We start from the raw sequence: 48261 nt of genomic DNA, 5'->3' as shown, positions 1-48261 counted from the left end.
CCACGTCCAGTGAGTGCACATGAGCGCCTCCCGCCAGGACCGACAGATCCCGTTGAGGACCCGAGGTCAGTCAGCCGATGGGTCAAGCCCTGGCGGGAGGTGCTCATCTACATCATCACTGTCAGCCAGCGATATCCGTCGAGCGTGACGTCGGTCCTCGTGACGAAGCCGAGGACGTCCACGTAGAAGTCGCGGGCCTCGTCCTGATCCTTGCAGTAGACGGTCACCAGAGAGACGTTCGTAATCATGCGTAGACGCTACTGCCGCCCTGCTGACCTGGGCTTCTCCAAAATTGCAGAGTCGGAGACGCGGTGCGCTCCGAGGTCGAGCACGCCTGACATGAACAGGTAGCAGCCGGGGACGTGGGGGCCGCCGCGCGCCGCCCACCTGTCGCGGTACTCGCTCGGGCTCTCCCCCACCAGCCGCCGGAACTTGGCCGAGAACGACCCGAGACTGGTGAACCCGACCGCCATGCAGATCTCGGTGACCGTCAGGTTGGCCCCGCGCAGCAGGTCCTGCGCGCGCTCCAGCCTGCGCCGGGTGAGGTAGCGCATCGGCGTCTCGCCGTACACCGCCTCGAAACAGCGGACGAGGTAGAACTTGGAGATCCCGGCGACCGCGGCGAGCCCGTCGAGATCGAGATCGCTCCGGTAGTCGCGGTCGATGCGGTCGCGGGCCAGGCGCAGCCGCGGCACCAGGTCCGCCGGCACCGCCCCGCCCCCTCTGCGCGCCACGTCACGACACTACCGTCCCCGGCGTCTTGCACCGCCCTTTCTAACAGCGTTAGAGTGAGCCTAACGATGTTAGAAAGGACTGCTTGTGAGCCCGGCCGCCCGTATCGACACCGAATCGGTCCTGCGCGCCGCGCTGCAGGTCCTCGACGAGGAGGGCGTCGCGGCGCTCTCCATGCGCACGATCGCCGCCCGCCTCCAGGTCAGGGCGGCATCGCTCTACTACCACGTGCCCAACAAGGCCGCGCTGCTCCAGTCGGTCGCCGACAGGGTGGCCGCAGAGGTGATCGCGTCGGTCACTCCGGGCGGCGGGTGGCGCGACCTGCTCGCGGACGTGGCCCAGGGGCTTCGCCGGGCACTGCGGGCCCACCCCGGCGCGGCCGCCGTCGTCGCCGTACGGCACGCGTCTCCGCAGGTGTTCGAGCGGGCCGTCCCGACGGTGCTGGCCGCCATGAACGCGGGCCTGCGGGTGACCGACGAGGAGGCGCTGTATCTCGTGCAGTCCCTCTACATCCTCGTGACCGGCCACGCCCTCGCCGAGTTCGGCGACACCCCCGAGCCGCCGGCCGCGCCCACCGCGTACTACGACGCCTGGTTCGACATCGCCGTCTCGACCTTCCTCGCGGGCGTCGAGGCGCGCTACGGCGCCTGACCCCCCGCCGCACGGAAAGGAAGCCCCATGGTCTCCGTCGCGCTCGTCCTGCTGGTCCTGGCCGACGCCTACTTCGTTCTCACCACGCTCGTGGACCTGTTCCCGTTCAACAACGTGCGGGAGGCGAGGCGGTCGGAGAAAGCCACCGAGGTGGCGATCAACGCACCCGTCATGGCGCTCCCGGCCGTGCTTCTCGCCTGGGCGGCCGGCGCCGGGCTGCCCGCCCTGGCGTACGCCGGCGGGGCGCTGGAACTGCTCGCCGTCCTCAACGGCCTCATGCTGTGGTGGCTTCCCTACCTGGCCGCCGTGACGGTCCCCTGGGCGACGGCGGGCACCGGGGAGAGCTGGGCCGCGTTGCACGCCCGGACCTACGCGAAGACCGTCATCGTGCTGCCGCGCCGGGGCGACCGCCCGCGCCCCAACCTGGAGCACATGATCCTCCACGCGCTCATGCTCGCGGCCGCGATCTGCACGTTCGCGGCCGCCCGTACGCTCTGAGACGCGAAGAGGCCGCCGCGGCCGGAGGGTCGCGGCGGCCTCTGGGGACCGAACCGGCGGTCAGCTCAGACCGAGCAGGTCCTTGAGGGGCTCCAGCGCGAAGTACACGACGAACAACGCCCCGACCAGCCACAGCAGGGGGTGGATCTCCTTCGCTTTGCCGCGGAAGACCTTGATCACGATGTAGCTCACGAAGCCCGCGCCGATTCCGGCAGTGATCGAGTACGTGAACGGCATGAGCACGATGGTCAGGAACGCGGGGATCGCGGTCTCGAAGTCGCTGAAGTCGATCTCCTTGACCTGCGTCATCATCAGGAAGCCGACGACCACGAGAGCCGGGGTCGCCGCCTCGAACGGCACGATCTCCGTCAGCGGGGCGAAGAACATGGCCAGCAGGAAGAGCACGCCGGTGACGATGCTCGCCAGGCCCGTGCGCGCGCCCTCGCCGACACCGGCCGCCGACTCGATGTAGGTGGTGTTGGACGAGACGCTCGCCGCGCCGCCGGCCGCCGCCGCGAGCGAGTCGACCAGCAGGATCTCCCGGGTGCGCTCGACCGTCCCGTCCTCCCGGACGAGGTTCGCCTGCCGGCCCACGCCGACGATGGTGCCCATGGTGTCGAAGAAGTCGGCGAGCATGAGCGTGAAGACGAACATCACCGCCGCCAGTCCGCCGATCTTGGCGAAGCCGCCGAACAGGCTGAACTGTCCGAGCAGCGACAGATCGGGCACCTCGATGAACGTGGCCGGCCAGGCGGGCACGTTGAGCGACCAGCCGTCGGGATTGGCCGGCTGGCCCGGGGCCACCTGCGGCCCGATCTTGCCGATCGCCTCCACGATCATGGCCAGCACGGTGGTGCCGATGATGCCGATCAGGATGGCGCCCTTGACCCTGCGGGCGACGAGGAAGGCCGTCACGAGCAGGCCGACGACGAACACAAGGGTCGGCCATCCGGTCAGCGAGCCGTTGCCCAGGGCGCCGAGCTTGACCGGGACGGTGGTGCCGCCCGCGTCGGGCATCCGCCGGACGAACCCGGCGTCCACGAAGCCGATCAGCGCGATGAACAACCCGATGCCGACACTGATCGCGGTCTTGAGCTGCGCCGGGATCGCGTGGAACACCGCCACTCTGAAGCCCGTCACCACGAGGATCGCGATGACGACGCCTTCGAGCACCACCAGGCCCATCGCGTCCTCCCACGACATCTGACTGGCGATGCCGAAGGCGAGGAAGGCGTTCAGGCCGAGCCCGGTGGCCAGGGCGAACGGCACCCGGCCGAAGACGCCCATCAGGATCGTGAGGATGCCCGCCGCGAACGCGGTGGCCGCCGCGACCAGCGGGATGTTGGGGTTGGCGCCGTCACCGAGGAACTGACCCGTCTTGTCGGCGACGGTGCCGATGATGAGCGGGTTGAGCACCACGATGTAGGCCATCGTGAAGAATGTGGCGACGCCGCCGCGGACCTCCTGGCCGACGGTGGAACCACGGGCTGAGATGGAAAAGTATCGATCGAGGAAATTAGGGGTATTCATGGGGTTCGTTTTCACGCGCGCAGAGTCGCAGGCCCCTAGCATCGGCGGGAAGAGCCAGGGGAGCAGCGTTGTCCTTTCGTGACGGGTTTGTCATAAAAATACCCGGTCGCCGTCATGCCCTTCTAAGCTGGCCCACGTGAGCGAACGCCGGCCGGACCCCACGCCCCTCAGAACCCGGGACACCCTGACGATCCTGACCGGAACGGTGTTGTGGGCGGTCGCTCTGGTCGTGGTGCTGCTGGTCGTACGGCCGGCCGACACGCGGCTCGTCTGGACCTGCGTGGCCGGCGTCGGTCTCGGCCTGTTCGGCCTCCTGTACGTCCGCCGCCGCGACGCCCGCGTACGTGACACCACCCCCGCCTCCGGCCTGTCCGGATCGGAGCCGCACAGTCCCTGACCCGGCGGCTCCGCTCAGGGGGTGTCGGTGAGGAGCATCGAGATGCCGTCGAGGAGGCGCTGCAGGCCGAACTCGAACAGCGCGTCGATGTCGAAGTCGTAACCGCTCGCGCTGAGGGACTCGAACATCGGCAGCCTGCGGCCCGCCATGATCGCCTTGAAGGCGGGCTCCTGGGCGTCCATCCACTCGTCGACGCTCATCCCGGTGAGCTCCTCTGCCTCCGCCTCCACCTCCAGGTTGATCGCCGTACCCCGGACGTGGTTGAACACGGTGATGTACGCGGTGAACACCGTCTCCAGGTCGAGACCGTGACCGTCGAGAGCGGTGAGCATCCACTCGCTGAAGGGCAGCGCGGCGGCGATCGGCTGGGGCCGCGTCACCGACATGGCCGGCGCGAGCCACGGATGGCGGCGGAACGTCGCCCACAGCAGGCGCGCGGCCAGTTCGATCCGGCCTCTCCAGTCGCGGGACGGTTCGTCGGGGAGCCTTATCCGGGCGAAGATCTCCTCCATCATCCGCAGCACCAGGGCGTCCTTGTCCGCGACATGGCGGTAGAGCGACATCGTCGCCACCCCCAGCTCGGCGGCCACGCGGCGCATCGAGACCGCCCCGAGCCCCTCCGCGTCGGCGACCGCGATGGCCGCCGAGGTGATCCGCGCCGGTGTCAGCGCACCGTCCGGGGCACCCCGGCGCCGGGAGCGGACCGGTGCGCCCGGCCGCCCGGCGGAGGACTCCCCCGCGCCCGCCGCACGCGGCGGCACGCCCGGTACGGCACCGGCCTCACGTGCGGGCACGGCGGCACCCCGGCCACCGGTGGCACCCTGCGACCCGGAACCCTGCGACCCGGCGGAAAGCGGACCACCGCCGGCGGCCTTCCCCTGCGGCGGAACGGCGGGGGACGGCCGGCTCCCGGTGTGGACGCCGGTGTCGACGACCGTGCCGACGCCGGGCACGGCGCGGACGAGTCCCTCCCGGCGAAGCTCGGTCAGCACCTTCGTCGCGGTCGCCATCGCGACGCCCCACCGCCGGATGATCTCCCGGGTGGACGGCACCCGGTCGCCCGGCCCGAGCTCACCTGTCTCGATCCGCCTCCGCAGCTCGGCGGCGATCTCCTGGTAGCGCCCCGCGCCCGAACCGTCCACGCCCACCTCCGCACTAGTGCACCACTCTAGCCCAGCACGCTGCGAGGACGGCCCCACGTCGCTCCAGGCCTGCCCTCATGCACTAGTGCGGAGCCATTGTTTATCGAGCTTAACGCCTTGCGTGCACTATGCGTACGCCGTACAGTTCGACGTATGCAGAACACCGACATCCTCGTCTCCGGCGGCGGCGTCGCCGGGCCCGCACTGGCGTACTGGCTGGGCCGGGCGGGTTTCACCGTCACGGTCGTCGAGCGCGCGCCCGCCCCCCGCCCGGGCGGCCAGACCGTGGACCTGCGTGGCGCGGGCCGCACCGTGGCCGCCCGGATGGGCCTGCTCGACCGGGCGCGGGAGGTCGCCGTGGACCAGCGCGGCGTCGCCCTGGTCGACGCGAAGGGCCGCTTCACCGCCACCCTCCCGGTCGACGCCTTCGGCGGCGAGGGGATCGTCTCCGAGATCGAGATCCTCCGCGGCGACCTGGCCGACCTCCTCTACCAGGCGTCCCTCCCCGGCACCGAGTATCTGTTCGACGACACCGTCACCGCCCTGCGGCAGGACGACGACGGGGTGACCGTCACCTTCGAGAAGTCCCCGCCGCGCCGGTTCGGGCTGGTCGTCGGCGCGGACGGGCCGCATTCGGCCGTACGCGCGCTGGCCTTCGGCCCGGAGGCGGAGTTCGTCCGCCCGCTCGGGCTCTACACCTCGTGGTTCACCACCACGCTGCCGATGGACCTCGGCGGCTGGTACCAGATGTACAACGCCCCGGGCGGCCTGGTCGTCTCGGCGCGGCCGGGACGGCTGCCCGGGGAGATCAAGGCCGGCCTGAGCTTCCGGTCAGGGCCGATCGCCTACGACCGCCGCGACGTCGCCGCGCAGAAGCAGATCATCGCCGACCGCTTCGCGGGCGCCGGATGGGAGACCGCTCGCCTGCTGGCGGCGATGGCCGACGCGCCCGACTTCTTCTTCGACCCCATGGGACAGGTGCGTCTCGATCGGTGGTCGCGCGGCCGGGTGGCGCTGCTCGGCGACGCGGGTTACTGCGCCACGCCGCTGACCGGCCTCGGCACCAGCCTCGCGCTGGTCGGGGCGTACGTCCTGGCCGGCGAACTGGCCGCGGCCGACGACCACCGGGCCGCGCTGCGCGGCTACGAACGCGTCATGCGGCCCTACGTGACGGAGGCGCAGAAACTGCCGCCCGGCGGCGCCGGCGGCTTCGCGCCGTCCACCGCGCTCGCGATCCGGCTGCGGGCCGCCTCGATGCGGTCCATGACCCGCTGGCCCATGCGCGGCATCCTGGCCGCCCAGTTCGCCAAGGCCGGGAACATCGCCCTGCCCGACTACCCCCTCCCGGCGGTGCGGTGAGGGGTCAGAGGGACGTGACGGGGTCGAGGTCGGCCTCGGCGAGGAGGAGGGGGACCCGGGCCGGGTCGCGCAGCAGGGCCGCGACGGCGAGGCGGTCGCCCCACTGGCCGGACGCCCAGGCCAGGCCTCTGGCCAGCCCCTCCACGCCGGTGGCGTGGACCACGCCGTCGAAGAACCGCCACGGCACGGGGATGCCGTCCACAAGAAGCTCGTCGTGCTCGACGTAGGTCGCGGGGGCACCGGGCAGCAGCGAGCGCACCTCGGGCGGCACCGGCTTCTCCGCGCCGTGCGAGGTGACCGCGCCGGTGACCGCCTCTCCGGCCAGCGGCAGGTCGAGCACGTCCGACAGCGCCTCGGCGAGGTCGAACGGCGCCAGCACCAGCGGGCGATCCTCCACCAGGGGGAGCAGGTCGGGCGCCTCCACCACGACCGGGCCGTCCTCGACGTCCGCGACCGTGACCATGCCCTTCCGCACGGCCCGGACGGCCTCGGGCGGGCCGACGCGGTCCGGGTCGACCGCCGCCAGCGCGATCCACAGGGAGCGCAGCTGGGCGCGGTCCACCTCCAGGGACGCGTCGGCCAGCAGGTCGAGCAGCTCCTCGGGGCCGCCGCGCGACTCCAGCAGCCCGGCCAGGGTCGACCGGACGCCCATCATCGTGAGCGCGTCCTCGTCGATCCCCGCCGGCGCCTCGGCGTACAGGCCGAACAGCAGCGGGTCGCCCGTCGGGAGCCGCAGCTCGACCGGCCTGCGCCCGCCGAGCACCGGGTGCCGCGACAGCCACCAGGCCGTGTACGACGGCACCTCGACGGTCTCCCCCGCCGCGAGCACCCGCATCGGCCGCAGCGCGGCGCGCAGCGGCGGCCGCGACAGCAGCGCGAGCGCGTTCGGCCAGTCCGCGACGTACTCCAGATCGCGTACGGCGGTGAACTCCCGCACCACCGGGGGCACGTCGAGATCGGGTAGCAGGTCGAGCACCGCCTCCAGCCACTCGTCCTCGAGATCGAGGTCGTGGTCGCACTCGGCGGGGTCGAGCAGCACGTCGGAGTCGTTGACCACGGCGAAGCCGTCGAGCACCCCGGTCGCCGCGAGCACGTGCGGCCCGTACTTCTCCACCAGGTCGGGCGCGGCGACGCCGAACGGCACCTCCGGGTCGATCAGTCCGGCCAGCGATCCCTCGGCCAGCAGCAGCTCACCCGCCGCGTACCGCTCGCCGTCCGCGCCGCGCAGAGCCAGCTCGGCCAGCCAGGGCGCCTCTCCCGCCGTCAGGCCCGCCGCGTCCACCAGGGCCAGCACGGCCTGGGCCACCGGCTCGGGGTCGGCGCTGTTCAGCGACTCGGCCACGGCCGCGTGGGTGAGCGGGTCCTCCAGCACCGTACGCGGAGTCGCCTCGGCCGCGCCCAGTCGCAGCAGCAGCGGGTGGACGGCGTCGGGATGGACGATCCGCAGCCCGAGCGGGGCCAGCAGGGCGGGGTCCAGGGAGCCCGGAACGCCGGGCCCGCCGGACGAGGCGGCGGCGCCGTCCGGTGACAGCACCAGGGTGCCGCGCGGGCCGCGCACCAGGCGGCCGTCGGCGAGCGGCACGGGGATCGCCCCGATCGCCTCCGGGTCGTCGGCGGGCAGCGTCTCGTACAGCGACCGCCACCACGCCGGGTCCTTGTCCTCCACGGCCTCACCGGACAGCATGTCCACGACGTCGGCCAGTTCGACCCGGCGTACGCCGAGCGTGGTCAGGGCCGGATGCCGGGAGGCCCATCCGGCGGGCAGCAGCCCGGGGACGATGCCGGCGATCTTCTCCAGGAACTCGGCCGGGCCCTCGACCGCCCGCGCCTGAACGCCCGGGACGACGCCGTCGGCGTCGTGGGAGATCGACGGCAGCAGCGGCGTGTCCGGCAGCGCCGCGATGATCTCCCGCCTGATCGCCGCGTCGAGCGCGCCGCTGCCCATGAGGCCGGGGACGAGGCCGAGCAGGGCGGGGGTGGCCGGAAGCTCCCCCAGCAGCCGCACGTACGCCTCGGCGGCCCTGGCGACGAGGAAGTCGGTGAGCGGCCCCGGCGCGACGTGCCGCCGGTCGGTGGTCATCGGGAACGACGCGATCAGCAGCGCGGGCAGGTCGAGCGGCTCGTCGCTCGGCGTCGGCGCGTGGACCACCCGGGGGACGCCGTCGCGGCCGCCGGAGGGGCGGCCGGTGGGGACGGCCCAGCGGACCTCCCAGTAGGGCCGGGCCCGCTCCTCGGTCGGCCGGTCGGCGAACAGCTCCGCCACCTGCGCGGGGGTGAACGTGCCCGCCTCGGCGACCACGTGCCAGCCCTCGGCCGAGATCGTGCGGCTCCGCCCGTCGACCTCGACCTCGACGGTCTCCAGCGCCGGCATCGACAGCGGCAGCGCAGGCCCGGCCTCCTCCAGCATCCGCCGCACGGCCTCCTCGGCGGCCTGGTCGCGCAGCGGCAGCCGGACGAGCGTGTCGTAGCCCTCGGGGACGCCCGGGGCGTCGTCGCCGAAGGGCAGCCGCAGCAGCGGGACGTGGCCCTCGCGGCCCTTCAGCTCCCCGGCGAGCGCCGGCGTTGCGGCGACCAGCGCGGCGGTCTCCGCACGCGACCAGCGCACTCCCCGGATCTCGCCGGACGGCAGCCGGGAGGCGATCGAGGGCTCGTCGGTCACCGACACCACGGCGGCGAAGCCGACGCCGAAGCGTCCGGCCGCCCCCGTCTCGTCCTTCTTGCCGGAGACCCGCAGCGTGCTGAGGCCCTCGACGCCGGTCTCGTCGAGCGGAGCGCCGGTGTTGGCGGCGAGCAGCACGCCGTCGGCGAGCGTCAGCCGCAGGCGGCCGGGCACGCCCGCCCGCAGCGCCGCGTCGGCGGCGTTCTGGGCGAGCTCCACGACCAGCCGGTCGCGGTAGCCGCCGAGGGCGAAGTCCTCCTCGGCGTTGGCGTCCTCGCGGAAGCGGGCGGGCGAGGCCGCCCAGGCCGCGAGAACCGTGTCACGCAGGCGCTCGGTGTCGAACATGATCAGGCGTGGCCCAGGGGTTCGGAGCTCGCCTCGTCGGCGGAGCCGGACTCGATCAGGTCGTATCCCAGGTCGTCCAGGATCGGCGGCGCCGCGTCCGTGACCATGGAGGGCACGGTGGTCGCCTCGGAGTGGGCGCCGCAGCCGTGGTCGGCCGACACCACCCGGCCGTCGTCCGGCGCGTACTCGTTGGCGCAGACACCGAAGCCCAGCCCCAGCGTCCCGGCGAGCGGCCAGTAGAAGCCGCAGGTGGAGCATTGCGCGGGCGCGGCGTGCGCGATGGGGGCGTGCGGCCCGGGCTCGCCGGACCGCCAGCGGTGCGCGGCGAGGTCGCGGCCGAGGGCCGACAGGACGCGGGCCCGGCCCAGGCCGAGCTCGAAGACGGCCTGCGCGTCGATCTCCTCGTCGGGGGAGGCGAACCCGGGCACGAGCCGGTCGTCGTCGGCCTCGGCCGGCAGCAGGTCGCCCACCCCGAGGTCGCCGGGGAGCAGCCGTTCGTTCCACGGCACCCAGCGGGGGGCGAGCAGCGCGCCGGCTCCGGGCAGGAGCACGGTCTCGCTCACGGTCACCACGCGGGCGCGGGAGGCCCGGGTGACGGTGACCGCCCAGCGCCAGCCCAGGTAGGCCCGGTCGAGGCACTCGAAGTAATGGGTGACGACCCGGTCGCCCTCGTTGTCGAAGCCCAGGTGCTCTCCCACCTCCCCCGGGCGCGCGATCTCCTCCGCCGCGCCGCGGGCGAGGCCGACCGCCGCCGCACAGGCCTGGTCGACTGGAGTGCTACGGATTCGGGTACGACTCACACTCTCCATTTTCACCCACGCCGGGAGCGGACCGCACCGGCTTGATGGGCAAATCATGAGAGGACCCTCGGGGCCTATGGTGAAGATTTGGGCGAACGTTATGCATGTTGTGGGCGCGCCCGCGCGGGCGACCCGCCGGCTCACGCACGCCCAGGGAGCGGACCGCACCGGGCTCGGCCGCCTGATCGAGCTGACGGCAGCCCACTCGGCCGGGGACGCGCTGGTCACGGTCGCCCTCGCCGGAGCGCTGCTGTTCCGGCTCCCGGTCGGCCAGGCCCGCGGGCAGGTCGCGGCGTACCTGCTGGTCACGATGCTGCCGTTCACCGTCGTGGCGCCGTTCGTCGGGCCCGTGCTCGACCGGCTGCGCTCGGGCCGCCGCTACATCATGGCGGGCACCCTGCTCGCGCGGGGCCTGCTGTGCTGGGGCATGGCCGGCGCCGTCCACACCTCCGACGCCGTCACGCTGTTCCCGTCGGCCCTCGCCGTCCTGGTGCTGTCGAAGGCCTACAACGTCTCCCGGGCGGCGATCATGCCGAGCCTGCTGCCCGCCGACATCCCTCTGGTGACGGCCAACGCGCGGGTGGCGCTGTTCGCGCTGGTGTCCGCCGGGGCCGGGGCGGGCCTGGCCACCGGCCTGTCCGCCGCGGCCGGGCCCGACTGGGTGCTGCGCGCCGCCGTGCCGCTGTTCCTGCTGTGCGGGGTGTTCGCCGTACGGCTGCCGCGGCACGTGGACGCGCCCGACCCGGAGGAGGACGAGCCGCGCCCGCGCTGGCGCACGCTGCTCGGCCTGGGCCCGGACGCGAACAGGGGCCCGAGCGCGCGGCCGGGCGTCGGCTCCCTGGTGGGCTCGGCGGTGGGCGAGGCCATGGGCGCCAACGCCGCGATCCGGGTCCAGTCGGGCTTCCTCGTGTTCTTCCTGCTGTTCCTCGTCCAGGACGGCCACCTGCGCGGCCCCGGCCCCACGGTGGCGCTGGCGCTGCTGGCGGCCGCCGCGGGCGTGGGCGGCCTGGCGGGGGCCGCCGCGGGCTCCTGGACCCGGTCCCGCTCGCCGCAGCTGACCGTGCTGGCCACGCTCGCGCTCGCGACGGTCGCCACGGTCGCGGCGGCGTTCGTCTTCACCATCTGGACCGCCGCCGCCGTCGCCCTCGTGGGCGCGTTCGCCCAGGGCCTCGGCAAGCTCGCCTTCGACGCGATCGTGCAACGCGAGATCGGCGAGGAGGTGCGCTCGTCGGCCTTCGGGGTCGCCGAGACGCTGCTGCAGATCGCCTGGGTGTCCGGCGGCCTGCTCGGCCTGGTGCTCTCCCTGTTCGTGGCCGGTCCCGCCGGGCTCGGCGTGATGTCCGCGGCCCTCGCGCTGTCCCTCGGCCGCCTCCTCGCGCTGCGCCGCCGAAGGCTCGCCACCGGAGCCGCCACCGCCTGAGCCCCGCCGGACCCCTCCCAGGTCCTCGCCGCACCCGGACGCCGGGGCAACCGGACGCCGGAGCGCCCGGCCGCCGGAGCGCCGGACGCTACGCGTCGAGGTCGTCGGCGACCGCGCGCAGCACGGTCGCGACCTTCTTGGCGTGCGACACGTCGGGATGCTTGCCCCGCTGGTAGGAGTTCGAGATGTCGTCGAGCAACTTGATCAGGTCCTCGACGATGACGACCATCTCGTCTGGCTTCTTCCGCTTCGCCTTGGGCTTCACGGTCTTGGCCAGCGTCGGAGGCTGGTCGATCACCCGCACCGAGAGCGCCTGCTGTCCGCGGCGGCTCTCGGCCACCCCGAACTCGACCTTCTGCCCGGGCTTGAGGGCCTCCACGCCCTTGGGCAGCGCGGAGGAATGGACGAAGACCTCACCGCCGTCGTCGCGGGTGAGGAAGCCGAAACCCTTGTCGGCGTCGTACCACTTGACCTTGCCACTCGGCACAGGGGTGACCTCGTTCAGACTGTCGTGAAGGTGATGGATGTAGGTTATGCCCACAGACAGGCCCCGTGGACCCACTAAGGGGCCACTGAAGCGTCGCGTCTCCGGATTCCCGTCGATCTTCCGTCAACCCCTGTCACGCGGGCGGTCCCGTGATCCCCAGGAGGCGTCGCCCTACCATGGAGACGATGACGGGCACGGACTTCAGCGAGTGGCTGCGCGGCCGTTCCGACGAGCACCTGCGAGCGCTCGTGACGGCACGGCCCGAACTCGTCACGCCCGTCCCCGCCCACCTCGACGGCCTCGCCGCCCGCGCCTGCAGTCCCTCGGCCCTCGGCCGGGCGCTGGACCGGCTCGACCGCTTCCAGCTCGCCGTGCTGGAGACGCTGGCGCTGGGTGACGGCCCCTCCTCCCGCCCGGCCCTGCTCTCCATGATCGTGCGCGCGGTGCCCGACCCGCCCGGCGCGTCCGGCACGTCGGGCCCATCCGGCGCGTCCGGCGAGGAGGACGTCGCGGCCGCTCTCGACGCGGCGCTCGACACGCTGGTCACCCGCGGCCTGGTCTACGGGCCGCCGGACGCCCTGCTGCCCGCGCCCGGAGTGCCCGCGGCCCTGGAGCCCCCGGCCGCGCTCGGCCCGCCGGCCGCCGAGGTCTTCCGCCACCATCCGCCCGAACGGCTCGACGTCCTCCTGCACGACATCGACCCCGCGTACGAGGGCGGCGGGCAGGCGGACGCGGGAAGGCCGGCCAGGGAACGGCTCACGGCGCTGCTGTCCGACCCCGCGACCGTCGCGCGCCTCCTGGAGGAGGTGTCGCCGCAGGCGAGGGCGGCGCTGGACGAGCTCGTCTGGGGCCCGCCGAGCGGACGGCTGCCGAGCGCCCGCCGTGAGGTGGACACCGCGACCGCGCAGTCGCCCATCGAGCAGCTGCTGGCCCGCGGGCTGCTGGGGGCGACCGGGGAGGAGACGGTCGCGCTGCCCCGTGAGGTCGCCCTGGTCCTGCGCGGCGGCCGGGTGCACCGCGACCTGTCCCCCAGGCCGCCCGCCCTGGACGGACCCGTACGCGACCAGGAGCTGGCCGACCGGACGGCCGCCGGGCAGGCGTTCATGTTCGTCCGCATGGTGGAGGAGCTGTGCGAGCTGTGGAGCGTCGACCCGCCCGGCGTGCTGCGCGCCGGCGGCCTGTCCGTACGGGACCTGCGGCGCGCGGCCCAGCTCCTCGATCTGCCGGAATGGGCGGCCGGGCTGGTCGCGGAGGTGGCGCACGCGGCCGGGCTGATCGCGGCGGGCGAGGGTGAGTGGCTGCCGACCGGCGGTTACGACGGCTGGCGGATCAAGGCGACCGAGGACCGGTGGGCCGTGCTCGCCGCCGCCTGGGCCGCGATGGACCGCGCGCCGGGCCTGATCGGCGAACGCGACGACCGGGACCGCCCGCTGAACGCGCTCCACCCCGACCTGCGCCGGTCCGGCGCGGCCCAGACGCGGGCGCGCACGCTCTCCGTGCTGGAGGCGGCGCCGCCCGGCCTCGCACCGACGCCCGAGTCGGTGCTCGCCCGGCTCACCTGGGAGCAGCCCCGGCGCCGGTCCGCGCTGCGCGACCCGCTCGTCCGGTTCGCCCTGCGCGAGGCCGAGCACATCGGCGTGACGGGCCTCGGCGTGCCGGCCGCGCACGGCCGCTCGGCGGCCCGCGGCGACGGCCGGGCGGCGGACCTGCTCGCGCCGCTGCTGCCGCAGGCGGTCGACCACGTGCTGCTGCAGGCCGACCTGACGGCCGTGGCGCCCGGACCGCTGACCACCGACCTCGGCCGGCGGCTCGCGCTCACGGCCGACGTCGAGAGCAAGGGCGGCGCGACCGTCTACCGCTTCTCCGAGCAGTCGGTCCGCCGGGCGCTCGACGCCGGGCACTCCGCCGGCGACCTGCTCGCGATGCTGGAGCGCCACTCGGCCACGCCGGTCCCCCAGCCGCTGGCGTACCTGGTGACCGACGTCGCCCGCCGCCACGGCCGCATCCGGGTCGGCGTGGCGTCGTCCTACGTCCGCTGCGACGACCCGGCCCTTCTCGACGAGGTGCTCGCCGACAAGCGGGCCCATCTGCTGCGGCTGCGGCGGCTCGCGCCCACCGTGCTCGCGTCGAAGACGTCCCGGGCGGCGCTGGTCGACTCGCTGCGGGCGATGGGATACGCGCCGGTCGCCGAGTCGCTGGAGGGCGACGTCGTCGTCGCGCGGGCCGACGCCCGGCGGACCGAGGGCCCGCCCGCCGCCCGCGTGTCGGCGAACCCCGGCCCGAACCCCGACGCGGCCGCGGCGGCCGTACGGGCGATGCGGGCGGGGGACGCGGCGCACCGGTCCCGCCGCCGGCCCGCCGAGACGCCCGAGGGGCAGGTGCCCCGCTCCCCCAGCACCGCCACGATCAGCGCGCTGGAGGAGGCCATCCGGCAGGGGTCGCGGGTGTGGATCGGCTACACCGACTCGCAGGGGCACGCCACCAGCCGTATCCTCGAACCGGCCCGCATGGAGGGCGGCTACCTCACGGCGTACGACGAGACCCGGGCGACGGTCCACCGCTTCGTCCTCAGCCGCATCACCGGTGTCGCGGGCTACGACGCCGAGCGGTCCCAGACGCCCGGAGAGCGCGCCGCCGGAGTCGACTGAGGGGCGTCTCACAACACGGCGGGCGACCGGCCTCGGTGAAACGGGACTCATCGAGCCTGGTCTCTTGTTGGATAAGGGACAGCCGTACAAGGGAGCAGGCATTGAGTGACGGGCCGCTGATCGTTCAGTCGGACAAGACGCTGCTGCTGGAGGTGGATCACCCGAGGGCCGGCGAGTGCCGCAAGGCCATCGCCCCGTTCGCCGAGCTCGAACGCGCGCCCGAGCACGTCCACACCTACCGGGTCACCCCGCTCGCTCTGTGGAACGCCCGCGCCGCCGGGCACGACGCCGAGCAGGTCGTCGACGCCCTCATCGGGTTCAGCCGCTACCCCGTGCCGCACGCGCTGCTCGTGGACGTCGCGGAGACCATGGCGCGGTACGGCCGCCTGCGGCTGGAGAAGCACCCGGTGCACGGCCTGGTGCTCACCACCAGCGACCGCGCGGTGCTGGAGGAGGTGCTGCGCGCCAAGAAGATCCAGCCGCTGGTCGGGGAGCGCCTCGGCGCCGACTCGGTGGCCGTGCATCCCTCCGAGCGCGGCAACATCAAGCAGACGCTGCTCAAGCTCGGCTGGCCGGCCGAGGACCTGGCCGGATACGTCGACGGCGAGGCTCACCCGATCGACCTGCGCGAGGACGGCTGGGAGCTCCGGCCGTACCAGAAGGAGGCGGCGGACGCCTTCTGGCACGGCGGTTCCGGCGTCGTCGTGCTGCCCTGCGGCGCGGGCAAGACGATCGTGGGCGCGGCGGCGATGGCACACGCGCGGGCGACCACGCTGATCCTGGTCACCAACACGGTCTCGGCCCACCAGTGGAAGCAGGAGCTGCTGCGGCGCACCTCGCTGACCGAGGACGAGATCGGGGAGTACACCGGCACCAAGAAGGAGATCCGCCCGGTCACCATCGCCACCTACCAGGTCATGACCACCCGGAGGCAGGGCACGTACCGGCATCTGGAACTGTTCGACGCCCGCGACTGGGGGCTCGTCGTGTACGACGAGGTCCACCTCCTGCCCGCGCCGATCTTCCGGATGACCGCCGACCTGCAGGCGCGCCGCCGTCTCGGGCTGACCGCCACGCTGGTGCGCGAGGACGGCCGGGAGGGCGACGTCTTCTCGCTCATCGGGCCCAAGCGGTACGACGCGCCCTGGAAGGAGATGGAGAACCAGGGCTACATCGCCCCGGCCGAGTGTGTCGAGGTCCGGGTGACGCTCCGCGACGACGAGCGGCTGGCCTACGCGATGGCCGAGAGCGACGAGCGCTACCGGTTCTGCTCCACCACCCCCGCCAAGATCCGGGTCACCGAGGCGCTGGTCCGACGGCACGAGGGCGAGCAGGTGCTGGTCATCGGGCAGTACATCGACCAGCTCGACGAGCTGGGCGAGCACCTGGAGGCGCCGGTCATCAAGGGAGAGACCAAGGTCAAGGAGCGCGAGCGGCTGTTCCAGGCGTTCCGCGACAAGGAGATCCAGGTGCTGGTGGTCTCCAAGGTCGCCAACTTCTCCATCGACCTGCCCGAGGCGGCCGTGGCGATCCAGGTCTCCGGCACGTTCGGCTCACGCCAGGAGGAGGCCCAGCGGCTCGGCCGGGTGCTGCGTCCCAAGGCGGACGGCGGGGGCGCGCTGTTCTACTCCGTCGTCAGCCGGGACACCGTCGACCAGGAGTTCGCCGCGCACCGGCAGCGCTTCCTGGCCGAGCAGGGGTACGCCTATCACATCATCGACGCCGACGACGTGGGCCAGGAGGACCCGGCGAGGTGACCGGTGGACGCCGTGTCCCGGGGCACGCTTCCCCGGGAGCACGTCCACGGTGAAGATCGACGGACGCCTGTCAGATCCAGGAAATGCCTGCGGGCCGTGTCACCACATCACCCCCTCGCGCCTGTACCGACATCACGGTGCCGTGATGGCGGCAATACCCACTCAGTACGGCGAATCACGCAATATGCGCATTTTTCACCTTGTCCCTGGTTTGTCGGTAAAAAGCGGGAAGTGTTACCAATTCTTCGGTGTGTGAGCAAGTCGCTACAGAACGCGCTAAATAAACGCGACATACAGCAATAAAGCACCCCGACAGCACCGCGCCTGATCAGCACTGCGATTGAGCAGCACCGCGTTTGAGCAGCACCGCGCCCGGCACCCTCGGCAACAGGGTGCCCTGGCGCGTCGACGCACCAGGCACGCGCCCGGGGCACAGCGCCTCGGAGCCTCCGGCGGTCCGGGCAACGGACAACCCGGAACGCCGTGAATCCGGAAGCCCCTGGCCCCCGGCGTCCCGCGTGCGGCGGCTCAGCGAACGGCCAGGCCGCCGAAGAGCAGGACCGCCAGCGCCGCGATCCACGCCGCCACGGCCACGCCGTACAGGGACTCGCGACGGGCGAACCAGGCGAATCCCATCGTCCCCGCCGCGACGAGCGCGACCAGTTCGGACAGCGAGGCCACCGGCGCCAGCCGATCCGCGCAGTCCGGCGATAGCTCCAGACCGGCGCAGAAGGCCGGCCGGCTCCAGCCGCCGAAGACCGCGAAGCCCCACAGCGTGGCGAGCAACAGGCTCACCGCCGCCAGGATCGCGGGAGGAACCGAGGTGCGCGTCACCCGCGTAGAGATACCCAGGCAGGCCGACGGCGACACGCTAGAGAAATACCGTTTCGGCATGAGGGCGCCCGTCGCTAAGCTCTTGTCCTTCCGCCTCTCGTCCTTCCCGCCTCCGTCCTGTCCGCTGCCCGTCTTCAGTCCTGTCCTCGGTCCTGCCCTCGTCGTGTACGGAGGAGTTTTCGCATGCCTGAGAATGTGCTCGAAGCCGAGCGCGCCCATCTCGCGGCCTCCCGCGCCGCGTTGCGGGCGATGCGTGAACACGCGCAGTCGCTGTCCGCGGACGCCGCCGGCGACTGGGTGTCGCAGCAGGTGCTCCAGGGCCTGCTCGACCAGCGCGTGGCCGCCCTGGCGGACCACCCCGACACACCTCTGTTCTTCGGCCGCCTCGACCGGTCGGCCGGCGACGACCTGCCGGACACCATCCACGTCGGCCGCCGGCACGTCCACGACGACAGCAGCCGGCCCCTCGTCATCGACTGGCGCGCGCCGATCTCCCGCGCCTTCTACCAGGCGAGCCCGTCCGAACCGATGGGCGTCGCGTTGCGCCGCCGGTTCGGCTACCAGGGCGGCGACCTCACGGCGTACGAGGACGAACCGCTGGACGGCCGGGCGCTCGGGCAGAGCAGGCTCCTCACCGAGGAGATCGAGCGGCCCCGCACCGGCCCCATGCGGGACATCGTCGCCACCATCCAGCCCGACCAGGACGAGATCGTCCGCGCGGACCTCGGCGTGACCGTCTGCGTGCAGGGCGCCCCCGGCACCGGCAAGACCGCCGTCGGCCTGCACCGCGCGGCCTACCTGCTGTTCACGCACCGCGAGAAGCTGGCGAGGTCGGGTGTGACGATCGTCGGCCCCAACCGCGCCTTCCTGGCGTACATCTCCTCGGTCCTCCCGGCTCTCGGCGAGGTGAAGGTCGACCAGACGACCGTGGCGGGCGTCCTCGGAGAGCACGCGCATCCCGAGGACGCGGCGGTGGCGGCCGTGAAGGGCGACGCCCGGATGGCGGAGGTCCTGCGCCGCGCCCTGTGGTTGCACGTCGTCAAGCCGGTCGAGGGTGTGCTCGTCACCAAGGGCGTGAACCGCTACCGCGTGCCCGACCACGAGGTCCGGGAGATCGTCGCCTCGCTGCGCGGCACGACGAGATACGGCCCGGGCCGCGCGATGCTGGCCCAGCGGCTCGCGCACGCCGTGCTCATCCAGATGGAGCGCCGCGGCGAGTCTCCCGACGACCGTACGCAGGACGCGGTGGCCCGCTCGAAGCCGGTCAGGGCCGTCCTCGACGCCGTGTGGCCCAGGCTGACCCCTCAGCAGGTGCTGCACCGGCTGCTGTCGGACGCCGAGTTCCTCGCGAAGGCCGCCCGGTCGGACCTCTCCGCGGAGGAGCGGGAACTGCTGCTGTGGCGCAAGCCGTACAAGTCGCACCGGTCGGCGAAGTGGACGGCCGCCGACGCCGCCCTCCTGGACGAACTCGGCGACCTCATCGAGCGCACCCCCTCCCAGGGCCACCTCGTGGTGGACGAGGCGCAGGACCTGTCGGCCATGCAGTTGCGCGCGCTCGGGCGGCGCTGCCGCACCGGTTCGGCGACCGTGCTCGGCGACCTCGCGCAGGGCACCACGCCCTGGTCGGCGCGGTCGTGGAAGACCGTGCTCGACCACCTCGGCCAGCCCTCGGGGGAGGTCACCGAGCTCACGCTGGGCTTCCGCGTGCCCCGCGAGATCCTCGACTTCGCCGCGCGACTGCTGCCCTCCGTCGCGCCCGATCTCGCCCCGCCCCGCTCCCTGCGTCCCGGCGCCGGGTCGCTGTCCGTACGGCACGTGCCCGACGTCGCCGCGTCCCTTCCGGAGACCGTGCGGGAGACGCTGGACCGCGAGGGCTCGATCGGCGTGATCGCGGCGGACGCGGCCGTACCGGCTCTCTCGGCCGCCCTGGACACTGCCCGCGTGCCGCACACGGTGCTCGGCCCCGACGCGACGGGCGACGACCGGGTGCTGCTGGTGCCGGCCACGCTCGCCAAGGGCCTGGAGTACGACCACGTGATCGTGACCGAGCCCGCCGGCATCGTGGCCGCCGAGGACCGGGGGCTCGCCCGCCTCTACGTCGTCCTCACCCGGGCCGTGACGTCCCTGACCATCCTGCACGCCCACGATCTGCCCCCGGAGCTGACATGAGTGAGGAGCCGGCATGAGCGAGGTCACCCTGCGGTACGGCGGTCCCGGCGACATCGACGCCGTGCTGCGGTTCTGGCTGGAGGCCGCGGAGAACACCGACCGGCACGACGACGCCGCCAAGGTCGCGGCGCTGGTCGAGCGTGATCCCGAGGCGCTGCTGATCGCCGAGATCGGCGGCCGCGTGGTCGGCACGCTCATCGCGGGCTGGGACGGCTGGCGGGCGAGCCTCTACCGGCTCGCCGTCGACCCCTCCGAGCGGCGCAAGGGCATCGGATCGCAGCTGATCCGGGCCGCCGAGGAGCGGTTCCGGAAGTACGGCGCGTTCCGGGTCGACGCGATGGTCCTCAACGACAACGCCCTGGCGCACCACGCCTGGACGGCGGCGGGATACACGATGCAGACCGACTGCGCCCGCTGGGTCAGGCGCCTCACCTGAGCCGTCGAGATCAGTCGTCGATCGCCTGGTAGAGCGTGGTCCAGAAGTCGTGGATGAGCCGCGCCGAGTCCGGGGTCGACATCCCGACCTGGGTGAGCAGGATTCCGGTGAGCTGCTTGTCCGGGTCGGCGTAGGTCGAGGTGCCGCTTCCGCCGTCCCAGCCGAACTGGCCGACGGACGCGTAGTCGCCGCGGTAGGTGCGCACCGCCATCCCCATGCCCCAGCCGCCGTGCTGCCCCTGGCCGAAGGACACATGGACGTTGTCGGCGGCCATGGCGGTGCGGGCGGCGTTCTGCTCGGGAGTGAGGCGGTTGGTGGTCATCAGCTCGACCGCGGGCCGGGACAGGATCCGCTCGCTCCCGTGCCTCCCGTGGTTCAGCAGCATCCGGAAATAGGCGTGGTAGTCGTCGACGGTGGAGACCAGACCCCCGCCACCGCCCTGGAACGCCGGAGGCCTGCTCCACCGGCCCCCCTCGGCCTCGTCCCACACGGTGAACTCTCCGGTCCCGGGGTCGGGGGCGTAGAGGGTCGGCAGCCGGTCGATCTTGTCGGCGGGCACGTGGAAACCGGTGTCCTTCATCCCCAGCGGGTCGAAGACGCGTTCCCGCAGGAACGTCTCGAACGACCGGCCCGTGACCCTGGCGACGAGCACGCCGAGTAGATCGCTGCCGATGTGGTACTGCCAGCGCTCTCCGGGCTGGTGCATCAGCGGAAGCGTGCCGAGACGGCGGATCCACTCGTCCGGCTCGGGCATCGGCACCGGCAGGTCGGGCGTGAGCCCCTGCTCGAAGACCGCGCCCATGATCGGGGTGCCGAGCGACGTCATGTCCATGCCGAGCCCGAACGTGGAGGTGAGCAGGTCGCGTACGGTGATCGGCCGCCGCGCCGGCACGGTGTCGTCCAGCGGGCCGTCGATCCGCTTCAGCACCCGCCGGTCGGCCAGTTCCGGCAGCCACTGCTCCACCAGGTCGTCCAGCCGCAGCCGGCACTCGTCGAGCAGGACCATCGCCGCCGCGACGGAGACCGGCTTGGACGTCGAGGCCATCCGGAAGATCGTGTCGCGGCGCATCGGCGCACCGCCGTCGTGGCACATCGTCCCGATCGCCTCGACGTGCGTCTCCTCGCCCCGGCCGACCAGGGCGACGAGCCCGGGAATCCGCCCCGAGTCGACGTGCCGTGCCAGCACCTCGCGCAGTCTGCGCAGCCCCGCCGCGGAGAAGCCGCCGTTGCCGTTTCCCATCATGAACCGCCCTATCCAGCGTTGTTTGCGAATCCTTGAACGCTCGCAAAGCTACATTGCGTTCACAAAGTAGTCAACGTACTTTCCGACAGAAAGCCCAGACGGACGGGGTCTCACTGCCCTTAATTGCAATGACTGTGGCACTGAATGCAATAGGTGGGCAGCCATGCTTTGCAATGGGCTCAGAGTGAATGCATACTGTGCGGCGGGTGTGCGGGCGCGGAGCCGCGCATGCCGGCAGACAGGAGACGATTGCCGTGCCCGGAGGCAGACTCACCAACGAGGACCGTCAGCACATCGCCGCGGGGCTGGCCGAGGGACTCGGATACGCGGAGATCGGCCGGCGGCTGGGACGCCCCGCCTCGACCATCATGCGGGAGGTCACCCGGAACGGCGGACCGGACGATTACGGGGCGGACCGGGCGCACGAGGCCACGCGGCACCGTGCGCGCCGCCACAGGCAGGCACAGCCTCCGACGCCACCGGTCCCCGACGGCGGCCATGGGCGTGATCCCCAGGCGGTGCGGGACTTCACGGAGTCCTTCACGGCCCTCCTCGTGGAGCAGGGGCTGCCCCGGATGGAGGCCAGGGTGCTGACCTGCCTGTACGTCACCGATTCCGGCGCTCTCACCGCCGCCGACCTGGTTGAGCGGCTTCGCGTCAGCCCGGCGTCCGTCTCGCACGCCGTCGCCTTCCTCGAACAGCAGGGAATGCTCAGGCGGGAGCGGGTTCCCGGCGCGCGGCGTGAACGCTATGTCATCGACGACGAGATCTGGGTGCGGTCCATCCTCGCCTCTCTGCGGATGAACGAGGCCCTGGCGGCCGCGTCACAGCGCGGAGCCGAGATTCTCGGGGCGACGACCCCGGCGGGCGCCCGCTTCGGGTCCTCCGCCGAACTTCTCGCCCTCGTGAGCGAGGCCTTCCGGCAGGTCCTGAAACAGTGGCGGCAGGGCTGACCGCCCGGCGTCCATGCACGTGGGGAGAGCGGGCGCAAGGGAAAGGGCGGCTCCCCCGAGGGGGAACCGCCCTTCCTGGTGAAGCGGGAGAACAGGACTCAGAAGTCCATGTCGCCGCCGCCGGGCATGGCGGGGGCCTTCTCCTTCTCGGGCTTCTCGGCGATGACGGCCTCGGTCGTGAGGAACAGGGCCGCGATGGACGCCGCGTTCTGCAGCGCCGAGCGGGTGACCTTGGCCGGGTCGATGATGCCCGACTCGAACATGTTGACGTACTCGCCGGACGCGGCGTTGAGGCCCTCGCCCGCGGGCAGGTTGCGGACCTTCTCCACCACGACGCCGCCCTCGAGGCCGGCGTTGACGGCGATCTGCTTCAGCGGCTCCTCGAGCGCCTTGCGGACGATCGCCGCGCCGGTCGCCTCGTCGCCGTTGACCTCCAGCTTGTCGAACGCGTTGGCGCCAGCCTGCAGCAGGGCCACGCCACCGCCGGGGACGATGCCCTCCTCGACCGCGGCCTTGGCGTTGCGGACGGCGTCCTCGATGCGGTGCTTGCGCTCCTTGAGCTCGACCTCGGTCGCCGCGCCGGCCTTGATGACGGCGACGCCGCCGGCCAGCTTGGCGAGACGCTCCTGGAGCTTCTCGCGGTCGTAGTCGGAGTCGGTGCGGTCGATCTCGGCGCGGATCTCGTTCACGCGGCCGGAGATCTGCTCGGCGTCACCGGCGCCGTCGACGATCGTGGTCTCGTCCTTGGTGACGACGATCTTGCGGGCGCGGCCGAGCAGGTCGAGGGTGGCGTTCTCCAGCTTGAGACCGACCTCCTCGGAGATGACCTGGCCGCCGGTCAGGATCGCGATGTCCTGCAGCATGGCCTTGCGGCGGTCGCCGAAGCCGGGGGCCTTGACGGCCACGGACTTGAACAGGCCACGGATCTTGTTGACCACCAGGGTCGCCAGGGCCTCGCCCTCGACGTCCTCGGCGAGGAGGACCAGCGGCTTGCCGGACTGCACGACCTTGTCGAGCAGCGGGAGCAGGTCCTTGTTCGCCGAGATCTTCTGGTTGGCGATGAGGATGTAGGCGTCCTCGAAGACCGCCTCCATGCGCTCGGGGTCGGTCACGAAGTAGCCGGACACGTAGCCCTTGTCGAAGCGCATGCCCTCGGTGAGCTCCAGCTCCAGACCGAAGGTGTTGCTCTCCTCGACGGTGATGACGCCTTCCTTGCCCACCTTGTCCATCGCCTCGGCGATGAGCGCGCCGATCTCCGGGTCGGCGGCGGAGATGGAGGCCGTGGAGGCGATCTGCTCCTTGGTCTCCACGTCCTTGGCGAGCTTCGACAGCTCCTCGCTGACGCGCTCGACGGCGGCCTCGATGCCCTTCTTCAGCGACATCGGGTTGGCGCCGGCGGCGACGTTGCGCAGACCCTCGCGGACCAGCGCCTGGGCGAGCACGGTGGCCGTCGTCGTGCCGTCACCGGCGACGTCGTCGGTCTTCTTCGCGACTTCCTTGACCAGCTCGGCGCCGATCTTCTCCCACGGGTCCTCGAGCTCGATCTCCTTGGCGATGGAGACACCGTCGTTGGTGATCGTGGGGGCGCCCCACTTCTTCTCCAGCACGACGTTGCGGCCCTTGGGGCCGAGGGTCACCTTCACGGCGTCGGCGAGCTGGTTCATACCGCGCTCGAGACCGCGCCGGGCGTCCTCGTCAAACGCGATCATCTTGGCTGCCATTAGGCTAGACCTCCCAGTAGCAGGGTGTCTTCAACGGACCGAGCCGACGCCCGCGACGGCGTGGACCCGCTATCCCTGCGCGAGCCCCATCGCCCCGATCCCGGTTGTTGTCACTCTCGACCTCAGAGTGCCAAACAAGTATTTAGCACTCTACCCCCGAGAGTGCAAGCGGAAGCCACTCTGACCAGCTTGGACGAGGTTCCCGAACACCCGGACGAGCCCGGACGAGCCGAAGGCCCGGCCCGCGGAACGCGGACCGGGCCTCCAATGGTCGCTTGACGGGATCAGACGGCCCGTACGGCCTCCGCCTGCGGGCCCTTCTGCCCCTGCGTGATGTCGAACTCAACCCGCTGACCCTGCTCGAGGGCCTTGTAGCCGTCCATCATGATTGCCGAGTAATGGACGAACACGTCCTTCCCACCGTCTACCGCGATGAAGCCGTAGCCCTTGTCCGCGTTAAACCATTTGACGGTGCCCTGCGCCACTTCCGACTCCTCTTGCTGGGCTGGGGACCACACCCAAGAAGCCCCCGGTTTTGTCGATCGTCTTCGACCATACCCGTGTCAAGGCGTAGAACAACAGAGTCAATCCGCAAACTACTACGGCGCGTTCGCTCAAAGCGGTACAGACGATTATTCACTTTTCTACCGAAAGGTTGAGAGCTTCACCATTCGCTGTGGCGACATCTCACTTCCCCGGCGAGAGAAGTGCATGTCAGGTGCCCGGCGGCGGTGTCGCGGCTCAGCCCCCGGCGACGGCGGGGATGACCGAAATCTGTACCCCGTCCGGCGTGGCGGTGTCCAGCCCATCGGCGAAACGGACGTCCTCTTCTCCGACATAGACGTTGACAAAACGCCGGATCTTGCCCGTCTCATCCAGGATTCGACCTCCGATGCCCGGATAGTCCGCATCCAGCTTCTGCAGGACCTCGCGGAGCGTTCCCCCCTCCCCGCTTACCTCCGCGACGCCGTTGGTGTACGTCCGCAGAATCGTCGGAATCCGCACGGAAACGCTCATTGTTCACTCGCTTTCGTTGCTGCCGATGGGCCTGTGATAACGCTTTCAGTTGGCGAATGCCGCACGGAAGGCGTCGAGGGAGGGACGGATGACCGCGGACGGACGGGCCTGCTCGGCCACCGCGTCAAGTGTCTTGAGACCGTCGCCGGTGTTCAGCACCACGGTTTCGGCCTCGGGGTCGAGGCGGCCCTCGCGCACGAGCTTGCGCAGCACGCCGACCGTGACGCCGCCCGCGGTCTCGGCGAAGATGCCCTCGGTCCGGGCCAGCAGGCGGATCGCCTCGACCACCTCGCCGTCGTTCACGTCCTCCACCGCGCCGCCCGTACGGCGGGCGATGTCGAGCACGTACGGCCCGTCCGCCGGGTTGCCGATGGCCAGCGACTTGGCGATGGTGTCCGGCTTGACCGGCTGCACGACGTCCTGCCCGGCCTTGAACGCGCGGGAGACCGGCGAGCAGCCCTCGGCCTGCGCGCCGAAGATCCGGTACGGCCGCTCCTCGACCAGGCCGAGCTTGATCAGCTCGCGGAAGCCCTTGTCGATCTTCGTGAGCTGCGAGCCGGAGGCCACCGGGACGACGATCTGCTCGGGCAGCCGCCAGCCGAGCTGCTCGGCGATCTCGTACGCCAGCGTCTTGGAACCCTCGGCGTAGTAGGGCCGGAGGTTGACGTTGACGAATCCCCACTTCTCGCCCAGCTCGTCACCGATGAGCTCGGAGCAGAAGCGGTTCACCTCGTCGTAGGTGCCGTCGATGGCGACCAGGCGGCCGCCGTACACCGCGGCCATGGTGACCTTGGCCGGCTCCAGGTCGGCGGGGATGAACACGCAGGAGTCCAGCCCGGCCCGGGCGGCGGCCGCGCCCACCGCGCCCGCGAGGTTGCCGGTGGACGAGCACGACAGGGTGTGGAAGCCGAAGGCGCGCGCGGCCTCGACCGCGATCGCGACGACCCGGTCCTTGAAGGAGTGGGTCGGGTTGCCGGAGTCGTCCTTGACGTGCAGCGACCGCAGCCCCAGCTCGGCCGCCAGACGGTCGGCCCGCACGAGCTTGGTCCAGCCGGGCTGCAGGTTGGGCTTGTCCGCCACCCCGGCGGGGACGGGAAGCAGGGAGCGGTACCGCCAGATGTTCGCCGGGCCCGCCGCGATGTCCTCCCGGCGGACCTCTCCGAAGTCGTACGCCACCTCAAGGGGGCCGAAACACTCCGTACAGGCGAAGATCGGGCCGAGGTCGTAGTGGGCGCCGCACTCGCGGCAGGACAGACCGGTGGCAGGGCCGAAGTCGGTGGCGGTGGTGGGGGTCGCGGTGCTGATGTGCGCCATGAAGCGAGGCCTTTCCCTCATCTTCGCTCGCGACCGCCCTGGCCGCGAGCCGGAATTGGCACCTGTCCCGGCCGGGCCTCGTGGGCACGAGTTCGACACCGGGGAGGTTGCCGGGGCTTCGCAGGGCCGGTCCCTCCACCCCTCTGGATGAGCATCTTCAGTTGTAGAACCTTCGAAAAAGGTCCTCCAGCACTGTACCCCGGCGTCCCCTGTGTCCGTTCCGCCGTCTCAGATGGCGAGATGGTTTGTATCAGCCGTAGGCCTCGCCGAGCGCGCTCTGCACGTACTTGCGCGCCTGGTGTATCCGGGACTTGACGGTGCCGAGGGGAATGCCGAGCTGGTCGGCGACCTGGGAGTAGTCGAGCTGGCAGATGTCGCGCAGCACGAGCGCCTGGGCGAGGTCGGGCCGCTCGGCCTCCAGCGCCTCCATCGCGTCGAGCAGGTCGAGCCGCGACCCCGCGATGACGCTCACCCGCCGCGGGTCCGGCCGCTGCTCGGGCAGCTCCTCCGCCTGCTCGGACGAGCGCCGCTTGAGCGACCGGTAGGTCGTCCTGGCGCAGTTCACGGTCACGATGTGCAGCCAGGTGCTGAACTTGGCCCGGCCCTCGAACCGGGCGATGTTGCGGGCCACGGCGAGCAGCGTGTCCTGCGCCGCCTCCTCCGCGTCCTGCCGGTACGGTAGTAGCCGCTCGCAGTGCCGCAGCACGTCGGGCTCGATGCGCCGCAGCAGCTCACCGAGGGCGCGGTGATCTCCCCGGGCGGCCGATCCGGCCAGCTCCTCGGTGACGTCGTCCAGTGCCATCCCGTTCCAGCCCTCCCGCGATCGGTTGACATCCTATTGATGGAGGTCCGCTTTTATTAATCTTCCGGCATGCGCGCCCGCTCTGATCGAGGGGAAACCCCAATGAGCAGCTCCATCCTGATCGCGTCCAACCGGGGCCCGGTGTCCTTCACCCTGTCGGAGGACGGCGGCCTGACCATGCGCAGGGGCGGCGGCGGGCTCGTGTCCGGGCTGTCGGACGTGGTCAGGGACACCGACGTGCTGTGGGTCTGCGCGGCGCTGTCGGACGGCGACCGCGGGGCGGTGCGGCAGGCGCCGGGGGGCCGGCTCGACCGGGCGTTCGAGACGGGGCCCATCCGCATGCTGGACATCCCGCCCGCGGTCTTCCACCGGGCCTACAACGCGGTGGCGAACTCGACCCTGTGGTTCGTCAACCACCTGCTCTACAACACGCCCTTCTCCCCCGAGTTCGGCACCCGGTTCGCGCGTGAATGGGAGTCGTACCGCACCTACAACGGCGCGTTCGCGCTCGCGCTGGCGGAGGAGGCCACGCACCGGGCCCGCGTGATGGTGCAGGACTACCACCTGACGCTCACCCCAGCGATGCTCCGGGTCGAACGGCCCGACCTGCGCATCGGCCACTTCTCACACACGCCCTGGGCCCCGCCGGAGTACTTCGCGCTGCTGCCCGAGGACGTCGCGGCGGAGGTGCTGTCGGGCATCCTCGGCGCCGACCACGCCGGCTTCCTCACCGCCCGCTGGGCGCGCGCCTTCATGGACTGCTGCGCCGCCCTGCTCGGGGCGCGGGTGGACCACGCGGCCCGTACGGTGACCTGGGGCGGCAGGACCACCCGGATCGGCGTGCACCCGCTCGGGGTGGACGGCGACGCGCTGCGGGCGCGGGCGGCCGAACCGGACGTCGAGTCGCACATGGCGGCGATCAGGGACCACGTCGGCGACCGCAGGCTGATCGTGCGGATCGACCGCACGGAGCTGTCCAAGAACATCGTCCGCGGCCTGCGGGCCTACCAGGAGTTCCTGGAGGGCCATCCCGAGTGGCACGGACGGGTGGTCCATCTGGCGTTCGCCTACCCCTCCCGGCACGACCTGCCGGAGTACCGCGAGTACACGGCGGCCGTGCAGCGGTGCGCCAAGGAGATCGAGGACGAGTACGCCACCGAGGACTGGGACCCGCTGATCCTCAACGTCAACGACGACTACCCGCGCTCGCTCGCGGCGTACCGGCTGGCCGACGTGCTGCTCGTCAACCCCGTCAGGGACGGCATGAACCTGGTGGCCAAGGAGGGCCCGATCCTGTCGCCCCGGTGCGCGCTCGTGCTGTCCCGCGAGGCGGGCGCGGCGGCCGAGCTGGGCGCCGACTCCCTGCTGGTCAACCCGTTCGACGTCACCGCCACGGCGGCGGCGCTGCACGAGGCGCTGACGCTGCCGGAGGAGGAGCGCCTCGATCGCGGCCTGCGACTGCGGGAGGCGGCCACCGCGCTGCCGCCGCGGCGCTGGTTCGACGACCAGATCGCCGCGCTGCGCTGAGACGCACCGGTGACGGCGGCGGCGGTGCTCAGTTCCAGGTGGCCTGCTTGAGGATCCCGTCCAGGCCCGGGGTGTTCCACTGGTCGACGATCAGGATCTTCGACGTGGGCAGGTACCACTCGCGCTGGCTGTAGCGCATCCTCACCCTGAACTTCTTGTCGACGCAGGTCCCCGCCCACGCGTGGTAGTCCGCCCGGTGCCCCGCCCCGACCTTCCGCAGCCCCTTGCCGGCGAGCTTCATGGTGCCCTTGTACAGGCGGACGGTCCTCGGGCAGACCGAGACGTCGGTCGCGGGATCGAACCCGTACCTGGGGTTGTAGGACTGGAACGTGTGATTGCCGATCTTGAGGGCCTTCGGGCCCAGCACCCAGAAGCCGTGGCACCCCGCGTCACGGAAACCGAAGTCCATGGTGCCGAGGCTGGGGCACGAGCCGGTGACGACGCGGGTCCAGTCCGTGCCGGCCTGGACCGCCTTCCACGACGAGGGGATGGTGAGGGTCAGGCCCTTGCGCAGGTGGACCTGCTCGGTGCCGCTCGCGGACGCCGCGGAAGGAGCCGCCAGGGTGGCCGTCAGCACGGCCAGCCCGGCCGCCGCGGTCGCAATGGTCTTTCCGATCATGTCTCCTACGGTAGGCCCGGCCACTTGGAGACGACTTGCGGGGCGATGCCGGCAAGAGATCAGTGCCAGGTGGCCTTCCTGAGGATCTCGTCCAGGCCGAGGGTGTTCCACTGGTCGACGATCAGGATCTTCGACGTGGGCAGGAACCACTCCCGCTGGTGGAAGTGGGCCTTGACCTTGAACTTCGTCATCGTCACGCACGGCCCCGCCCAGTCGCGGTAGTAGGCCTTGTGCCCCGGCCCGACCTGGCGCAGCCCCTTCGCGACGAGCTTGGTCTGGCCGATGTAGAGGTTCTTCCGCACCGGGCAGGGCCCGACGTCGGTGGCCGGATAGAACGGCCCGTCCGGCGTGTACGCGTTGAACAGCTCATGGCCGATCTTGATGGCCTTGGGACCCAGGACCCAGAAGCTGTGGCACCCCGAGTCGCGGAAGCCGTAGTCCGCGGTGCCGCGCGTGGGGCACGAGCCGGTGATGACGCGGGTCCAGTCCGTGCGGACGGCGTCGACCCGCCACGAGGCGGGGATGGTGAGCGTGAGGCCCTTGCGCAGGTGGACCTGCCTGGTGCCGCCGAGGTCGCTCGCGGACGCCGCCGCGGGAGCCACCAGGGTGGCGGCCGCGAGGGCGGCGGTCAGCACGGCGAACCCGGCCGGGATGGTCTTCCGGTTCATGTCCGGAACGTTAGACCTGCCCGCTTGCAGACCGCTTGCCAAGCGATTCCACCAGGTCGCCGAGGAGGGCCACCACGCCGTCGGGGCCGTCCACCACCAGGTCGGCGCGTTCCGCCAGCGCGGTCACCTCGGCGGACCCGCTGCACACCCGTACGCCGGGCAGGCCGGCCTCCTCGACCGCGGCGAAGGCCGCGAGGTCGCCGAGGTCGTCTCCGGCGAACATGACCGAGCGCGCGTCGCGCTCGGCGAGGAAGGCCGACAGCGCCCGGCCCTTGTCCATGCCGCCGGGCCGCAGTTCCAGCACCATGCGGCCCGGCTCGACCGCGAGCCCGGCCTCCGCGGCCAGCGCCGCGACCGGTCCGCGCAACTCCTCCAGGGCCGCGGCGGGGTCGGCGCAGCGCCGGGTGTGCACGGCGACGGCGTGGCCCTTGTCCTCGATCCACGCGCCCGGCAGCCCGGCCACGAGATCGGGCAGCCGGGTCCGTACGAGGTCGAGCCCCGGCGGCGGCGGCGGGGCGGTCACGCGGCCGTCCTCCCAGCGTTCGAGGCCGTAGTGACCGAGGATCACCAGGCCGGGCACGTCTCCGAGCGACGGCCCGCCGGGCACCTCCCCCAGGCCGATGGCCGTCAGGGGCGGCCGGCCGGTGACGACGACCACGGCGCGTACGAGCGGGGCGAGCGCGGCCAGCACGCCCGGCACCGCGGGGTGCACGCGGGCGGCGGCGGGGTCGGGGACGATCGGGGAGAGCGTGCCGTCGTAGTCGAGCCCGATCACGGCGCCTGCCGGGTCGGCGACGATCGCGTCGAGTCCTGGGTGCGCGGGCAGTGTCATGGCCTCGTTCCGGAGAAGTGGTCGGGACGCCTCGGCGCGCCGTGCGGGGACGGTGAGCGGGTGTCTCAGGGGTGCATGCCGAACCTGCGGGCGGAGCGGTCACGCCGCCGGCCGGCCCTCATCCGGCGCAGTCGCTTGACCAGCATGGGGTCGTGCTCCAGCGCCTCCGGCCGGTCGATCAGCTCCCCGAGTAACTGGTAGTACCGGGTGGCGGAGACGCCGAAGGCCTCCCTGATCGCCTGCTCCTTGGCGCCCGCGTACCGCCACCACTGACGCTCGAACGCGAGCATCTCGCGGTCGCGGTCGGAGAGGTCGAGCCCGTCGCCGCCGGTCGGTTCGGTGTCCATCCGCTCCTCCTCGATCGGCCGCGAGCCCGTCCCTCATGGTAAAGGGACGCACGACGTTGGACGACCCGGGGTGTGCAGAGGAGAGAGGCCGACGTAGTGTCACGTGGTGTGAGCTCTGTAATCACGCTTCTTACCGACTACGGGCTGGAGGACGGGTTCGTCGCCGCGTGCCACGGCGTGATCGCGGGCATCGCACCGCAGGCTCGGATCATCGACGTGGGCCATCTCGTTCCCGCCGGGGACGTGCGGCGCGGCGCGGCCATCCTGGCGCAGACCCTGCCCTATCTGCCGGCCGGCGTCCACCTCGCCGTCGTCGATCCCTCCGTCGGCGGCAACCGCCGCCCGGTCGCGGTCGAGGCGGGCGGGCGGGTGTTCGTCGGCCCGGACAACGGCGTCCTGTCGTGGGCCGTACGGGCCGCCGGCGGCGCCGACGCGGCCTACGAGATCACCAACAGGGAGCTGTTCCTGGCCAACGTCTCGCCGACCTTCCAGGGACGCGACCTGTTCGCCCCGGTGGCCGCGCACCTGTGCGCCGGCCGGGCGGTGGCCGACGTGGGACCGCCGATGCCGGTGGACCGCCTGGTGACCCTGCCCGCCCCGACCTGCCGCCTGCGGGACGGCGCGGCGGAGGGCGAGGTGCTGTCGGTGGACCGGCACGGCAACGTCCAGTTCTCGATCACCGCGACCGACCTGGCCGAGATCGGCGTACGGCTCGGCGACACCCTGGCCGTGTGGCTGGGGCGCCGCCAGGTCGCGGTGCCGTACCGGGAGACCTTCACCGCCGTGCCGCCGGGCGACCTCGTGGCGTTCGCCGACTCCGCCGGCCTGGTCGCCATGGCGATCAACGCCGGGGACGCCGCCGACCGCCTGGGCCTGCCCCCGGGCGCACACGTACGGCTGTCGCCCGGGCGCTGACCCGGCGGCGGGTCTCCTACTCGGCGTTGACCACGTCGCGGGCCTCCGCGAAGTGGCAGGCGCTGGGATGCGCGCTGCCCGGACGGGCCTCCAGCGCGGGCTCCTGCTCGGCGCAGATGTCCTGCGCCTTCCAGCAGCGGGTGCGGAAGTGGCAGCCCGACGGCGGGTTGGCCGGCGAGGGCGGGTCGCCCTGCAGGATGATCCGCTGGCGGGTCTCCCGGCCCTCCGGGTCGGGCACCGGCACCGCAGACAGCAGCGCCTGCGTGTACGGATGGGTCGGGCTGTCGTAGATCTCGGCGTCGTTCCCGAGCTCGACGATCTTGCCGAGGTACATCACCGCGATCCGGTCGGAGATGTGGCGGACCACCGACAGGTCGTGCGCGATGAAGATGTAGGCGAGGTTGAACTCGTTCTGCAGCCGCTCCAGCAGGTTCATCACCTGCGCCTGGATCGACACGTCGAGCGCGGAGACCGGCTCGTCGCAGATGATGATCTCCGGCTGGAGCGCGAGGCCACGCGCGATGCCGATGCGCTGACGCTGGCCGCCGGAGAACTGGTGCGGGTAGCGGTTGATGTGGTCGGGGTTGAGGCCCACGACCTCCAGCAGCTCCTGCACCCGCTGCCGCCGGCCGCCCTTCGGCGCGACGTCCGAGTGGATCTCGAACGGCTCGCCGACGATGTCGCCGACCGTCATCCGGGGGTTCAGCGAGGTGTACGGGTCCTGCATCACCATCTGGATGTTGCGGCGCATCCGCTTGAGCTCGGCGCCCCTGGCGGTGGTGATGTCCCTGCCGTTGATCCGGACCGAGCCCGACGTGGGCCGCTCCAGCGCCATCAGCAGCTTGGCCAGCGTGGACTTGCCGCAGCCCGACTCGCCCACGACGCCGAGCGTCTCGCCCTTGCGCAGGTCGAAGGAGACCCCGTCCACCGCCTTGATCGCGCCGACCTGCCGCTTGAAGACCACGCCGTAGTTCAGCGGGAAGTGCTTCACCAGGTCGCGGACTTCGAGGATGGGCTCAGCGGGAGCCGTCATCGAGAACCTCCCTCCAGTAGTGGCAGGCGCTGCCGCGGGTGTCGCTGACCGTGTACAGCGGTGGGACGTCGGTCACGCAGTTCTCCTTGCGGTACGGGCACCGCGGGTGGAAGGCGCAGCCGGTGGGCATGTCGAGCAGGTTCGGCGGCATGCCCTTGATCGCGTACAACTCCTGGCCCTTGAGGTCCACCCGGGGGATCGACTCCAGCAGGCCCTTGGTGTAGGGGTGGGCGGGAGCGCGGTACCCGTCGAAGACCGAGGCGTGCTCGACGATGCGCCCGCCGTACATGACCGCGATCTTGTCGGCCACGTCGGCGACGACGCCGAGGTCATGGGTGATCAGGATCAGGCCCATGTCGCTTTCCTGCTGCAACTCCGCCAGCAGTCCCATGATCTGCGCCTGCACGGTCACGTCCAGGGCGGTGGTGGGCTCGTCCGCGATCAGGATCTCCGGGTCCAGCGCGATCGCCATCGCGATCATGATGCGCTGCCGCATGCCGCCGGAGAACTGGTGCGGGAAGTCGTCGACCCTGGACTTGGCGCCCGGGATCCTGACCCGGTCCATGAGCTCCACGGCCTTCCTGCGGGCGTCCCGCTTGGACATGCCCTGGTGGACGCGGAACATCTCCCCGATCTGCCAGCCCACGGTGAACACCGGGTTGAGCGCGGACAGCGCGTCCTGGAAGATCATCGCGATCCGGCGGCCGCGGATCTGGCTGCGGTCCTCGTCCCGCATCGTGAGCAGGTCGGTGCCGTGGAACCGGACCTCCCCCTTGGGGATGCGCGCCGGCGGCATGTCGAGGATGCCCATGATCGCCTGCGCGGTGACCGACTTGCCGGAGCCCGACTCCCCGAGCACCGCGAGCGTCTCTCCGGCGTTGACCGAGTAGGAGACGCCGTTCACGGCCCGTACGACGCCCTGGCGGGTCTGGAACTCGACGTGCAGGTTGTCCACGGCGAGCAGGGGTTCGTCGCCCGCGCGTTCCGCCGGGAGCAGATGCGTGTCGACAGACGGGTTCTTCACTTGGCCTGGGTTCTTCACTTGGCCGCCCCTCTTATCGAAGCTTCGGGTCGAGCGCGTCGCGGACGGCGTCGCCCAGCATGACGAACGCCAGCACGGTGATGCTCAGGAAGAGCGCGGGGAAGATGAGCGGTTCCGGCGCCTCCAGGAACCGGCGCCGGGCGTCGCCGATCATCAGGCCCCACGAGATCGCCGGCGGCTGGACGCCCACTCCCAGGAAGGACAGGCCGGCCTCGGCGGCGATGAAGACACCCAGGTTGAGGGTCGCCGTCACGATCACCGGGGCGATCGCGTTGGGCAGGATGTGCCGCACCATGATCCGGCCGGGCCCGGCGCCCAGCGCCCGGGCCGCGGTGACGTAGTCCTGGTTCTTGGCCGAGATGACCGCGGCCCGCATGATCCGCAGGATCAGCGGCCAGGCCAGCACGGCGAGCGAGAGGACCACGATCCAGGCTCCGGCGTTCTCCCGGCCGGCCACCGACAGGAACAGCAGCGCGCCGAGCACCGAGGGGATCGCGAAGAAGATCTCGGCGATCCGCGACAGCAGCACGTCGACCCAGCGGCTGTAGTAACCCGCCAGCAGGCCGAGCCCGCCGCCGACGATGGCGCTGATCAGCGAGGTGGCGATGCCGACGATGACCGAGACGCGGGCGCCGTAGATGACCCTGGAGTAGGTGTCGCAGCCGAGGTTGTCGGTGCCGAACCAGTGCTTGGAGGTGATGCCCTCCCGCGCGTTGCTCAGGTCGCAGGTGGAGGGGTCGTAGGCGTTGACGGACGAGAACAGCGACGGGAAGGCCGCCATCAGGATCAGGATCAACACGAGGATCGATCCCAGGATGAAGACCTTGTTCCGGCGGAGGTCGTGCCAGGCGTCCGACCACAGACTGGCCGGCCTGCGGGCCTTCTCCGGCTTGGCGTCCTTGTCCTTGGCCGATTCGGCCACAGTCGCGTTACTCATAGCGGATCCGGGGGTCGAGGACGGCGTACAGCAGGTCGACGATCAGGTTGGCCAGGACGTAGACCAGGACCAGTACGGTCACGATACCGACCACCACCGCGTTCTCACGCAGGTAGACGGACTGGAAGAGCTGCTGGCCGATGCCGGGCAGGTTGAAGATCGTTTCAGTGATGATCGCCCCGCCCATCAGCGTGCCCAGGTCGGCGCCCAGATATGTGATCAGCGGGATGAGCGAGTTGCGCAGCGCGTGCCGGCCGAGCACCCGTCGTCGTGGCAGGCCCTTGGCGACGGCGGTGCGGATGTAGTCGGCGCGGAGCGTCTCCATGAGGCTCGTCCGGGTGAGCCGGGTGAGATAGGCGATCGAGAGCCCGGCCAGCACCAGGCCGGGCACGATGTAGCTCCGCATGCCGTCCTGGATCCCGGCGACGGGGAAGAAGTCGATCCCGGTGTTCTGCTTCAGCTTCACACCGAGCACGAGCTGCAGGACGAACCCGCTCACCAGCGTCGGGATCGAGACCAGCAGCAGGGTGAAGGCGAGCACCGCCTGGTCCTGCCACCTGCCCCGGCGGAGCGCCGCCCACAGGCCCAGCCCCACGCCGATGACCGCCTCGAACACGAGGGCGGTGATCGAGAGCTGGAAGGTCACCTGGAACTTGCCCTGGAAGAGCGAGGACACCGGCACCCCGCGGAAGGTGGTGCCAAAATCACCGGACACGATGTCGCGGATGTAGTACCAATACTGGACGAGCAGCGGATCGTTCAGGTGGAACTGCTCACGCATGCGCGCCACAAGCTGGGGGTCGAGACGCCGGTCCCCGCCCAGGGCCGCGATGGGATCACCCGGCAGCGCGTAGACGGTGGCGAAGAGCAGGAACGTGGTCCCCACCAGTACAGGGATCGCCTGCAGTAGGCGTCTGATCACGTAGCGACCCATGAGGTCTCCCGGTCATGAACAGGGGCAGCCCATTCTGTCTGTCATGGACTGCCCCTGAGGATGGTCGACTACCGGGGGGCAGATCAAGGACCGCCCCCCGAATAGCTCGTCGGTCAGGCCCGCTCGACGTTGAAGACGTCGATGCGCTCGAACGGGTCGATCTTGACGTTCTTCACGTTCGAGGAGAACGCGCCGTTCGTGGTGTAGAAGTAGATCGGCACGTACGCCATCTCCTTCAGCGCCAGGTCGTCGGCCTGCTGGTAGAACTTCACGCCCTCGTCGAGGGACGCGGCGGAGTCACCCTTGTTGAGCAGCTCGTCGAACTCCTTGTTGGAGTATTGGACGTAGTTGGAGCTGCCGCCGGTCCCGAAGATCGGGCGGAGGTAGTTCTCCGGGGACGGGTAGTCCATGATCCAAGCCATCCGGAAGGCGCCCTTGACCTTGCCGTCGCCCAGGTCGTTGAGGATGTCGGCGAACTTCTCGTACGGCTTGACGCTGACCTCGACCTGGAGGTTGGTGCGGATGTTGTTGGCGACCGCCTCCATCCACTCCTTGTGGGCGCCGTCGGCGTTGTAGCTCAGGTCGATGGACTTGACGTCCTTGCCGCCGTTGGAGTCCCAGAGCGACTTGGCCTTCGCGGGGTCGAAGGTGCACGCCTCGCCGCAGGCGCCCTTGCGGTAACCGGCGACGACCGGGCTGATGTTGTCGTCGGCGGGGACGCGGGTGCCGGAGAAGACCTTGTCGGTGATGGTCGCCCGGTCGATCGACATCGAGATCGCGGTGCGCAGCTCGCGGCTCTTGGCGTACGCGTCACCGCTCTTGATGTTGAACCCGAGCCAGCCGATGCCGGAGGAGGGCTGCTCGATGTAGCGGTCGCCGAACTCGGCCTTGGCGCCGCCGATCTGCTCCGGCGGCAGCTGGTCCATGATGTCCAGGTTGCCGGCCCGCAGGTCGTTGTACGCGGTGTTCAGGTCGGTGTAGATCTTGTACTGGAGCGCGTCGACCTTGGCCTTGCCCTCCTTGAAGCCGTCGAAGCGGACCATCTCGACCGTCTGGTCGGTCCCGCGCTTGTACGGCTTGCTCATCTTGAAGGGGCCGTCACCGATCGGGTTCGAGCCGTAGTCGGCCTTCAGCTTGCCCTCGGACTCGAAGGCGGCCTTCGGCAGGGGGTAGAAGGCGGTGTAGCCCAGCATGGTCGGGAAGCCCGAGTAGGGGTGGGTGAGCTCGACCGAGATGGTCTTGTCGTCCACCGCCTTGAGGCCCGACAGCGTCGTCGCGGTGGGCTCGGCGGCCTTCTTCGGGCCCTCCTCGCCGTCCGGGTCCTGCGGGTTCATGGCGTCGTAGCCCTTGAACACCGAGAAGAAGTAGTTGGACTGCTGCTGGTTCGGCCCGTAGGCCGTGTAGTTCCAGGAGTCCACGAAGTTCTGGGCGGTGACCGGCGTGCCGTCGTGCCAGGTGTAGCCGTCCTTGAGCTTGATCGTCCAGGTGGTCTGGTCGGTCGAGTCGATGGACTCCGCGATCCGGTTGACCGGCTTCTTCTGGTCGTCGTAGTCGACGAGACCGATGAACAGCGCGTTCAGCACCTCGGCGCCGCTGGTCTCGCCGGTGTTGCCCGGAATCAGGTCGTTCTGCGGCTCGGCGATCTCGATGCGGACCGGCTGCGCGGCGGAACCGGAGCCGGAGCCTGAGTTGTCGGACCCTCCACCACCGCCACAGGCGGCCACGGCGAGCGCCAGCAGCGCTGCTCCGGCGGTAATCCTTACGCCCCTAGTCACACGCATAGTGGATCTTGGTCCTCCCTCTAGGATGGGCGTTCACGCTGGTGCGACCCCGGGTTTGCGGGCACCGTCAAACCAGCTGACGTCCTGCCAGTCGTCCGGAGCATCCCTCACCTCTCGCACCAGAGGTATCTCCGGCACGTTGCAGTTCGGTCACACGTGCGCGAGTCGGGCGTCACACACGCAGTCCCGCGTGCCAACCCTAAACGCCCAGATAGGCACTAAAACCCCCTTTAGCGTACATTCACCGTGAGAGTGCGAGCCCTTGACCGGCGGAGTCGGCGGCACCCCCTCCCCGGTCCCCTTATCACGATGTCCTGGGCTAACGTTGACCAGTCGCAGCCACGTCCGGTGCGACAGCCGTCCCACCGACCTCCATCCAATAGAGTCACTGCCATGAGCCAGCCGGAATCCGCGGTCGCGGAGGCCCAGGGTGGCGGCCGAGCCCCGGAGTCGCTGGCCGCGCTCGCCGAGCGTCACGGACTGCGACGCGCCATCGCACGCCCCAGCATGCCCGCCTACCTGCGCCAACTGTGGGACCGGCGGCACTTCATCCTCACGTACGCCACGTCGCGCAACGTCTCGAAGTACTCGGAGTCGATGCTCGGCCAGCTCTGGCAGGTGCTGACGCCGCTGCTCAACGCCGCGGTCTACTGGCTGATGTTCGGCGTGATCCTCGGGCAGAGCAAGTCGATCGTCAACTACCCCGCGTTCCTCATCACCGGGGTCATGGTGTTCACCTTCACCCAGCGCACGGTGATCAGCGGGGCCAAGTCGATCTCGTCGAACCTGTCCCTGATCCGCGCGCTGCACTTCCCCCGCGCCTCGCTCCCGCTCGCGTACACGATGCAGGAGCTGCAGCAGCTCGGCTACTCGATGGGCGTGCTCCTCCTGCTGGTGCTCGTCACGGGGGAGCCGATCACCTGGCTCTGGCTGCTGGTCCCGGTCACGCTGGCGATGCAGACCGTGTTCAACATCGGCATCGGCCTGTTCATGGCCCGCGTCGGCGCGTTCATGCGGGACATGAACCAGCTCCTGCCGTTCATCACCCGCACCTGGCTGTACGCCTCCGGCGTCTTCTACGCGATCGACGACAAGACCCGGGAACTCCCCGACTTCCTCCGCTGGGCGCTGGAGTTCAACCCGGCGGCCGCCTACATCGAGTTCATGCGCGACCTGCTGATCTACCAGCGTTTCCCGGAGCGCTGGGCGTGGGTGACTTGCGTATTCTGGGCAGTGTTCGCGGTGATCGTCGGCTTCTGGTACTTCTGGCGGGCCGAGGAGAGGTACGGCCGTGGCTGAGCTGACCAAGGAGCAGGAGCTGTCCCAGGTGGCGCCCCAAGACCCCAAGACGCAGACCCCCTCCGAGACCCGGGACCCCGAGTCGCCCGACTCCACGACCGGGACGCCGACCGTCATCGTCGACGACCTCCACATCGTCTACAAGGTGTACGGCTCGGCCGGCGACGCCGAGAAGGGCAACGCGGCCAACGCGCTCATGCGCCTTCTCCGGCGCCAGGGACGGCCGCAGATGAAGGAGGTCCACGCCGTCAAGGGCGTGAGCTTCGTGGCCCACCACGGCGACGCCATCGGCATCATCGGCCGCAACGGCTCGGGCAAGTCGACCCTGCTGCGCGCGATCGCCGGTCTCCTGCCGCCGCACAAGGGCGCCGTCTACACGAACGGCCAGCCCTCCCTCCTCGGCGTCAATGCGGCCCTCATGAAGGAGCTGACCGGCGAGCGCAACATCATCCTCGGCTGTTACGCCATGGGGATGACGCCCGCCGAGGTGCGCGAGAAGTACGACGAGATCGTGGACTTCTCCGGCATCGGGGAGTTCGTCCAGTTCCCCATGTCGACCTACTCGTCCGGCATGGGCGCCCGGCTTCGCTTCGCGATCTCGTCGGCCAAGACGCACGACGTGCTGCTGATCGACGAGGCGCTCGCGACCGGCGACCGCGAGTTCAAGCGCAAGAGCCAGGACCGCATCAAGCAGATGCGCCAGTCCGCCGGCACCGTCTTCCTGGTCGCCCACAACCTCGACGTGATCGAGGAGACGTGCAACCGCGTGATATGGCTGCACAAGGGGAAGATCAGAATGCAGGGCGACCCCCAGGAAGTCCTGGAGGCGTACAACAAAGCCTGAGAGAAACGGAGGGGTGAACGTGCCGACGCCGCCACCGATCCCGTACGACCACCTGCCCGAGGTGCCCGCGCTGACCGTCGAGAGCGACGACGTGCGGGACGGCGAGAGGCTCCCCGAGGCCCACGTGTTCGACGACTGGGGCATGGGCGGGCAGAACGTCTCCCCGCACCTGCGCTGGTCGGGCGCCCCCGAGGGCACCCGGAGCTACGCCGTCACCTGCTACGACCCGGACGCCCCCACGGGCAGCGGCTTCTGGCACTGGGTGCTGTTCGACATCCCGGCCTCCGTCACCGAGTTGCCGGCGGGCGCGGGCAACGGCCCCGACTTCAAGGGACTGCCCGAGGGAGCCAGGCACGCCCGCAACGACTTCAGCACGAAGGAGTACGGCGGCGCGGCGCCCCCGCCCGGACACCCGCACCGCTACCTCTTCGCCGTGCACGCGCTGGGCGTGGAGTCCCTCGGCCTGGACACCGACGCGCCGCCCGCCGTGGTCGGCTTCAACGTCACGGCCAACACGCTCGCCCGCGGCTTTATCGCACCGGTGTACGAAACCTGATGCCACAGGGCCCGGCGTTCCACTATGATTCGAACGGAGATTCGACATAGCGGAGGGCCGGGATGAGCGACCTCGCGTCGGCGATCGACAGTCTCGCCGCCGAAGACCCCTCGGAGCTGCCCGTCGGGCTGATCGCCGAGCAGCTCATCGATCTGCACTGGCAGATGGCCCGCCTGCAGGCCCAGATCGCCAGGCGCACCTACCTGCGCGCCTCCTCCGAGTCGCTTAACTAGCGCCCCTCGCCGGGACGCGAACGGCCGGCACCCTCACGAGGTGCCGGCCGTTCGTCGTGGCCGAAGCCGGAATGTTCGATTCCTGGGTCAGTTGCCGTACCCGCGCACCCGCCCCGTCGGGACGGCGCCGGACACCAGGCCCGGGGCGGACGACACCGCGCCCGACAGGGCCGCGTCGGCGGTGACGGCCGCGGAGGAGGCCAACCGGGACGTCGCGGCGGTGGCCGCACCGGCTCCCCGCGCCGGCACGCTCGTGGTGGTCGCGGCGACACCGGCGACCGCGCGGACGTCCGCGTTCACGCGGGCCGCGACGTCGGCGGTCACCGTACGGGTGCTGCTCGTGTCGGCGCACGGAACCAGCGTCAGCAGACCGCCCGCGCTGCCGGCGGTCGCCGCGGCGGCCCCGTTCAGGTTGAGCAGCGCCTTGAGCCTGGCGGTGACGTCGAGCGCGGCGCTGACGTCGGCGCCCGCGGCGGCGACGGCCGCCGCCGAGGCGTCCACGGCGTCGGCGGTCCGGCCGGAGGTCGTGACAACCGGCCGGCCGACCTGGGCGGTGAGAGCCGCGACGGCCTTCGCCTTGGCGCGCACGGCCGCATCCACGGTGGCCCTGGCGTCGACGACCGCCTGCAGGGCGGCGCGCAGATGCGCCTCCAGGGTGGCGATCACGGCGGCGTCGACGGTGATCGTCGCGTCCGCGGCAGCGGCGGCCGCGGCGTCGACTGTGGCGTCGACTGTGGCGTCCGCCGTGATGTCGGCGCAGATGTCGGCCGCGATGGCGGCCGCGGCGTTGATCTGCGCGTTCGCGGTCGCGGTGAGAGCGGCCGTGGTCGTGCCTGCGAGGTCCGCGACGGCGACGAGGTCGGCCCGGAGCGCGGCGGTCACGTTCACCGCCACCTGGGCGGCGGCGTCGGCCTGCGCGACGGCGCCGCTCGCCGCGGCGCTCGTGCCGCTCGCCGCCCCGCTCGTCGTGCCGGCCACCGCGTCGGCGACCACGCCGGCCCGCAGGTCGGCCAGCAGGCTCGCCACCGCCGCGACCCGGGTGTTCGTGCACTTGACCGCGCACCCCTCGGCCTGCGCGGGCGCGGCGAGCATGCCGGCGACGCCGATCGCGACGGCGACGACGGCTGTCCTAACCAGTCGTTTCATTTGACTTGCCCCCGGTTCATATTCCTTTTCACGAGAGTGGGAATGACGAACCCAAGAACCCCCGTGCGTCGGCGGGCACGCCGACAAAGACGTCGGCATTTCTATCACCGCGGTTCGCGCCGGAAGGCCCACCGAAGTGGGGGATCCAGGCAGGACGACGCGCCGGAAAAATCGGGATATCGAGCATCGGACGACCACTTCACGGTCGCCCCAATCCCCGCGCAGCAGAAAGCTACGGTAAACACCGCGCCCGGTCGCGGCGGTGAATTTTTCCGCTCGCTTTTGGCGACGCGCGCGTGGCGCCCGTGACGCGCACCCGGCGGGCGCCGGTCCGCGGCCCCTGGGACCGCCTGTCGCCGGCTGGCACTATCGCGACATATCGCGTTAGGAGTTAGGCTGTCGGGGTGACCTACCTCACCCCGTACGCGGGCGACGATCCCGCGCAGCGCGCCTCCGACGCCGACCGCGACAGGATCGCGGCCGTGCTCGGCGAGGCGCTGGCCACCGGCCGCCTGACGAGCCTCGAACACGCCGACAGGCTCGACTCCGTCTACCACGCCGTGACGCTGGGCGAACTCGTGCCACTGATCAGGGATCTGCCGGACGTGTCCGGCCAGGCGTCCGCGCTCCCCACGGACCGGCTCCGGATCTCGGCGGTGTTCAGCAAGATCATACGGCGCGGACGCTGGATCGCCGGGCGGCACACCGAGCTCAGCGCCGTCTTCGGAGCGCTGATCGTCGACCTCGACGAGGCGGTCCTGCCCGGCCGGGAGGTGACGCTTGAGGTGAACTCGTTCTGCGGGAAGATCATCATCACCGTCCCCCCGGACGCCAGGGTGATCGACCAGGGCGGCACCGTGTTCTCCAAGCGCGCGATCAGCGGCGGGGACGGCGCCGAGAACGGCCCGCTGATCCGGCTCACCGGCAACGCGCGCTTCGGCAAGATCGTGGTGTACCGGGGGACGCGCCGCTGACGGCCTACGATTCGGCCATGCAACCCACCGGCCGTACGCTGCCCGTGGCCCTGGACGCAATGGGCGGCGACCACGCGCCCGGCGAGATCGTCGCGGGAGCCGTGCGGGCGGTGCGCGAACGCGGCGTGCCCGTCGTGCTCGTCGGCCATCCCCGGGTGCTCCACCAGGAGCTGGCCGGGCACGACGCGGTCACCGAGATCCCCATCGTCCGCGCCGAGGAGGCCCTGGCGATGAACGAGGGCGCGCTGGCGAGCCTGCGGCGCCCGCGGTCCAGCATCGCCGTCGCGTGCCATCTCGTCCGGCGCGGCGACGCCTGCGCGGTGGTGTCCGCCGGGTCGACCGCCGGCGTCGTCGCCACGGGACGGCTGCGCCTGCGGGCCCAGCAGGGCGTCGTAAGGCCCGCCATCGCGGTCGGCCTGCCGACGCTTCCCCAGCCCACCGTGCTGCTCGACGCGGGGGCCACGGCGGACGCCAAGCCCGAGATGCTGGTGCAGTTCGCCCACCTCGGGGTGGCGTACGCGGAGGCCGTGCTCGCCACGCGGCGTCCGCGCGTCGGCCTGCTCACGATCGGAGCCGAGGCCGAGAAGGGCAACAAGCTCGCCAAACGCGCGCACGAACTGCTCGTCGCCACCCCCGGCATCGACTTCGTCGGCAACGTGGAGGGACACGACCTGCTCACCGGGAAGGCCGACGTCGTCGTCACCGACGGGTTCACCGGCAACGTCGCGCTGAAGACGGTGGAGGGCACCGTGCGGTACGCCTTCGACCAGTTCAGGGAGGCGATCGCGGACAGCCGCCTGGCCCGGCTCGGCGGGATGCTGCAGCGGGCCCGGCTACGCGAGCTGGCCGACCGGCTCGACCCCGAGGCGCACGGCGGGGCCGTGCTGCTCGGGCTGAACGGCACGGTGGTGATCGCCCACGGCTCGTCGCGGGCCCGCGGGATCGCCGCCGCCTGCGAGCTCGCGGCCCGCCTGTCGGCCCAGGGCGTCGTCGCCAGGATCGGCGAGCGGATCGCCGCGGGCAACCGGTCGCACCGCCGCCGCTGACCATGCGGACGACCGCCGGACGGACGGCGGGACACCGCCGATTTCGGCAGGCGGGCCGAAGTCACGCGCCGATAAGCTTGACGCATGACCGACCCGCAGCTCGTGCTCACCGAGCGGGTCCAGCAGGCGCTGGGCTCCGCCTTCGGTCCGGAGTACGCCACCGAAGATCCGCTGATCAGGCCCTCACAGTTCGCCGACTACCAGGCGAACGTCGCGCTCAGCCTGGCCAAGCGGCTCCGACGTGCGCCGCGGGAGGTCGCCCAGGCCGTCGCGGGCCACCTCGACACCTCCGACGTGAGCGTCGAGGTCAGCGGGCCCGGGTTCCTCAACCTGACGCTGCGCGACGGCTGGATCGCCGAGCAGGCCGGCCAGCGGCTGCTGGACGACCGCCTCGGCGTGCCGCAGCCGGCTCCGCAGACCGTGGTCGTCGACTACTCGGCGCCGAACGCCGCCAAGGAGATGCACGTCGGTCACCTGCGCACCACGATCGTCGGCGACACGCTCGCGCGTACCCACGAGCACGTCGGCAACCAGGTGATCCGGCAGAACCACCTCGGCGACTGGGGCACTCCGTTCGGCATGCTCATCGAGCACCTCCTCGACATCGGCGAGGAGCAGGCGCTCGGCCGCCTGGCCGCCGGCGACGGCAACGCCTTCTACCAGGAGGCGCGGCACAAGTTCGACACCGACAAGGCGTTCGAGGAGCGCTCCCGCCGCAGGGTGCCGCTGCTGCAGGGCGGCGACCCGCCGACCCTGCGCCTGTGGCACGAGTTCATCGAGTACACCAAGCGCTACTTCAACAAGGTGTACCGTGCGCTCGGCGTCACGCTCACCGACGAGGACATCGCGGGCGAGAGCAAGTACAACCCCATGCTCGCCGACGTCTGCGACGAGCTTGAGCGCATGGGCGTGGCCGAGATGAGCGAGGGCGCGCTGTGCGTCTTCCCGCCCGGCTTCACCGGCCGCGACGACCAGCCGCTGCCGCTCATCGTCCGCAAGAGCGACGGCGGGTACGGCTACGCCACGACCGACCTCGCCGCGATCCGCTACCGGGTCCGCGACCTCAAGGCCGACCGGGTCCTCTACGTCGTGGGCGCGACCCAGTCGCTGCACTTCCAGATGGTCTTCGCGGCGGCCCGGATGGCCGGCTGGCTGCACGACGAGGTGAAGGCGGAGCACGTCCAGATCGGCAGTGTGCTCGGCAGCGACGGCAAGATGTTCAAGACCCGCAGCGGCGAGTCGGTCAAGCTCACCGACCTGCTCGAGGAGGCGGTCGTCCGGGCCGAGGCGGTCATCGCCGAACGCGGGTACGAGCCGGAGGCCCGGCGGCAGATCGCCCGCCAGGTCGGCATGGGCGCCGTCAAGTACGCCGACCTGTCGGTCAGCCACGACAGCGAGTACGTCTTCGACTTCGACCGCATGCTCGCGCTGACCGGCAACACGGGGCCGTACCTCCAGTACGCCACGGCCCGCATCCGGTCGATCTTCCGCAACGGCGGGATCGACCCGGAGTCGGTCACCGGCCCGATCGTGCTCGGCCACCCGGCCGAGCGGGCGCTGGCGCTGCAACTGCTCGGCTTCGGCACGGTCGTCGCCGCCGTCGCCGAGCTGTCCGAGCCGCACCGGCTCTGCAACTACCTGTTCGACCTCGCGCAGGCGTTCACCTCGTTCTACGAGGGCTGCCCGGTCCTCAAGGCCGAGGAGGAGTCCGTACGGCAGTCGCGTCTGGCCCTGTCGTCGCTCACGCTGCGCGTGCTGTTGCGGGGCCTCGACCTGCTCGGCATCGAAGTGCCCGAGCGGATGTGAGCGGCGTGCCCGAACCCGCTCCGGCGTGCCTAACCCCTCGTCAGCGCGCCGAGCGTCTAGTCTGGCGCGGGCAAGGGAGTGCCAGCCGATCCCTCGGGGAGCGATCCGCGTGAGCATGGACCTGACCACGAGTCCGGAGCCCGGAAACGTGGCCGACGCCACGGAGTTGCACCGCTACGCCGAAGCGCTGCTCGTCAGCCTGGCGGCCGACGGGACCACGCCCGAGCTGCCGCCGGGCGTCACGGACGTGCCGGGATACTGGCTCGCTCCGGCCGTCGAGACCCTCGTGCTGATCCTGTCGGGCGGGGACGCGCTGGAGCCGCTGGCCCTCGCCTCCCAGCTGGACGAACGGCGCACCGCCCTGTTCCTGTGCCTCGCCCTCGCCGTCTGCGGCCAGGGTGACCGCATCCACGCGTCCTGGCTCGGCACCGCCTTCGGCGACCTCTCCGAGGACCACCCGGTGGCCCCCGGCCAGCGGGCCCTGTGGCTGGCAGCCGCGCGGGGGGCGTACGGGCCGGTCGGCAAGATCTTCGTGCTGCGCAAGCTGGACGCGGTCGACGTGCCGGCCACCGACGACCGCTGGCTGAGGGCCATCGTGCCCGGATCGCCGGAGACGTCGGTGCCCCCCTCCCTGGAGCCGTTCCCCGAACTGGCGAAGGTCGCCGAGATCGAGCGGTCCCTGCAGGCGTCGGTGACGCTGCAGCGCCTCCGTGAGCGCTGCGACGCGATCACCTCCACCCGGCAGCCGGGCGAGGTCACCAAGGTCGTACGCGGCACCGTGTGGGCCGACGACGAGCCGCTGGCCGTGCTCCGCACGCTGGTCGGGCAGGGCGGCCCTGACGGGCCGCTGAGCTCGCTCACCGGCCATCTGCTGCAGGACCTGCGCCCCGACGCCGATCCGCATCTGGCCGCGCTCGCCCTGCATGTCGCGGCGCCCGCCGTCCGGGCCGCCGCCGAGGCGCTCGTCGACGTGGTGCGCGAGCCCCCGCCGGACGCCCTGGACGTGCCGATCCTCGGCTATGCGGTACGGCTCCGGCCCGAGGGCCCGGACCAGGAGTCGATGGCGGCGGCCGAGCAACGCCTCGTCACCGAGTGCGTGCCCAAGCGTGCCCGGCCCTGGCCGGCGTACCTGCTCCTGGTCCTCGCCGCCGCCGTCTTCGCCTGGGGTTTCGTGGTCAACCCGCCGCTGGCCCTCGGCGGCCTGGTGATCGCCGCGGTGGGCGGTCATCTGCTGTGGCGGCACCGCATCCAGGAGCACTCGGACGTGCGGTACGTCCAGTCGCGGGCCGGGAAGCTCGGCGATCTCGCCGACAAGGCCGTCTGGGCCCTGCACGAGTACGCCAGGGAGTCCGAGGAGCGGGCCTCCGTCGCCGCACGCGACCTCAGCGAGATCACCACTCTCCTGCGCCGGGGCCCACGGGCCGCCTGACGCCGCTCCGCCGTACGAACCACGGGCCCTCTCCCGCTGTATGGGAGAGGGCCCGTCAGTCTGTTAGGCGCGTGTGGAGCGCCGGTTCAGGCGCTGGAGACCTCCACGTTCGCGGGGGTGATCAGGAACACCTTGTCCGCGATCCGCTCGATGCGGCCCTCACAACCGTAAGCGAGGCCCGCGGCGAAGTCGACCATGCGGGTGGCCTCCGCGGTCGACATGCCCGCCACGTCCATCACCACCGTGTGGCCCTCGCGGAAGTGCCGGCCGATCGTCAGGGCGTCGTCGTACTTGTGCGGGCGGACCATGACGATGTGGGCAGGGTCGGCATTGGGCTGCCAACGCTTGGCGGCGCGCTCGGCCGCCGGCATCCAGTCGTCCTCGTACTCGTCCTCGTCGGTGTAGGCCTCGTCATACTGCTCTGCCCCACCCAGGCCAAGGTAGCTTGCCACCTTGCGCACAGCCCCCATCGGCTCGTCCTTTTCCGGCTTGTCCTTTTCCGGGCTTGTCCCTACACACGGGACCGTAATCGACGATTCAGCTATCCCCCACCGACACGCCCGGCCGTTTAAGGGTTGTTGGTTGGATAATGCAGCGGCCGAGTGCGTATGTCTTCATCGTCAATTCTGTTTCAGCCCTTCCAGGGTAACTCTCGAACCCGCCTACCCCACGGAACACTTCGCAAACATTTTTCCCGGTCATCAGGAAGGACATCGTTCCCTCAGTAGATCACAACGTACGCCGCCGATGAAGGGTTCCGGAAATAAGATCTTGCTGGTAGAGCCGCCGCGGGCGGGTGCCGGAGGCGCGAATCGAACCGCCGGCCAAGGTGATCGAATTGCGCGGCGGACGTCCCGCCCGGAGGCCGGGAATTCGAAATTCGAAAATATTTGCGATAGCGGTCGCGGCCTCTGTACAGGCGGGCGCGCAGCCCAGGGCCGGTCGGAAGGCCGCTGTTGATCCTGGAGTCGGTGCCGGAGCCGATGACGTTGCCACACGAGAAGTTAGAGGCACACAGACGCCCATAGGTTCCCGGAGGGCCCGAACTTCCCGTCCTAGCCCCACATCCGGCCCTCACCCACCGGCCCGTCACCGCAAGGCCCTCAGAGCACCGGCAGGCGCCGGCGAGGTCGGCCGGCCGCGCGACAGCGCCGCACGAGCCAGGTACAGGAGGGGGACGCGGCGGGGAAAGCGGGTGAGCAGGTTGAGCGGCGCCCAGGGCATGGACACTCTGGCGCAGCGAACTCGGGCACAAAAAAAGGGGGGTCATCCCATACGGGATGACCCCCCTCAAAAAATTGTCCGGCGGCGTCCTACTCTCCCACACCGTCCCCGGTGCAGTACCATCGGCGCTGGTAGGCTTAACTTCCGGGTTCGGA

Annotated in this window: 45 protein-coding genes, 1 rRNA gene and 1 riboswitch; of the genes, 20 read left to right on the top strand and 26 right to left on the bottom strand. The window is 71.1% G+C overall.

From position 1 onward, the window contains the following. Positions 1 to 107: 107 nt before the first annotated feature. Both HHX33_RS32825 and HHX33_RS32820 read right to left on the bottom strand, forming a co-directional pair. The gene (locus tag HHX33_RS32825; RefSeq protein ID WP_220502453.1) at positions 108 to 248 is read right to left on the bottom strand and encodes a VOC family protein; all 141 of its coding nucleotides are present in this window, start codon (positions 246 to 248) and stop codon (positions 108 to 110) included. A 9-nt stretch (positions 249 to 257) separates the two neighbouring features. Further along, positions 258 to 734 carry a helix-turn-helix transcriptional regulator gene (locus tag HHX33_RS32820; RefSeq protein WP_310741622.1) on the bottom strand — a complete coding sequence of 159 codons (477 nt, stop codon included), beginning with the start codon at positions 732 to 734 and terminating at the stop codon, positions 258 to 260. A gap of 85 nt (positions 735 to 819) precedes the next feature. Between HHX33_RS32820 and HHX33_RS32815 the strand changes: the two genes are divergently transcribed. Further along, positions 820 to 1383 carry a TetR/AcrR family transcriptional regulator gene (locus HHX33_RS32815; RefSeq protein ID WP_182877966.1) on the top strand — a complete coding sequence of 188 codons (564 nt, stop codon included), beginning with the start codon at positions 820 to 822 and terminating at the stop codon, positions 1381 to 1383. Between the two features lie 27 nt (positions 1384 to 1410). Next, the gene (locus HHX33_RS32810; protein ID WP_182877965.1) at positions 1411 to 1881 is read left to right on the top strand and encodes a hypothetical protein; all 471 of its coding nucleotides are present in this window, start codon (positions 1411 to 1413) and stop codon (positions 1879 to 1881) included. A gap of 60 nt (positions 1882 to 1941) precedes the next feature. On the opposite strand, the gene HHX33_RS32805 is transcribed toward HHX33_RS32810, so the two are convergent. Next, positions 1942 to 3453 (bottom strand): NCS2 family permease, encoded by a 1512-nt coding sequence (locus HHX33_RS32805; RefSeq protein WP_182877964.1) that lies wholly within the window; start codon positions 3451 to 3453, stop codon positions 1942 to 1944. A 94-nt stretch (positions 3454 to 3547) separates the two neighbouring features. Between HHX33_RS32805 and HHX33_RS32800 the strand changes: the two genes are divergently transcribed. Then, positions 3548 to 3808: a DUF2530 domain-containing protein gene (locus HHX33_RS32800; protein ID WP_244302147.1), complete on the top strand. Its 261-nt coding sequence runs from the start codon at positions 3548 to 3550 to the stop codon at positions 3806 to 3808. 14 nt (positions 3809 to 3822) lie between these two features. Here HHX33_RS32800 and HHX33_RS37555 read toward each other — a convergent pair whose 3' ends face one another. Then, a complete protein-coding gene (locus HHX33_RS37555; protein WP_182877963.1) occupies positions 3823 to 4950 on the bottom strand; it encodes a TetR/AcrR family transcriptional regulator C-terminal domain-containing protein in 1128 nt (375 codons plus the stop codon). A 153-nt stretch (positions 4951 to 5103) separates the two neighbouring features. On the opposite strand from HHX33_RS37555, the gene HHX33_RS32790 reads away from it, so the two are divergent. Then, positions 5104 to 6309 carry an FAD-dependent monooxygenase gene (locus HHX33_RS32790; protein WP_182877962.1) on the top strand — a complete coding sequence of 402 codons (1206 nt, stop codon included), beginning with the start codon at positions 5104 to 5106 and terminating at the stop codon, positions 6307 to 6309. Between the two features lie 4 nt (positions 6310 to 6313). On the opposite strand, the gene HHX33_RS32785 is transcribed toward HHX33_RS32790, so the two are convergent. Continuing rightward, positions 6314 to 9313: a sacsin N-terminal ATP-binding-like domain-containing protein gene (locus HHX33_RS32785; protein WP_182877961.1), complete on the bottom strand. Its 3000-nt coding sequence runs from the start codon at positions 9311 to 9313 to the stop codon at positions 6314 to 6316. Positions 9314 to 9315: 2 nt separating this feature from the next. Next, positions 9316 to 10113 carry a DUF3027 domain-containing protein gene (locus tag HHX33_RS32780; protein ID WP_310738379.1) on the bottom strand — a complete coding sequence of 266 codons (798 nt, stop codon included), beginning with the start codon at positions 10111 to 10113 and terminating at the stop codon, positions 9316 to 9318. Positions 10114 to 10213: 100 nt separating this feature from the next. Between HHX33_RS32780 and HHX33_RS32775 the strand changes: the two genes are divergently transcribed. After that, a complete protein-coding gene (locus HHX33_RS32775; protein ID WP_259403104.1) occupies positions 10214 to 11533 on the top strand; it encodes an MFS transporter in 1320 nt (439 codons plus the stop codon). An 88-nt stretch (positions 11534 to 11621) separates the two neighbouring features. On the opposite strand, the gene HHX33_RS32770 is transcribed toward HHX33_RS32775, so the two are convergent. Further along, complete coding sequence (locus HHX33_RS32770; RefSeq protein WP_117410018.1) at positions 11622 to 12020, bottom strand: cold-shock protein; 399 nt, start codon at positions 12018 to 12020, stop codon at positions 11622 to 11624. 185 nt (positions 12021 to 12205) lie between these two features. Here HHX33_RS32770 and HHX33_RS32765 point away from each other — a divergent pair, with 185 nt between their 5' ends. Beyond that, positions 12206 to 14668 (top strand): helicase-associated domain-containing protein, encoded by a 2463-nt coding sequence (locus HHX33_RS32765; RefSeq protein ID WP_182877958.1) that lies wholly within the window; start codon positions 12206 to 12208, stop codon positions 14666 to 14668. Positions 14669 to 14769: 101 nt separating this feature from the next. Further along, a complete protein-coding gene (locus HHX33_RS32760; RefSeq protein WP_182877957.1) occupies positions 14770 to 16425 on the top strand; it encodes a DNA repair helicase XPB in 1656 nt (551 codons plus the stop codon). Positions 16426 to 16953: 528 nt separating this feature from the next. Here HHX33_RS32760 and HHX33_RS32755 read toward each other — a convergent pair. After that, positions 16954 to 17259, bottom strand: a complete 306-nt coding sequence (locus HHX33_RS32755) for a hypothetical protein (protein ID WP_182877956.1) — start codon at positions 17257 to 17259, stop codon at positions 16954 to 16956. Between the two features lie 183 nt (positions 17260 to 17442). Here HHX33_RS32755 and HHX33_RS32750 point away from each other — a divergent pair, with 183 nt between their 5' ends. Both HHX33_RS32750 and HHX33_RS32745 read left to right on the top strand, forming a co-directional pair. After that, complete coding sequence (locus HHX33_RS32750; RefSeq protein ID WP_182877955.1) at positions 17443 to 19428, top strand: HelD family protein; 1986 nt, start codon at positions 17443 to 17445, stop codon at positions 19426 to 19428. A 13-nt stretch (positions 19429 to 19441) separates the two neighbouring features. Further along, complete coding sequence (locus HHX33_RS32745; RefSeq protein WP_182877954.1) at positions 19442 to 19864, top strand: GNAT family N-acetyltransferase; 423 nt, start codon at positions 19442 to 19444, stop codon at positions 19862 to 19864. 10 nt (positions 19865 to 19874) lie between these two features. Here the strand turns inward: HHX33_RS32745 and HHX33_RS32740 are convergent, their stop codons facing one another. After that, positions 19875 to 21104 (bottom strand): serine hydrolase domain-containing protein, encoded by a 1230-nt coding sequence (locus tag HHX33_RS32740; RefSeq protein ID WP_182877969.1) that lies wholly within the window; start codon positions 21102 to 21104, stop codon positions 19875 to 19877. 257 nt (positions 21105 to 21361) lie between these two features. Here HHX33_RS32740 and HHX33_RS32735 point away from each other — a divergent pair, with 257 nt between their 5' ends. Further along, positions 21362 to 22060, top strand: coding sequence for a GbsR/MarR family transcriptional regulator (locus HHX33_RS32735; RefSeq protein ID WP_182877953.1), 699 nt, complete (start codon positions 21362 to 21364; stop codon positions 22058 to 22060). 98 nt (positions 22061 to 22158) lie between these two features. Here the strand turns inward: HHX33_RS32735 and groL are convergent, their stop codons facing one another. The 5 genes from groL to HHX33_RS32710 form a co-directional block, all read right to left on the bottom strand. Further along, positions 22159 to 23781, bottom strand: a complete 1623-nt coding sequence (gene groL, locus HHX33_RS32730) for a chaperonin GroEL (protein WP_117410012.1) — start codon at positions 23779 to 23781, stop codon at positions 22159 to 22161. A 284-nt stretch (positions 23782 to 24065) separates the two neighbouring features. Then, complete coding sequence (locus tag HHX33_RS32725; protein WP_030509192.1) at positions 24066 to 24266, bottom strand: cold-shock protein; 201 nt, start codon at positions 24264 to 24266, stop codon at positions 24066 to 24068. A gap of 256 nt (positions 24267 to 24522) precedes the next feature. Further along, on the bottom strand, positions 24523 to 24798 hold the full coding sequence (locus HHX33_RS32720; RefSeq protein WP_138461929.1) for a MoaD/ThiS family protein: 276 nt from the start codon (positions 24796 to 24798) through the stop codon (positions 24523 to 24525). 45 nt (positions 24799 to 24843) lie between these two features. After that, positions 24844 to 26112, bottom strand: coding sequence for a threonine synthase (gene thrC / locus HHX33_RS32715; protein WP_182877952.1), 1269 nt, complete (start codon positions 26110 to 26112; stop codon positions 24844 to 24846). A 14-nt stretch (positions 26113 to 26126) separates the two neighbouring features. Then, a riboswitch (SAM riboswitch) is annotated at positions 26127 to 26266 on the bottom strand. Positions 26267 to 26362: 96 nt separating this feature from the next. Beyond that, entirely contained in the window at positions 26363 to 26914 is a 552-nt protein-coding gene (locus HHX33_RS32710; RefSeq protein WP_117410009.1) for an RNA polymerase sigma factor, read from the bottom strand. Positions 26915 to 27016: 102 nt separating this feature from the next. Between HHX33_RS32710 and HHX33_RS32705 the strand changes: the two genes are divergently transcribed. Then, positions 27017 to 28441 (top strand): alpha,alpha-trehalose-phosphate synthase (UDP-forming), encoded by a 1425-nt coding sequence (locus HHX33_RS32705; protein WP_182877951.1) that lies wholly within the window; start codon positions 27017 to 27019, stop codon positions 28439 to 28441. 28 nt (positions 28442 to 28469) lie between these two features. Here HHX33_RS32705 and HHX33_RS32700 read toward each other — a convergent pair whose 3' ends face one another. The 4 genes from HHX33_RS32700 to HHX33_RS32685 form a co-directional block, all read right to left on the bottom strand. Then, entirely contained in the window at positions 28470 to 29060 is a 591-nt protein-coding gene (locus tag HHX33_RS32700) for a hypothetical protein (RefSeq protein WP_182877950.1), read from the bottom strand. Positions 29061 to 29119: 59 nt separating this feature from the next. After that, positions 29120 to 29728, bottom strand: a complete 609-nt coding sequence (locus HHX33_RS32695) for a hypothetical protein (RefSeq protein WP_182877949.1) — start codon at positions 29726 to 29728, stop codon at positions 29120 to 29122. Between the two features lie 10 nt (positions 29729 to 29738). Next, positions 29739 to 30560: a trehalose-phosphatase gene (gene otsB, locus HHX33_RS32690; RefSeq protein WP_182877948.1), complete on the bottom strand. Its 822-nt coding sequence runs from the start codon at positions 30558 to 30560 to the stop codon at positions 29739 to 29741. 65 nt (positions 30561 to 30625) lie between these two features. Further along, positions 30626 to 30907 carry a DUF3263 domain-containing protein gene (locus HHX33_RS32685; protein ID WP_117410004.1) on the bottom strand — a complete coding sequence of 94 codons (282 nt, stop codon included), beginning with the start codon at positions 30905 to 30907 and terminating at the stop codon, positions 30626 to 30628. Between the two features lie 108 nt (positions 30908 to 31015). Between HHX33_RS32685 and HHX33_RS32680 the strand changes: the two genes are divergently transcribed. Further along, complete coding sequence (locus HHX33_RS32680) at positions 31016 to 31822, top strand: SAM hydrolase/SAM-dependent halogenase family protein (protein ID WP_182877947.1); 807 nt, start codon at positions 31016 to 31018, stop codon at positions 31820 to 31822. A 16-nt stretch (positions 31823 to 31838) separates the two neighbouring features. Here HHX33_RS32680 and HHX33_RS32675 read toward each other — a convergent pair whose 3' ends face one another. The 5 genes from HHX33_RS32675 to HHX33_RS32655 form a co-directional block, all read right to left on the bottom strand. Continuing rightward, the gene (locus HHX33_RS32675) at positions 31839 to 32855 is read right to left on the bottom strand and encodes an ABC transporter ATP-binding protein (RefSeq protein WP_117410002.1); all 1017 of its coding nucleotides are present in this window, start codon (positions 32853 to 32855) and stop codon (positions 31839 to 31841) included. Then, entirely contained in the window at positions 32839 to 33879 is a 1041-nt protein-coding gene (locus tag HHX33_RS32670) for an ABC transporter ATP-binding protein (RefSeq protein ID WP_310740468.1), read from the bottom strand. Before HHX33_RS32670 ends, HHX33_RS32675 begins: the two co-directional genes overlap by 17 nt. Positions 33880 to 33910: 31 nt before the next feature. Further along, positions 33911 to 34834, bottom strand: coding sequence for an ABC transporter permease (locus HHX33_RS32665; protein WP_117410000.1), 924 nt, complete (start codon positions 34832 to 34834; stop codon positions 33911 to 33913). Beyond that, positions 34827 to 35768, bottom strand: coding sequence for an ABC transporter permease (locus tag HHX33_RS32660; protein ID WP_117409999.1), 942 nt, complete (start codon positions 35766 to 35768; stop codon positions 34827 to 34829). Before HHX33_RS32660 ends, HHX33_RS32665 begins: the two co-directional genes overlap by 8 nt. 113 nt (positions 35769 to 35881) lie before the next feature. Further along, positions 35882 to 37549: a peptide ABC transporter substrate-binding protein gene (locus tag HHX33_RS32655; protein WP_138461936.1), complete on the bottom strand. Its 1668-nt coding sequence runs from the start codon at positions 37547 to 37549 to the stop codon at positions 35882 to 35884. Positions 37550 to 37942: 393 nt separating this feature from the next. Between HHX33_RS32655 and HHX33_RS32650 the strand changes: the two genes are divergently transcribed. From HHX33_RS32650 to HHX33_RS32635, 4 genes are all read left to right on the top strand, one after another. Then, positions 37943 to 38848, top strand: a complete 906-nt coding sequence (locus HHX33_RS32650; protein ID WP_117409997.1) for an ABC transporter permease — start codon at positions 37943 to 37945, stop codon at positions 38846 to 38848. A 1-nt stretch (position 38849) separates the two neighbouring features. Next, a complete protein-coding gene (locus HHX33_RS32645) occupies positions 38850 to 39692 on the top strand; it encodes an ABC transporter ATP-binding protein (RefSeq protein ID WP_259403106.1) in 843 nt (280 codons plus the stop codon). 19 nt (positions 39693 to 39711) lie between these two features. After that, complete coding sequence (locus tag HHX33_RS32640; protein ID WP_117410026.1) at positions 39712 to 40248, top strand: YbhB/YbcL family Raf kinase inhibitor-like protein; 537 nt, start codon at positions 39712 to 39714, stop codon at positions 40246 to 40248. A 62-nt stretch (positions 40249 to 40310) separates the two neighbouring features. After that, the gene (locus HHX33_RS32635) at positions 40311 to 40481 is read left to right on the top strand and encodes a hypothetical protein (RefSeq protein ID WP_182877946.1); all 171 of its coding nucleotides are present in this window, start codon (positions 40311 to 40313) and stop codon (positions 40479 to 40481) included. A gap of 87 nt (positions 40482 to 40568) precedes the next feature. On the opposite strand, the gene HHX33_RS32630 is transcribed toward HHX33_RS32635, so the two are convergent. After that, entirely contained in the window at positions 40569 to 41627 is a 1059-nt protein-coding gene (locus tag HHX33_RS32630; protein ID WP_182877945.1) for a hypothetical protein, read from the bottom strand. A 404-nt stretch (positions 41628 to 42031) separates the two neighbouring features. On the opposite strand from HHX33_RS32630, the gene HHX33_RS32625 reads away from it, so the two are divergent. The 4 genes from HHX33_RS32625 to HHX33_RS32610 all read left to right on the top strand — a co-directional run bounded on the left by HHX33_RS32625 (position 42032) and on the right by HHX33_RS32610 (position 46882). After that, positions 42032 to 42601: a DUF1707 SHOCT-like domain-containing protein gene (locus HHX33_RS32625; protein WP_182877944.1), complete on the top strand. Its 570-nt coding sequence runs from the start codon at positions 42032 to 42034 to the stop codon at positions 42599 to 42601. 17 nt (positions 42602 to 42618) lie between these two features. After that, on the top strand, positions 42619 to 43647 hold the full coding sequence (plsX, locus tag HHX33_RS32620; protein ID WP_182877943.1) for a phosphate acyltransferase PlsX: 1029 nt from the start codon (positions 42619 to 42621) through the stop codon (positions 43645 to 43647). Between the two features lie 84 nt (positions 43648 to 43731). Beyond that, a complete protein-coding gene (gene argS, locus HHX33_RS32615) occupies positions 43732 to 45453 on the top strand; it encodes an arginine--tRNA ligase (RefSeq protein WP_182877942.1) in 1722 nt (573 codons plus the stop codon). A 115-nt stretch (positions 45454 to 45568) separates the two neighbouring features. Continuing rightward, on the top strand, positions 45569 to 46882 hold the full coding sequence (locus HHX33_RS32610) for a hypothetical protein (protein WP_182877967.1): 1314 nt from the start codon (positions 45569 to 45571) through the stop codon (positions 46880 to 46882). 86 nt (positions 46883 to 46968) lie between these two features. Here HHX33_RS32610 and HHX33_RS32605 read toward each other — a convergent pair whose 3' ends face one another. After that, a complete protein-coding gene (locus HHX33_RS32605) occupies positions 46969 to 47352 on the bottom strand; it encodes a cell division protein SepF (protein ID WP_117409990.1) in 384 nt (127 codons plus the stop codon). An 830-nt stretch (positions 47353 to 48182) separates the two neighbouring features. After that, positions 48183 to 48261, bottom strand: a 5S ribosomal RNA gene (gene rrf, locus HHX33_RS32600); the annotation flags it as partial.

The sequence above is a fragment of the Microbispora sp. H10670 genome, assembly GCF_014161385.1.
GTDB lineage: Bacteria > Actinomycetota > Actinomycetes > Streptosporangiales > Streptosporangiaceae > Microbispora > Microbispora triticiradicis.
Note: the sequence above shows the minus strand (reverse complement) of the source record. Positions and strands in the feature narration are given on the sequence as shown.

Bases quoted from the DNA above. Each gene is read 5' to 3' on its own strand.
- HHX33_RS32710 (WP_117410009.1), bottom strand. From the start codon at position 26,914: ATGGCACTGGACGACGTCACCGAGGAGCTGGCCGGATCGGCCGCCCGG.
- HHX33_RS32660 (WP_117409999.1), bottom strand. From the start codon at position 35,768: ATGGGTCGCTACGTGATCAGACGCCTACTGCAGGCGATCCCTGTACTG.
- groL (WP_117410012.1), bottom strand. From the start codon at position 23,781: ATGGCAGCCAAGATGATCGCGTTTGACGAGGACGCCCGGCGCGGTCTC.
- HHX33_RS32750 (WP_182877955.1), top strand. From the start codon at position 17,443: ATGCCTGAGAATGTGCTCGAAGCCGAGCGCGCCCATCTCGCGGCCTCC.
- HHX33_RS32740 (WP_182877969.1), bottom strand. From the start codon at position 21,104: ATGGGAAACGGCAACGGCGGCTTCTCCGCGGCGGGGCTGCGCAGACTG.
- HHX33_RS32685 (WP_117410004.1), bottom strand. From the start codon at position 30,907: ATGGACACCGAACCGACCGGCGGCGACGGGCTCGACCTCTCCGACCGC.
- argS (WP_182877942.1), top strand. From the start codon at position 43,732: ATGACCGACCCGCAGCTCGTGCTCACCGAGCGGGTCCAGCAGGCGCTG.
- HHX33_RS32635 (WP_182877946.1), top strand. From the start codon at position 40,311: ATGAGCGACCTCGCGTCGGCGATCGACAGTCTCGCCGCCGAAGACCCC.
- HHX33_RS32605 (WP_117409990.1), bottom strand. From the start codon at position 47,352: ATGGGGGCTGTGCGCAAGGTGGCAAGCTACCTTGGCCTGGGTGGGGCA.
- otsB (WP_182877948.1), bottom strand. From the start codon at position 30,560: ATGACACTGCCCGCGCACCCAGGACTCGACGCGATCGTCGCCGACCCG.
- HHX33_RS32675 (WP_117410002.1), bottom strand. From the start codon at position 32,855: ATGACGGCTCCCGCTGAGCCCATCCTCGAAGTCCGCGACCTGGTGAAG.
- HHX33_RS32765 (WP_182877958.1), top strand. From the start codon at position 12,206: ATGACGGGCACGGACTTCAGCGAGTGGCTGCGCGGCCGTTCCGACGAG.
- HHX33_RS32650 (WP_117409997.1), top strand. From the start codon at position 37,943: ATGAGCCAGCCGGAATCCGCGGTCGCGGAGGCCCAGGGTGGCGGCCGA.
- HHX33_RS32705 (WP_182877951.1), top strand. From the start codon at position 27,017: ATGAGCAGCTCCATCCTGATCGCGTCCAACCGGGGCCCGGTGTCCTTC.
- HHX33_RS32785 (WP_182877961.1), bottom strand. From the start codon at position 9,313: ATGTTCGACACCGAGCGCCTGCGTGACACGGTTCTCGCGGCCTGGGCG.
- HHX33_RS32665 (WP_117410000.1), bottom strand. From the start codon at position 34,834: ATGAGTAACGCGACTGTGGCCGAATCGGCCAAGGACAAGGACGCCAAG.
- HHX33_RS32810 (WP_182877965.1), top strand. From the start codon at position 1,411: ATGGTCTCCGTCGCGCTCGTCCTGCTGGTCCTGGCCGACGCCTACTTC.
- HHX33_RS32630 (WP_182877945.1), bottom strand. From the start codon at position 41,627: ATGAAACGACTGGTTAGGACAGCCGTCGTCGCCGTCGCGATCGGCGTC.
- thrC (WP_182877952.1), bottom strand. From the start codon at position 26,112: ATGGCGCACATCAGCACCGCGACCCCCACCACCGCCACCGACTTCGGC.
- HHX33_RS32745 (WP_182877954.1), top strand. From the start codon at position 19,442: ATGAGCGAGGTCACCCTGCGGTACGGCGGTCCCGGCGACATCGACGCC.
- HHX33_RS32825 (WP_220502453.1), bottom strand. From the start codon at position 248: ATGATTACGAACGTCTCTCTGGTGACCGTCTACTGCAAGGATCAGGAC.
- HHX33_RS32700 (WP_182877950.1), bottom strand. From the start codon at position 29,060: ATGATCGGAAAGACCATTGCGACCGCGGCGGCCGGGCTGGCCGTGCTG.
- HHX33_RS32695 (WP_182877949.1), bottom strand. From the start codon at position 29,728: ATGAACCGGAAGACCATCCCGGCCGGGTTCGCCGTGCTGACCGCCGCC.
- HHX33_RS32655 (WP_138461936.1), bottom strand. From the start codon at position 37,549: ATGCGTGTGACTAGGGGCGTAAGGATTACCGCCGGAGCAGCGCTGCTG.
- HHX33_RS32610 (WP_182877967.1), top strand. From the start codon at position 45,569: ATGGACCTGACCACGAGTCCGGAGCCCGGAAACGTGGCCGACGCCACG.
- HHX33_RS32805 (WP_182877964.1), bottom strand. From the start codon at position 3,453: ATGCTAGGGGCCTGCGACTCTGCGCGCGTGAAAACGAACCCCATGAAT.
- plsX (WP_182877943.1), top strand. From the start codon at position 42,619: ATGCAACCCACCGGCCGTACGCTGCCCGTGGCCCTGGACGCAATGGGC.
- HHX33_RS32775 (WP_259403104.1), top strand. From the start codon at position 10,214: ATGCATGTTGTGGGCGCGCCCGCGCGGGCGACCCGCCGGCTCACGCAC.
- HHX33_RS32790 (WP_182877962.1), top strand. From the start codon at position 5,104: ATGCAGAACACCGACATCCTCGTCTCCGGCGGCGGCGTCGCCGGGCCC.
- HHX33_RS32720 (WP_138461929.1), bottom strand. From the start codon at position 24,798: ATGAGCGTTTCCGTGCGGATTCCGACGATTCTGCGGACGTACACCAAC.